Origin of the sequence: Pedobacter indicus, assembly GCF_003449035.1 — a bacterium.
Lineage (GTDB): Bacteria > Bacteroidota > Bacteroidia > Sphingobacteriales > Sphingobacteriaceae > Albibacterium > Albibacterium indicum.
In genome coordinates this window covers 2,306,015-2,363,685 of sequence record NZ_QRGB01000001.1, presented here as the reverse complement: position 1 = coordinate 2,363,685, position 57,671 = coordinate 2,306,015, and the positions used below count along the sequence as shown (strand labels likewise).

General features: G+C 39.9%; 55 protein-coding genes (2 of these 55 running past the window's edge). 27 read left to right on the top strand and 28 right to left on the bottom strand.

Features of this window, described 5'->3' with window-relative positions:
- Positions 1–771: the 3' portion of a helix-turn-helix domain-containing protein gene (locus D3P12_RS10495; RefSeq protein ID WP_118195289.1), read on the top strand. The gene continues 75 nt to the left of window position 1, outside the view; only the last 771 of its 846 coding nucleotides appear in the window; its start codon lies beyond the left edge, outside the window; the stop codon is at positions 769–771.
- Between the two features lie 9 nt (positions 772–780).
- On the opposite strand, the gene coaA is transcribed toward D3P12_RS10495, so the two are convergent.
- The 8 genes from coaA to D3P12_RS10455 all read right to left on the bottom strand — a co-directional run bounded on the left by coaA (position 781) and on the right by D3P12_RS10455 (position 10,321).
- Positions 781–1,725 (bottom strand): type I pantothenate kinase, encoded by a 945-nt coding sequence (coaA, locus tag D3P12_RS10490; RefSeq protein ID WP_118195287.1) that lies wholly within the window; start codon positions 1,723–1,725, stop codon positions 781–783.
- Position 1,726: 1 nt separating this feature from the next.
- On the bottom strand, positions 1,727–2,134 hold the full coding sequence (locus D3P12_RS10485; protein ID WP_118195285.1) for an OsmC family protein: 408 nt from the start codon (positions 2,132–2,134) through the stop codon (positions 1,727–1,729).
- 12 nt (positions 2,135–2,146) lie between these two features.
- The gene (locus D3P12_RS10480; RefSeq protein WP_118197074.1) at positions 2,147–2,524 is read right to left on the bottom strand and encodes a methylglyoxal synthase; all 378 of its coding nucleotides are present in this window, start codon (positions 2,522–2,524) and stop codon (positions 2,147–2,149) included.
- A 10-nt stretch (positions 2,525–2,534) separates the two neighbouring features.
- Complete coding sequence (locus D3P12_RS10475; RefSeq protein WP_118195283.1) at positions 2,535–3,767, bottom strand: nucleoside recognition domain-containing protein; 1,233 nt, start codon at positions 3,765–3,767, stop codon at positions 2,535–2,537.
- Between the two features lie 31 nt (positions 3,768–3,798).
- Positions 3,799–6,624, bottom strand: coding sequence for a S9 family peptidase (locus D3P12_RS10470; RefSeq protein ID WP_118195281.1), 2,826 nt, complete (start codon positions 6,622–6,624; stop codon positions 3,799–3,801).
- 41 nt (positions 6,625–6,665) lie between these two features.
- Positions 6,666–8,561 (bottom strand): AMP-dependent synthetase/ligase, encoded by a 1,896-nt coding sequence (locus D3P12_RS10465; protein WP_118195279.1) that lies wholly within the window; start codon positions 8,559–8,561, stop codon positions 6,666–6,668.
- A gap of 99 nt (positions 8,562–8,660) precedes the next feature.
- Positions 8,661–8,987: a HesB/IscA family protein gene (locus D3P12_RS10460; RefSeq protein WP_118195278.1), complete on the bottom strand. Its 327-nt coding sequence runs from the start codon at positions 8,985–8,987 to the stop codon at positions 8,661–8,663.
- A 146-nt stretch (positions 8,988–9,133) separates the two neighbouring features.
- The gene (locus D3P12_RS10455; RefSeq protein WP_118195276.1) at positions 9,134–10,321 is read right to left on the bottom strand and encodes a cysteine desulfurase family protein; all 1,188 of its coding nucleotides are present in this window, start codon (positions 10,319–10,321) and stop codon (positions 9,134–9,136) included.
- A gap of 304 nt (positions 10,322–10,625) precedes the next feature.
- Here D3P12_RS10455 and mce point away from each other — a divergent pair, with 304 nt between their 5' ends.
- Together mce and D3P12_RS10445 are read left to right on the top strand one after the other, a co-directional pair.
- Positions 10,626–11,030: a methylmalonyl-CoA epimerase gene (gene mce, locus D3P12_RS10450; protein WP_245977431.1), complete on the top strand. Its 405-nt coding sequence runs from the start codon at positions 10,626–10,628 to the stop codon at positions 11,028–11,030.
- Positions 11,031–11,045: 15 nt separating this feature from the next.
- The gene (locus D3P12_RS10445) at positions 11,046–12,227 is read left to right on the top strand and encodes a hypothetical protein (protein WP_118195274.1); all 1,182 of its coding nucleotides are present in this window, start codon (positions 11,046–11,048) and stop codon (positions 12,225–12,227) included.
- On the opposite strand, the gene D3P12_RS10440 is transcribed toward D3P12_RS10445, so the two are convergent.
- Positions 12,224–14,365, bottom strand: coding sequence for a S46 family peptidase (locus D3P12_RS10440; protein WP_118195272.1), 2,142 nt, complete (start codon positions 14,363–14,365; stop codon positions 12,224–12,226). The two genes, D3P12_RS10445 and D3P12_RS10440, sit on opposite strands and share 4 nt — an antisense overlap.
- Positions 14,366–14,433: 68 nt before the next feature.
- Here D3P12_RS10440 and D3P12_RS10435 point away from each other — a divergent pair, with 68 nt between their 5' ends.
- Complete coding sequence (locus tag D3P12_RS10435; protein ID WP_118195269.1) at positions 14,434–16,221, top strand: chloride channel protein; 1,788 nt, start codon at positions 14,434–14,436, stop codon at positions 16,219–16,221.
- A gap of 25 nt (positions 16,222–16,246) precedes the next feature.
- Here the strand turns inward: D3P12_RS10435 and kdsB are convergent, their stop codons facing one another.
- From kdsB to trpS, 3 genes are read right to left on the bottom strand one after another with little or no spacing between them, the layout of a single operon-like run.
- On the bottom strand, positions 16,247–16,993 hold the full coding sequence (gene kdsB / locus D3P12_RS10430; RefSeq protein WP_118195268.1) for a 3-deoxy-manno-octulosonate cytidylyltransferase: 747 nt from the start codon (positions 16,991–16,993) through the stop codon (positions 16,247–16,249).
- A gap of 20 nt (positions 16,994–17,013) precedes the next feature.
- The gene (locus tag D3P12_RS10425) at positions 17,014–17,628 is read right to left on the bottom strand and encodes a deoxynucleoside kinase (protein ID WP_118195266.1); all 615 of its coding nucleotides are present in this window, start codon (positions 17,626–17,628) and stop codon (positions 17,014–17,016) included.
- A gap of 2 nt (positions 17,629–17,630) precedes the next feature.
- A complete protein-coding gene (gene trpS, locus D3P12_RS10420) occupies positions 17,631–18,626 on the bottom strand; it encodes a tryptophan--tRNA ligase (protein ID WP_118195264.1) in 996 nt (331 codons plus the stop codon).
- A 214-nt stretch (positions 18,627–18,840) separates the two neighbouring features.
- Between trpS and D3P12_RS10415 the strand changes: the two genes are divergently transcribed.
- The 3 genes from D3P12_RS10415 to D3P12_RS10405 are packed head-to-tail and all read left to right on the top strand — an operon-like array spanning position 18,841 to position 21,492.
- Positions 18,841–19,944 carry a fatty acid desaturase family protein gene (locus tag D3P12_RS10415; protein ID WP_118195262.1) on the top strand — a complete coding sequence of 368 codons (1,104 nt, stop codon included), beginning with the start codon at positions 18,841–18,843 and terminating at the stop codon, positions 19,942–19,944.
- Between the two features lie 14 nt (positions 19,945–19,958).
- Positions 19,959–20,678, top strand: coding sequence for a lysophospholipid acyltransferase family protein (locus tag D3P12_RS10410; RefSeq protein WP_118195260.1), 720 nt, complete (start codon positions 19,959–19,961; stop codon positions 20,676–20,678).
- Positions 20,679–20,727: 49 nt separating this feature from the next.
- Positions 20,728–21,492, top strand: a complete 765-nt coding sequence (locus D3P12_RS10405) for an ABC transporter ATP-binding protein (RefSeq protein ID WP_118195258.1) — start codon at positions 20,728–20,730, stop codon at positions 21,490–21,492.
- 153 nt (positions 21,493–21,645) lie between these two features.
- Here the strand turns inward: D3P12_RS10405 and D3P12_RS10400 are convergent, their stop codons facing one another.
- From D3P12_RS10400 to D3P12_RS10390, 3 genes are read right to left on the bottom strand one after another with little or no spacing between them, the layout of a single operon-like run.
- Positions 21,646–23,472: an ABC transporter ATP-binding protein gene (locus D3P12_RS10400; RefSeq protein ID WP_118195256.1), complete on the bottom strand. Its 1,827-nt coding sequence runs from the start codon at positions 23,470–23,472 to the stop codon at positions 21,646–21,648.
- Positions 23,473–23,518: 46 nt separating this feature from the next.
- Complete coding sequence (locus D3P12_RS10395) at positions 23,519–24,049, bottom strand: hypothetical protein (protein WP_118195255.1); 531 nt, start codon at positions 24,047–24,049, stop codon at positions 23,519–23,521.
- Positions 24,050–24,056: 7 nt separating this feature from the next.
- Positions 24,057–24,839: an SAM hydrolase/SAM-dependent halogenase family protein gene (locus D3P12_RS10390; RefSeq protein WP_118195253.1), complete on the bottom strand. Its 783-nt coding sequence runs from the start codon at positions 24,837–24,839 to the stop codon at positions 24,057–24,059.
- 174 nt (positions 24,840–25,013) lie between these two features.
- Here D3P12_RS10390 and D3P12_RS10385 point away from each other — a divergent pair, with 174 nt between their 5' ends.
- Genes D3P12_RS10385 through D3P12_RS10370 form a run of 4 tightly spaced genes read left to right on the top strand, consistent with a single transcriptional unit; the run spans position 25,014 to position 28,266 of the window.
- A complete protein-coding gene (locus D3P12_RS10385) occupies positions 25,014–25,970 on the top strand; it encodes a PhoH family protein (protein WP_118197072.1) in 957 nt (318 codons plus the stop codon).
- 12 nt (positions 25,971–25,982) lie between these two features.
- A complete protein-coding gene (locus tag D3P12_RS10380; protein ID WP_118195251.1) occupies positions 25,983–26,936 on the top strand; it encodes a phosphoribosylaminoimidazolesuccinocarboxamide synthase in 954 nt (317 codons plus the stop codon).
- A gap of 16 nt (positions 26,937–26,952) precedes the next feature.
- Positions 26,953–27,339, top strand: coding sequence for an STAS domain-containing protein (locus tag D3P12_RS10375; protein ID WP_118195249.1), 387 nt, complete (start codon positions 26,953–26,955; stop codon positions 27,337–27,339).
- 9 nt (positions 27,340–27,348) lie between these two features.
- Entirely contained in the window at positions 27,349–28,266 is a 918-nt protein-coding gene (locus D3P12_RS10370; RefSeq protein WP_118195247.1) for a ribonuclease Z, read from the top strand.
- Here the strand turns inward: D3P12_RS10370 and D3P12_RS10365 are convergent.
- A complete protein-coding gene (locus D3P12_RS10365; protein ID WP_118195245.1) occupies positions 28,251–28,664 on the bottom strand; it encodes an acyl-CoA thioesterase in 414 nt (137 codons plus the stop codon). The two genes, D3P12_RS10370 and D3P12_RS10365, sit on opposite strands and share 16 nt — an antisense overlap.
- Positions 28,665–28,767: 103 nt before the next feature.
- Between D3P12_RS10365 and rpsO the strand changes: the two genes are divergently transcribed.
- The 7 genes from rpsO to lysA all read left to right on the top strand — a co-directional run bounded on the left by rpsO (position 28,768) and on the right by lysA (position 36,731).
- The gene (rpsO, locus tag D3P12_RS10360; RefSeq protein WP_118195244.1) at positions 28,768–29,046 is read left to right on the top strand and encodes a 30S ribosomal protein S15; all 279 of its coding nucleotides are present in this window, start codon (positions 28,768–28,770) and stop codon (positions 29,044–29,046) included.
- A gap of 123 nt (positions 29,047–29,169) precedes the next feature.
- Positions 29,170–31,302: a polyribonucleotide nucleotidyltransferase gene (locus D3P12_RS10355; RefSeq protein ID WP_118195242.1), complete on the top strand. Its 2,133-nt coding sequence runs from the start codon at positions 29,170–29,172 to the stop codon at positions 31,300–31,302.
- Positions 31,299–31,970 (top strand): ribulose-phosphate 3-epimerase, encoded by a 672-nt coding sequence (gene rpe, locus D3P12_RS10350; protein WP_118195237.1) that lies wholly within the window; start codon positions 31,299–31,301, stop codon positions 31,968–31,970. The genes D3P12_RS10355 and rpe overlap by 4 nt, the downstream gene beginning before the upstream one ends.
- A gap of 173 nt (positions 31,971–32,143) precedes the next feature.
- Positions 32,144–33,214 carry a 3-phosphoserine/phosphohydroxythreonine transaminase gene (serC, locus tag D3P12_RS10345; RefSeq protein WP_118195235.1) on the top strand — a complete coding sequence of 357 codons (1,071 nt, stop codon included), beginning with the start codon at positions 32,144–32,146 and terminating at the stop codon, positions 33,212–33,214.
- An 18-nt stretch (positions 33,215–33,232) separates the two neighbouring features.
- On the top strand, positions 33,233–34,186 hold the full coding sequence (locus D3P12_RS10340) for a D-2-hydroxyacid dehydrogenase (RefSeq protein WP_118195233.1): 954 nt from the start codon (positions 33,233–33,235) through the stop codon (positions 34,184–34,186).
- Between the two features lie 34 nt (positions 34,187–34,220).
- Positions 34,221–35,534: an aspartate kinase gene (locus D3P12_RS10335; protein ID WP_118195231.1), complete on the top strand. Its 1,314-nt coding sequence runs from the start codon at positions 34,221–34,223 to the stop codon at positions 35,532–35,534.
- Between the two features lie 36 nt (positions 35,535–35,570).
- Positions 35,571–36,731, top strand: coding sequence for a diaminopimelate decarboxylase (gene lysA / locus D3P12_RS10330; RefSeq protein ID WP_118195229.1), 1,161 nt, complete (start codon positions 35,571–35,573; stop codon positions 36,729–36,731).
- A 40-nt stretch (positions 36,732–36,771) separates the two neighbouring features.
- Here lysA and rnhA read toward each other — a convergent pair whose 3' ends face one another.
- Positions 36,772–37,233 carry a ribonuclease HI gene (gene rnhA, locus D3P12_RS10325; protein ID WP_118195227.1) on the bottom strand — a complete coding sequence of 154 codons (462 nt, stop codon included), beginning with the start codon at positions 37,231–37,233 and terminating at the stop codon, positions 36,772–36,774.
- Positions 37,234–37,338: 105 nt separating this feature from the next.
- Here rnhA and D3P12_RS10320 point away from each other — a divergent pair, with 105 nt between their 5' ends.
- Complete coding sequence (locus D3P12_RS10320; protein WP_118195225.1) at positions 37,339–37,905, top strand: DUF6580 family putative transport protein; 567 nt, start codon at positions 37,339–37,341, stop codon at positions 37,903–37,905.
- A 266-nt stretch (positions 37,906–38,171) separates the two neighbouring features.
- Here the strand turns inward: D3P12_RS10320 and D3P12_RS10315 are convergent, their stop codons facing one another.
- The 4 genes from D3P12_RS10315 to recQ all read right to left on the bottom strand — a co-directional run bounded on the left by D3P12_RS10315 (position 38,172) and on the right by recQ (position 43,131).
- Positions 38,172–38,420, bottom strand: a complete 249-nt coding sequence (locus D3P12_RS10315) for a hypothetical protein (protein ID WP_118195223.1) — start codon at positions 38,418–38,420, stop codon at positions 38,172–38,174.
- A 29-nt stretch (positions 38,421–38,449) separates the two neighbouring features.
- Positions 38,450–39,793, bottom strand: coding sequence for an NADP-specific glutamate dehydrogenase (gene gdhA / locus D3P12_RS10310; RefSeq protein ID WP_118195221.1), 1,344 nt, complete (start codon positions 39,791–39,793; stop codon positions 38,450–38,452).
- 284 nt (positions 39,794–40,077) lie between these two features.
- A complete protein-coding gene (gene kdsA, locus D3P12_RS10305) occupies positions 40,078–40,893 on the bottom strand; it encodes a 3-deoxy-8-phosphooctulonate synthase (protein ID WP_118195219.1) in 816 nt (271 codons plus the stop codon).
- A gap of 45 nt (positions 40,894–40,938) precedes the next feature.
- Positions 40,939–43,131: a DNA helicase RecQ gene (gene recQ, locus D3P12_RS10300; protein WP_118195216.1), complete on the bottom strand. Its 2,193-nt coding sequence runs from the start codon at positions 43,129–43,131 to the stop codon at positions 40,939–40,941.
- 94 nt (positions 43,132–43,225) lie between these two features.
- Here recQ and D3P12_RS10295 point away from each other — a divergent pair, with 94 nt between their 5' ends.
- Complete coding sequence (locus tag D3P12_RS10295; protein ID WP_118195214.1) at positions 43,226–44,194, top strand: KpsF/GutQ family sugar-phosphate isomerase; 969 nt, start codon at positions 43,226–43,228, stop codon at positions 44,192–44,194.
- Between the two features lie 86 nt (positions 44,195–44,280).
- On the top strand, positions 44,281–45,363 hold the full coding sequence (locus tag D3P12_RS10290; protein WP_118195212.1) for a mannose-1-phosphate guanylyltransferase: 1,083 nt from the start codon (positions 44,281–44,283) through the stop codon (positions 45,361–45,363).
- A 4-nt stretch (positions 45,364–45,367) separates the two neighbouring features.
- Here D3P12_RS10290 and rlmB read toward each other — a convergent pair whose 3' ends face one another.
- Positions 45,368–46,141, bottom strand: a complete 774-nt coding sequence (gene rlmB / locus D3P12_RS10285) for a 23S rRNA (guanosine(2251)-2'-O)-methyltransferase RlmB (protein ID WP_118195210.1) — start codon at positions 46,139–46,141, stop codon at positions 45,368–45,370.
- 343 nt (positions 46,142–46,484) lie between these two features.
- On the opposite strand from rlmB, the gene dnaB reads away from it, so the two are divergent.
- Positions 46,485–48,032: a replicative DNA helicase gene (gene dnaB, locus D3P12_RS10280; protein ID WP_118195208.1), complete on the top strand. Its 1,548-nt coding sequence runs from the start codon at positions 46,485–46,487 to the stop codon at positions 48,030–48,032.
- On the opposite strand, the gene D3P12_RS10275 is transcribed toward dnaB, so the two are convergent.
- Complete coding sequence (locus D3P12_RS10275; RefSeq protein WP_118195206.1) at positions 48,029–48,376, bottom strand: tetratricopeptide repeat protein; 348 nt, start codon at positions 48,374–48,376, stop codon at positions 48,029–48,031. The two genes, dnaB and D3P12_RS10275, sit on opposite strands and share 4 nt — an antisense overlap.
- A gap of 45 nt (positions 48,377–48,421) precedes the next feature.
- On the opposite strand from D3P12_RS10275, the gene D3P12_RS10270 reads away from it, so the two are divergent.
- The 4 genes from D3P12_RS10270 (at position 48,422) to D3P12_RS10255 (ending at position 51,462) form a co-directional block, all read left to right on the top strand.
- Positions 48,422–49,159: an electron transfer flavoprotein subunit beta/FixA family protein gene (locus D3P12_RS10270; protein WP_118195204.1), complete on the top strand. Its 738-nt coding sequence runs from the start codon at positions 48,422–48,424 to the stop codon at positions 49,157–49,159.
- A gap of 35 nt (positions 49,160–49,194) precedes the next feature.
- A complete protein-coding gene (locus D3P12_RS10265; RefSeq protein ID WP_118195202.1) occupies positions 49,195–50,166 on the top strand; it encodes an electron transfer flavoprotein subunit alpha/FixB family protein in 972 nt (323 codons plus the stop codon).
- Between the two features lie 68 nt (positions 50,167–50,234).
- Positions 50,235–50,840 (top strand): bifunctional nuclease family protein, encoded by a 606-nt coding sequence (locus D3P12_RS10260; protein WP_118195200.1) that lies wholly within the window; start codon positions 50,235–50,237, stop codon positions 50,838–50,840.
- Between the two features lie 67 nt (positions 50,841–50,907).
- Positions 50,908–51,462 (top strand): NifU family protein, encoded by a 555-nt coding sequence (locus D3P12_RS10255; RefSeq protein WP_118195198.1) that lies wholly within the window; start codon positions 50,908–50,910, stop codon positions 51,460–51,462.
- 95 nt (positions 51,463–51,557) lie between these two features.
- Here the strand turns inward: D3P12_RS10255 and D3P12_RS10250 are convergent, their stop codons facing one another.
- Both D3P12_RS10250 and D3P12_RS10245 read right to left on the bottom strand, forming a co-directional pair.
- Positions 51,558–52,349: an inositol monophosphatase family protein gene (locus D3P12_RS10250; protein ID WP_118195196.1), complete on the bottom strand. Its 792-nt coding sequence runs from the start codon at positions 52,347–52,349 to the stop codon at positions 51,558–51,560.
- A gap of 7 nt (positions 52,350–52,356) precedes the next feature.
- Entirely contained in the window at positions 52,357–53,535 is a 1,179-nt protein-coding gene (locus D3P12_RS10245; protein ID WP_118195194.1) for a prolipoprotein diacylglyceryl transferase, read from the bottom strand.
- A gap of 7 nt (positions 53,536–53,542) precedes the next feature.
- Between D3P12_RS10245 and D3P12_RS10240 the strand changes: the two genes are divergently transcribed.
- A complete protein-coding gene (locus D3P12_RS10240) occupies positions 53,543–53,848 on the top strand; it encodes a hypothetical protein (protein WP_245977430.1) in 306 nt (101 codons plus the stop codon).
- An 86-nt stretch (positions 53,849–53,934) separates the two neighbouring features.
- Here the strand turns inward: D3P12_RS10240 and D3P12_RS10235 are convergent, their stop codons facing one another.
- The 3 genes from D3P12_RS10235 to D3P12_RS10225 all read right to left on the bottom strand — a co-directional run.
- Positions 53,935–55,221 carry a citrate synthase gene (locus D3P12_RS10235; protein WP_118195191.1) on the bottom strand — a complete coding sequence of 429 codons (1,287 nt, stop codon included), beginning with the start codon at positions 55,219–55,221 and terminating at the stop codon, positions 53,935–53,937.
- Between the two features lie 119 nt (positions 55,222–55,340).
- Positions 55,341–56,591 (bottom strand): dicarboxylate/amino acid:cation symporter, encoded by a 1,251-nt coding sequence (locus D3P12_RS10230; protein WP_118195189.1) that lies wholly within the window; start codon positions 56,589–56,591, stop codon positions 55,341–55,343.
- A gap of 45 nt (positions 56,592–56,636) precedes the next feature.
- A protein-coding gene (locus D3P12_RS10225; protein WP_205941093.1) for a Tex family protein crosses the window boundary here: on the bottom strand, positions 56,637–57,671 show its end. The gene runs 1,266 nt beyond the window's last position; 1,035 of the gene's 2,301 nt are visible here — the last part of the coding sequence; its start codon lies beyond the right edge, outside the window; it ends in the stop codon at positions 56,637–56,639.

Below are 57,671 nucleotides of genomic sequence, written 5' to 3'. Positions count from 1 at the left end.
TGGATTGATCTGAATATCGAATCGCTTGAGAAGATTGAAAGTCCGCACCGCCATGACTACTACAGCATTTATTTTCTTGTATCAGGAGAAACCCTTCAGTTTATAGATTTCCATGAATACAAGGTACAAGCGAATGCTCTGATCGTCATGCGTCCCGAACAGATTCATTTTCATGTGCGGGCAACAAACGCCAAGTTGCTTCGGATTAAATTCAAAGAACAATTTCTATTACGCTTTCAAATAGGGAGACATAATTGGCAAGATATCTTTAGTACGGATGTTATCCAGGTCGATGAGGCAAGTATGAAAAACTTCTTAAGCTTCATTCAACTATTGGAAGCTGAGATCAATTCCGATCTGGAAAGCAAGGATATCCAAGCTAAGTTATTCAGTGCCTTACTTGACAAGATTTCCCTTTTTATGAATATGGACGAATCGCCCAACAGTAGTAAGTATACCAGTATCTATAAACGCTTCAAGCAGCTGGTTATTCAGCACGCCCTCTCGGAAGTCAAAGTTACAGATTACGCAAAACGGCTTTTTCTATCAGCGGGTCATCTCAACGATGTAGTAAAAGAGGTTACAGGAAAAAACGCAAAACATATTATTAACGAGCAACGGATCCTAGAAGCAAAGCGGTTACTTTACTGGACAGATGTGCCAATTGGCGAGGTCGCTTATAAAACCGGGTTCGAAGATCCGGCTTATTTCACCCGTTTCTTTAAAAAATATACAGGCTTGCTCCCAAGTGAATTTCAGAAAAAACTTTAACCAACCGTCTTAGACCTTCTTGAATTTAATTTGCTTAATGGAATGGTCGATATCCTTTTCAAGGATTAGATTAGCTCGATATCGGGTCGGAAGGATATTTTTAATCAGGTTCGGACCATTAATCTCTTTCCAGATATTTCTAGCGAAATCTACTGCATCCTCGTGATTCAGGTTGGCATACTTATGAAAGTATGACTCTTTATGCTGAAAGGCTGTCTCCTTTAGGTTGAGAAAGCGGTCGACATACCAGTTTATCAAATTTTTCTCCGTAGAATGCACATAAATAGAAAAGTCGAAGAAGTCAGAAACGAATATCCGGGGACCCCTATACTGTTTTTTTAGATTAACCTGTAGTACGTTAATGCCCTCGATAATAACAATATCCGGAGAATCAACCACTTGTTCCGCACCTTCAATGATATCGTATTCCAGATGCGAGTACACAGGTGCGCTTACCTTTTCTTTGCCAGATTTAATTTCCGATAAAAAACGAATCAACTGCTTGGTATCATAACTCACCGGAAACCCCTTTTTATTCATAATTCCCCTTGCTTCCAGCACATGATTCGGATAGAGAAATCCATCCGTAGTCACCAAGTCGACTCTTGGCTTCCCAGGCGACAGCGATAGCACTTTCTGAAGCACACGCGCGGTAGTACTTTTACCAGCCGCAACACTACCCGCAATACCGATAATAAAAGGGAGTTTACGTGACCCATCCTTTAAAAAAGCATTCGCTCGTTGGTGAAGCTGTTCCGCTTCTTCAATGTGAATATTTAACAGATGACTGAGGGGAAAATAAATATCCTGAATCTCAGTTAAGGTCAGTGGCTCGTTTAATGCGTTCAGGGAACTTACATCCTCATGTGACAGATTATAAGCTATCGAACCATTTAACTCCCTCCATCGTGGCCGATCAATCGTTATAAACGGTGAGTATTGGTCATAACTCATTTTACTTCTGAATTAAAGTGGAATTGATGACAATTGGGTTCTGTAATAACTTATGTGTCGGACACTTGTCTGCTATTTTAATGATCCTAGCGCGTTGTTCGTCATCTAAGTCACCTATGAGCTCAATATTGGCATTGATATACGTGGTTTGCTGACCCGAGCTTACTTGTACCTCAAGATCCATCTCCAGGTGCACTTCCTCCAGCGGCCATTCTTTTCGGTCAGCATACATCCGCATCGTAATAGCCTTGCATGCGGCCAATGACGACAAAATCAATTCAAATGGAGCAAAACCTAAATCTTTACCACCCAAATCCTCAGGCTCATCCGCAATAAGCTGATTGCGATCATTTGTGATCTCCGTTTTATAATTATCCCGGCCAAGCTTGGCACTAATCCTATATCTCATAAAGTATGAACGTTAAATGGAAGCTTCCTGTTGTAAACCTAACAAAATCAATCTCGCTGTAGCTGGGTTTGTTGCCAAAGCGACATCATGCACATCGCAAATCCTCATCAACATTTGTATATCGGGTTCATGAGGGTGCATGCCTAACGGATCTCTAAAGAAAAGGATGCTACTTAATAAGCCTTCTGCTGCCATCGCTGCGATTTGTGCATCGCCACCTTTTGGCCCGCTTAATTTACAGTCAACCTCCAAGCCGGTTTCCGCGATTCGTTTTCCCGTAGTTCCTGTAGCTACAATTCTATAAGCCTTCAGTTCATCTTGATGCTCTTTGACAAATTCAATCATCTCAGGTTTCTTTCCATCATGTGCAATGAGTGCAATAGTTTTCATATCATTCAATTTATCCAAAAAATATGTAGGCGACTATGATAGCAGCAATGATACCTGCTAACTCGGCCAACAGGGCGCATGGCAATGTATGTCGCGTATTCTTGATCGCGACAGATCCATAATAAACCGCAAGCACATAAAAAGTAGTCTCAGTAGAACCCTGAATTACGCAGGCTACCAATGATGCAAAATCATCCGCACCGCGCACGTTCATCAGCTCGATCATTAATCCCCTTGCGCCACTTCCGCTTAAAGGTTTCATGAATGCTACCGGAAGTGCTTCCACAAAGCGTGTGTCAGCACCAAACCAAGAAACAACAGAGCTTACACCATCGACCAAATAATCCATCACTCCGGCTTCCCGGAAAACTCCAATCGCAACCAGTATCCCAACCAAATAAGGGATGATTTTAATTGCAACATCAAAACCTTCTTTAGCGCCCTCGATAAAGTTTTCATAAACATTGACCTTTTTAAACATCGCCAGGCCAATAAATGAGACAATAATACCGAATAAAATCACGTTTCCACCAATCATGGAAATTTCTGAAACCTTCTCCTGAGGCAGCGTTGTAAAGTAAAAAAGGAGGCCACCGATAAACAAAGCAATACCCCCGAGATAAGCTAAAACCACTTTGTTAAAAAGATTGATCCGCTGGTAGATCGCAACGATTATCAGACCCACAAAAGTCGAGAAAAACGTAGCTATTAAAATGGGAATAAAAACGTCGGAAGGGTCTGCAGCTCCAGCCTCTTTCCTATATGCCATAATACTGATTGGCAAGAGCGTCAAACTTGACGCATTCAGGACCAGAAACATAATCTGGGCATTGGTGGCGGTATCTTTTTTCGGATTCAGTTCTTGCAGCTCTTTCATTGCCTTCAGTCCGAGAGGCGTTGCTGCATTATCTAGACCCAACATATTTGCAGAGAAGTTCATCAAGACGGAACCCAGCGCCGGGTGATTCTTAGGCACTTCTGGAAATAATTTATTAAAGAATGGACCTACTGCTCTGGCGAATAATTGAATCATGCCGCCTTTCTCGCCGATCTTCATAATGCCTAACCAAAAAGCCATCAGACCAATCAATCCTAAAGAAATCTCTGCCGCTGTTTTAGCACTATCAAACGTACCGCTGATTATACGTTGAAAAATCTCTACATCACCTAAAAAAATCAGCTTAAATAAAGCAACTAAAAAAGCAATGAGAAAAAAGGATATCCAGACGTAATTTAAAGCCATAAAAGAGGATTGCTACGGTAAAAGTAAGGTTTTATTCGACTAAATCAAATCCCCAATCGATTCCTTTCAGAACTGCCGGAACACCTCGTTCCAACCATACAGGAGCGGGTTTGCCTTTCAAATAATGATCAAAAAACTGCTGTTCACGAATCTGAATATCCTTACGGTTCTGTCGTTTCATCAGATTATGCTCATCATCATTATAATTGAGCATCCAAACCGGCTTACCGAGTCGCCTCATCGCTGTAAACATCTCTATTCCCTGATACCAGGGCACAGCACCGTCACGGTCATTATGCATAATAACCACCGGCGTATTTACCTTATCCAAATGAAAGAGCGGAGAGTTCTCGATATAAAGATCAAGATCTTCCCACAAGGTAGCGCCGATACGGCTCTGCGTATGCTCATATTGAAACTGTCGGTTCAGTCCGCTTGCCCAGCGAATCCCTCCATACGCTGATGTCATATTTACTACCGGTGCACCTGACCAGGCAGCTGCGTACATGTCTGTACGTGTTATTAGGTGCGCAACCTGATAGCCTCCCCAGCTTTGACCCTGAACGCCAATATTGTCGCCGTCCACAAATGGGAACTCTTTAAGAGCTTCTACACCCGAGTTGATATAGATTTCCGCCGATTTACCAGGATAGCCTCTATCATACGATATATCAGGTGTAAACACCAAATATCCATTACTCACAAAATAGCTGATATTCAGGCGAGACGGAGTAGGGGTAGGAGGTATATAACTGTACAATCCGTCACTCAATTTTTCATAAAAATAGACAATCATCGGATACTTCTTATTTTCATCAAAGTCTTCCGGCTTATAAAGAATCCCTTCTGATTCTTCCCCGTTAGAGGCAGTCCACTTAAACAATTCCGCCGTTCCCCAATTATAGGAAGATTGTTGCTGATTGATATCCGACACGGCTTGTTCTGATTTGAAATCAGTACTTAGATAAAGATTAGGGGCTTCGGTATAATTCTCCTTTGTATAGGCAAAGAGCGACAGATCTTTATTTGCGATTTCCCGCCAATACCGGAAGCCTCCCATGCTTATCAATTCCGGATCTCTGCCTTTTGCAGATGCCTTAAACCAACCGCTCTCTTTCGTATTATGATCAAAAGCACTGATATAATTGAATTCACCCCAATCGATTATCACAGGCTCACGTCTTGCTCGTTGGAAACGGTCACGTGTTGGATCGTCATAACGGAAGGTAATCTTATTTTTTCGGCCGAAGCCATTGGTTATCATTTTCGGCTTTTTGCCGTTTAATGGAATTGCCCATATATCATACCGATCATAGAAGTATACGATGTCCCCCTTATCATTCCAACCAGCAAAACCATACGATCTCGGCTGATCTGGCACATCATTCTCTTCATCAAAGAACGGCACGTTTAGCCCTTCCGTTAAGGTTCTTAGCTGTTTCTGATCTACAGAATAACTGTACCAGTGCCCTTTATCCCGATCAAACCAGAGAGCATAATTGCCTTTCGGAGACAGCTCGACATTCGCACGAACACTGTCGGCTATTTTAATACGCTCGCCTGTAAGTGTAGAGATCAGGTAAATATCATCATAACTAGCCCCAAGCCATTGAGAAGCAACCCGTCTTCCCACGTCGGACGTCCCCAATGCAAATTCGTTGTTCGCGTTGCTCGTTATGGATACCGAGGGAAGGCTTTCATCTCCAAGTTGAACAATCTTTTTGCTCTCTGGGTAAATTACAGTTAAATAAGCCCGACTCGAATCGCGTTTGCGGTTAATTAGTTGTCTCGGCTGCAGGTAGTCATCTTTCCAGTGCCAGATATCCACCCTGGCTACCTCAAAATCGACAATGGTTGTATCCACTAGTTTCGCTTTGGGCGCAGTGCCAAAAAAGAGTTTTTCTCCATCTTCACTAAAAGTCAACTTCTGACTTCCATTGACACTCCAGTTTTCCTGAATACCCTCGCTTTCTTCGTTTGCTATCAGCATGGCAGAATCTGCATCCAGATGGAAATAATAAAGATCATGAAGCTCATTGATCGAATTTTTCACATCCGGTTGATAGGTAAAAGCTATTTGCTGAGCCGCCTCGTCGAATGTGATATGTTGATAATCGCCTTTTCCGGCTTTCATCCGTTTCAACGAACCTGCCTTTACATGATAAAGATAAAGACCATCTTCTTTCTTTAAGCTGTCTTTTTTCGGTAGTTTTTTATGGAAAACCAGCAATGAGCCATCTTTATTAAACTCGTAAGAATCAACATGATCAAATGTACGTTCCATGCCTTGGTTCAAGTTCCGTACGACCAATTTCGATTGCTTATCGGCTTTCTTTTTTCCGTTCTTTTGCTCTCCGATGCTATCTTTTGCCAAACTGTCGACTTCCGCCTTGATCGTGTCATCTAGCAAAAAGCCTACAATTGCAGCATAGCCTTGTTCTGGAACTTTAAATGATTTTACATTGGCTATTTTTTCTAAGCCCTTCTCTTCAATAGAAAATATAGCCAATGAATCCTTCGGCATGTCATCCGACTTTTTCTTCTCAATCTTGGCTTGGCGCGTATCCCTAAAAAACGGCTGGATCAGCGCGATCAAATATTTACTGTCTCCGGTAAATTCAGCACTAGTACCACGGTCAATCGTCCGCACGTTCTCAGCATCCCGGCTAACCAATCTGAGTGTTGCATCTCCTTCTTGCGGAACAACCGTAAAGAAAACATATTGACCGTTGTTACTAATCCCTGAGGATCCGATCGACTGCCAAGAGTCATAAACCGAATGGTCCAATGGTTTCTTTTGAGCCAAGCCAGTAGCAAAAAAAGACGATAAAATAATACTCAGTAAAAGTTTCTTCATAATAATTTGTTCGACAACGATTTAATTCTGCTTATATAGTCTTATAAATATAATTTGGCAATCTCTTCGGCATATTTCTTCTCAACCACCCGCCGTTTTGCCTTTAATGTCGGGGTAAGTTCACCTGACTCGATGGAAAATGGGTTACGCTTTACCACAAAATTTCGAATCCGCTCAAATTTAGCCAATTCGTTTGAAAGCCGCTTCAAATCATCATCGATCCACTCAATAACTTCCTGATTTCTAATAAAATCATCTTCTTCTTCAAAAAATGCATCTGTAAAGCCAAACTCTTCACGCAATCGCTCGACGGAAGGAATAATAATGGCAGTAACGTACTCCTGTTTATCACCAACTAGGAACAAACCGTCGATCTTCGGACTTTTCAAATAGACATTTTCAACAGGCGTAGGGTAGATGTTCTTCCCAAATGCATTAACCAGCATATTCTTCAAGCGATCCGTAATCTGCAAATTACCCTTATAAAAACGACCGATATCACCCGTATGAAACCAACCGTTGGCATCAATTACATTGGCGGTTTCTTCCGGCTTATTCCAATAACCTTTCATAACACAATGTCCGCTGATAATGATCTCCCCCTCGGGGCACTCAAAATCAGGCTGAAAAGATTCGTAGGTCTGTTCGGTATAAATCTCCAGCGTATCAATATTCTGAATCCCGATCTTGATACCCGGCACTACGCGACCGACCGTACCATATACTTGACGATGGTATTCCGTGACCGCAACAACAGGTGAAGTTTCCGTTAACCCGAAGCCCTCTAACACCTTAATTCCCAGGTCACCAAAAAACTCACCAATATTTCTCGGCAATGCACCACCACCAGAAATCAAAAATTTCAGTCGTCCGCCTGTTTTTGCTTTAATTTTACTGAATACTAATTTTTCAGCCAATTTATACTTTAACGAAAGGAAAGGATTTGGCACTTTTCCAGCTTCCAGTCTTAACCGATGTTTGTGACCGGTTTCCAATGCCCAATTAAAGATCTTCGTTTTGGTTCCACCACCTTCGGTACCGCTTTTCATAGCCTTGTCATGAATACGCTCCAACAGTCGCGGCACACAATTCAAGATCGTCGGTTGCACCTCTTCCATATTTTTCGCCAAGAGCTCCAAGCTTTGTGCAAAAGCAATCTGGCACCCTACGGCCATCGACACATGGTAGGTAGCCGTCCGCTCAAATACATGAGATAGGGGAAGGAAAGACAGGAAGCGATCGTTCTGATCAATCACCGGAATCTGATCCAGACATACACGCACGTTATTGACCAAGTTGCTATGAGTCAACATCACTCCCTTTGGTGTTCCCGTCGTCCCAGAAGTATAAATTAATGTAGAAATATCACTTGGTAAGATCGCTTCTGTACAAGCCACAATGTTTCGCTGATAATCAGGGTAGAGCGATTTACCTTGTTCCAAAACCTGTGCGAAAGACATGATACCCGCCCGTAAATTGGTTTTCTTTAAAAACTTCTCATAGTCGGGAAAGTTGACTATAATCCGGTTGAGGTTTTCACAGTTATCAGAAATACTGATCAGTTTTTTAAAAAGGAAAGGAGTGCCAACCAAGATCACTTTGGCAGCACTGTCGTTCAGGATATATTCAATCTCGTGAGCAGGAAGCGTAGGATATACAGATACGTTGACCGCCCCGATTTGTTGCAAACCCTGATCGAAATACAAATATTCAGGGCTATTATCGAGCAAGAACGCTACACGGTCACCCTTTTGGATACCAATTGCCAACAAATATGAAGATACGGCATTAATCTTCTCGTAAGCATCGCGATAGGAAACCGGCTTCCAGTCATCATTGACTTTATCCAGGAGGAAAGTATGGTCTAAAGGGTGGATCGTATCTACGACGTTACGCAGCAAATCCGGCACGGTCATATCCGCCGTAACTGGGTTCATATTTTTTTATGTTGGTTACTATACTACAAACATAAAAAAAATATGTTTACGGCAAATTGATGTAAACCTTATATTAAATTAAATGGATCTTTTATTGAATTAAACCGCGAAGCTTTCTCCGCATGCGCAAGAGCGGGAAGCATTTGGATTGTTAAATACAAAGCCCTTTCCCGTTAAACCATCAGAATAGTCTAATTCAGTTCCCGAAAGATACAAGAACGATTTGATATTAAGAACCAACTTAATGCCCTTATCTTCAAAGACCTGATCATTCTCTTGATCCTGATTATCGAAATTCAGGTTATAAGTAAGGCCAGAACAGCCACCACTTTCAACCGACACACGAACGAAATAGGATGAGTCATAATTCTCCTCTTTCAAGATATCTTGTATTCTATTTTTGGCTTTCTCTGTAACTGTAATCATATCATTAAGCTAATAATACAAATATCGTTATTATCTGCGAAAGATGAAAATGAGCTTTGTCATACCAAAATGATCTTTACACAAATAATCCGTGCACGAATAAACTAGCCATAATTGCTTGCTTTTGCCTCAAAAGATCAGCTTGGCTAAACGATCAAACCTTTTTTATAAAGCTCCCACGCAGGTGATTCAGCACGAAGCTTTTTAATCTTTTGATTCAGCATGTCGATAACCAGATCGATCTCAGCTTCCGTATTAAAGCGCCCCAGACTAAAGCGTAAGCTACTATGTGCATCCTCCTTATCTAAGCCCATAGCCATTAAAACATGTGATGGATCAAGCGAGCCTGTAGCACAAGCTGAACCGGCAGACATCGCTACGTTTTTCAAACTGGCCATCAATTGTTCCCCTTTTATAAAACGAATAGCGATATTCGATACATTCGGCAAACGATCCGCGCCACGACCATTCACAAAGGTTTCCTCTAGGTTAAGCAGAGCAGTTTCCAGGTAGTTCCGTAATTTCTTCAAACGTTTCCTTTCCTGATTTAAGTTTTCATTAGCAATTGCGCAAGCGGTACCTAAACCTACAATTCCCGGTACATTATAAGTACCTCCACGCAAGCCCTTTTCCTGTCCACCACCGTGAATCAGCGGCTCAAGCTGAATCTTTTTACTTTTTTTTCTGACATACAAAGCGCCGACACCTTTTGGGCCGTAGATTTTATGTGCGCTGAGGGCCATCACGTCTATAGCCAACTTTTCCACAGAAACTGGCATCTTACCAATTGCCTGCGTTGCATCACAAAAAAACAACACATTATTTTCCTGAGCAATTCTCGCAATTTCTTCTACGGGATGGATAACACCCGTTTCATTATTTGCGAACATCAGCGAAATCAGGATAGTTTTATCCGTAATCGCCTTTCGCAAATCCTCTAGATCAATATTGCCATCCCTATTCACTGGCAGATAAGTAACTTTAGCACCTTTCTTTTCAAGTAATCTTAAAACGTCTAAAACCGATTTATGCTCCGTTACGCAGCTGATGATGTGATTTCCTATGCTTCCATAGCGCTTATAAATACCTTTGACTGCTAAATTGATTGATTCTGTCGCTCCCGAAGTGAACATAATCTCATCATCCTTAGCCTCCAGTAGATTCGCGACGTTTTCCCGGGCTTTCTGAACGGCTGCTGACGCTTTTTTGCCAAATACATGATTCGTACTAGAAGCATTCCCATAAGTTGAAGTAAAATAAGGGATCATTTCATCCAGTACAAAAGGATCAACCATCGTGGTTGCATTATTGTCTAGATATATCTGAATAGCCATAAACAAAGGTATTGTTTTTTTAATAATTAAGTTAAAGAAGCCCGCATCTCACCTAATTACATTCAGACATTTCGGCGCTTTTCTTTAAAGATAATATTATTAACTTGTTCGAGAAGAACAGTGGTCAAACAGTGGTCAAACAGTCCTCTAACTGTCTTCAAGCTGTGGTAAAAAGACTGTTTAACTACTGTATAACTACTGTTTGACCTCAGTTAGAATAGGACGATTCTAAAAAATGGATTAATTCTTTTATTTCTTTGTAATTTTGATGGAGGCCATTGATTTTATTAAGGAAAAAAAAACTATGATGCAGAAAATCGATCACATCGGTATTGCTGTCAAAGACTTACAGCAGGCAATCGCAGAATATGAAACTATTCTCGACACACTGTGCTATAAGATTGAAACGGTCGATTCGGAAAAAGTGAAAACAGCTTTCCTGAAAATCGGTGAAAGTAAGATCGAATTATTAGAAGCCGTGAATCAAGAAGGGGCAATTGCTGATTTTGTGAATAAAAAAGGGGAGGGCATCCATCACATTGCCTATGAAGTAACTGATATTCAAGCTGAAATAAATAGATTTAGGGGCCAGGGGTTCAGAATATTAAATGAGGGGGCAAAAAAAGGGGCAGACAATAAATTAGTCTGTTTCATACATCCAAAGGATTGTAATGGAGTACTGACCGAACTGGTACAATCGCTGGATTAAATTTGTTTTCGGGAAATGAGATCGTTGAAGATAAACAAAGCGAGCCAGGGTTACGATGCAAAAGGCGACAGGAGAGAAGGGCTTATTCTACAGCGGACTTACACCTGTTCGTTACTCGGACTCGATGGCCCCCTGACTAATGAACAGAAAAAAAGTTTATCGTTCCGAGCTAACAATAAATCCATTCGTGAAGGCGAACTGCGAATTGATTTCCCGAAAAACAAGAAAGAAGGCTATTCTTTCGATTTCCAGATCACGGTAGTAAGTCCGCTCTTCCAAGGCCATCTGTTGAGTTTAGAAATCGTCTTTGGAAAGACGGCTAGCCAGCGTGCTGACAAGGTTAACCAAGATATTGGTGAAATCAAATCGATCAAGATCAACATATGGATCCATTATGCCTTCCGTTGGTTTAAGCGGCCTCAGCTGGTCAATGAAATTACAGAAAGAAAAGCATACCCATGGAAAATAAGTCAACGCAGCACTTCCTTGTGCGGTATTGCTTGCCTGTTTTATTTCCTGATTCAAGACGACCCGGATGCTTACGAGCGAATCATCCTCCGCTTGCATCAATACGGTTATTCGCATCACAACAATTACCTGATTCTTCCCAATGCTTATCTTTATTCGATTGACCCTGACAGAAACCCGCAATATCCGCAAGGTATGGCTTTTGTTGATTGGATAGGCTTGGCTTCTGTGAGAAATATGGAAAGTCGCTTCGGCTATCGAGGGAGAGCAGACCAAGTAGCCAGCGCAATCAACTGGCCTCATATCCTCATTAAGCTCGGACGAGATCTGCTTAACTATAGCGACACAAAATTTAAATTATTCTCACCCATTAAAACCTATATACGCGATTACCTGAAAGACAATACAAAATTAAAAATCCTCGCCGAAGAGGTGGAAAAAAGCCATAGGGAAGGGGCTAAATTGATCTTGCTGGTCGATTCCGATATGTTGCACAATCGCTCGCATTATCACTTGAATAACTTTATTCAATATCACTGGGTGGCCTACGAAGGAGGGCTTCAGTTAATGGACAAAAATGGGTTAGCAACACAAGACTACGCCGCCGTAGAGCACCTAAGATTTGACATTTTTTCTTGGGGAGAAGAAATAAAGCATTCCCGGACATCCGACGGGATCTCCAGAAATGCTTTTATCAGAAATTATTATGGATATATCCGAATGCGTTAGATACCTATTTCCTTTAGCAGAAAATCTGCATTGTCAATCTTGTCGGCTACCCAAAGTACATAGCGGATATCCACGCCGATCGACCGGCTATAGCTTTCGTTCCATGCAAAATCATTGATGGTTGCATCATAAGCACGGTCAAAGTTAACGCCTACTAACTCGCCTTTTGAATTCATTATAGGTGAACCGGAGTTTCCGCCCGTCGTATCCATATTGTACAGCATATTCACGGGTACATCATTGAGTTCCTCCATTGCATAGTCACCAAAATTTTTCGCTTCCCATTCCTGTTTAATTTTTTCCGGATAATCGAACTCGGGATTATTCAATCTACCTTTTTCGATAATACCCTTGATGGTAGTAAAAGGAGTCACGTAGGTTGCATCTGCAGGTGAATAACCGCGAATATAACCGAAGGTCAGACGCAACGTGCTATTTGCATCCGGGATAAAGTCTTTATTTTGGAATTTTTCCTTAACAGCCACATAATCACCCATTAATTGATTGAGCACCCCTTCACGACGTTCAGCCTCTGGAGTTAGTTCTACTAGTTGCTGATTGATCGCTTGTTGGAAATTCAGCAGATCATCCGAATAAGCCAATAAAGTCTCAGGCGACTTGAGTAATTCATTAAAAACATAGTCACGATCTTTTAACTTGGATGTCTCCAACGTTGTTGTAGCAAAGCTAGTCGGGTCGGAAACCTTTTTCATCGCTTCGATCGGCTGATCTGTAGTTATCTCCGATGCATCACGTAGCATGCGACTAAAAATAGCTGTGTCAACTTCAAAACGGTAGCTATCATAAATGCTGCTTAGAGCACTTTTTAGCTTCGGGAGGTTAGCCTCAAAGACCTGTGACTTATTCGTTGTTGCAACTAAAGAAGCCTTGAAAGAGTTAAGATAACGAGCAATATTTAAAAGGCTTGTGCTTGAATGGATCTGGGTAAACCACATATCACGTTCAGCATCAGAAAAAATGTCTTGATAATATTGGTCTATATCGTTCATCAACGTGCCATAGTCTCTTTCCAATTCCGGACTGTCCGAAATAAACTTAGCCAGGTCTTGATCATCCTTACGTTTCGTATCGACAAGCTGGATGCCATTCAACCCTTTCATTTTCCCCTGATAGTTTTTCATTACATTCGCATTCCGTTTAATGCGGGTAGCGAGCGCTATCTCTGTTGCTTTGTCATTTAACCCAGCTTCTTCCATTACTTTATTTTGAAACTCATAAAGATTTGAGGTATAAGGAAGTAAAAATTTTTCCTGATACTCGATATATTGCGCTGGACGGTGACGGAATGTTCTGCCGGGATAACCCAGAATGAATGTAAAATCACCTTCTTTGACACCCTGCGCATTGATTTTCAAGTGTTTCTTAGGCTGGTACGGAACATTGTCTTTCGAATAAGGAGCCGGTGATCCATCGGGGGCAACATATGCGCGCAGAAAAGAGAAATCTCCAGTATGTCTTGGCCACACCCAGTTATCCGTCTCGCCCCCAAACACACCAATATTGGCCTTCGGCACATAAACTAAACGCACGTCCTCGATTGTTTTATAGCGGAAAAGCACATAACTCTTACCAATAAACATCTCTGATACTTCTGCTTTGATCGAAGGATCTTTCTTTTCAGCTTCTTGCGCAATCTTTTCCCGTTCGTCGCTAATGATACGAATTCTTTCAGCGGGGTTCTTGGCAGATTGCGCTGCTTTTAATATGCGGTTTGATACATCTTCATAACCTTCGGTGATTCGAATGGTAAGTCCTTTTGCTTCAATCTCACGTTCTTTTTCAGGGGCAACAAAACCATTGGTCAGGTAATCATTTTCAGGCGTACTTGCTAATTGCACCGCACCGAAGGCACAATGATGATTGGTAATGATCAAGCCCTCGTCAGATACAAAGGAACCTGTACATCCGCCTACCCGTACTAAGGCATCTACCAAACCAACCTGCCCGGGATTAAAGATATCAGTGCGATCGATCTCAAGTCCCGCTTTCTTCAGATCAACACGATTCAGGTCGCTCAAAGGGTACATCCCTTCATCCAGATTGGTAAAGGAATTACTACAGAACCCTGCAATGACAAGAAAAACTATTGCAAGGGTATTTTTGTTAAAAAGTCTCATAAATACGATTATACTATTGAACATATTATATTTGCCAAAGTTAAGAACTTTCCGAATATCAGACGACTATGATAAAAAAGGCTATACGAGCTATTAACCGGTTAAATCAGTGGAGAATACAGCGGATATCGAATAAAAATTTCATGGTTATCTTAGCTGTTATTGTCGGCTTGATTGGCGGACTTGCTGCTTCTGCTCTGAAAGCTCTGACACATTATATTGCCACGGTATTACAAAATGATGTTTCATGGGATTTTCGCGGTTACCTTTTTCTCGTATTCCCGATGATCGGGATTTTGCTTAGTGTCTTGTATGTACGCAAGTTTATCAAAGCAAAGAAAATGGAACATGGGATTACACCCATCTTGTACTCCATCTCTAACCGGTCGAGCCGTATACCTGTCCATAATGTTTATTCGCAGATCGTGACGAGTGCCCTGACAGTCGGCTTTGGTGGGTCGGCCGGGCTAGAAGCGCCGATTGTAGCGAGCGGTTCGGCAATCGGCTCTAATATCGGACGCTTCTTTGGGTTAAATTATCGGGAAGTAACCATGTTATTGGCCTGTGGAGCTGCTGCTGGTATTGCTGGGGCTTTTAATAGTCCGGTTGCAGGTTTGGTCTTTGCTGTTGAAATTTTATTAGCAGAATTCTCGATACCTGCATTTATTCCGCTTTTGATGGCCGCGGCTACCTCTTCCGTTGTATCCCGCATGCTCTATGCAGAGCCGCTATTTCATTTGGTTACAGATACCTGGCATATCGAGGCTTTACTCTTTTATATCGCCGTTGCAATTTTAGTCGGGTTGTTCTCAGTTTTCTTCAACCGACTGAATTATAGAGCTGCGAAATGGTTTAAAAGTTTTACAAATCCTTATAGAAAGGCAATCGTCAGTGGATTGATCCTCGGTATTTTGATTTTTGTATTCCCAGCTCTGTACGGCGAGGGCTATTTGGCAATTCAACAATTACTGGCCGGTAATAATAATTCGCTGCTTTCCAATAGTGTTTTTAGTGAGTATCAACATATCGGCTGGCTTGTTGTAGCGTACTCAGCTATTACCGTGTTTGCCAAGGCTTATGCTACCGTTTTCACTCTTCACAGCGGCGGTAATGGTGGTAATTTTGGACCTAGTCTGGTAATGGGCGGACTACTCGGTTTTGCTTTTGCTCATGGGATTAATTTGACGGGGTTGGTTGAATTAAACACGGCTAATTTTATCGTTGTTGGAATGGCGGGGGCACTTAGCGGTATTATGCACGCCCCCTTAACGGGAATATTTCTGATTGCCGAAATTACGGGTGGTTATGTTCTGATGGTACCGTTGATGATCGTGTCGGCGATATCATACTTTATCAATAAAAGCACTTTAAAGTATTCCATTTATACTCAGTCACTTGCTGAATCAGGCGAATTATTGTCATATGAAGACAAGGACAAAACTGTGTTACGAATGATGAAACTGCGCTATGTTGTTGAAAAGAATTTCACCATTCTTCATCCGGACGAAAAGGCAGGCGACCGAAAATTAGATATACTTTATACCAAACGAAATATTTTTCCGGTTGTGGACGATAAAGGGCAGTTACTTGGTATTATCTACAGTGAAAAGCTATTTGAAATATTGGTTGGTGAAGGTAATAATGATAAAACGATGAAAGAGCTGGCTCAGCCACCGCAAGATGTTATCCGGATCGATGCAAATATGTATGATGTGATGCGGAAAATGGATCGTGAAGATATTTGGACATTGCCAGTTGTTGATACGGATGACAAATATGTCGGTTTTGTATCCAAGTCAGCAATTTTTAATAAGTATCGTGCGCTGTTGATGCGTATGGGAAGGTATTTGGAGTAGCTAAATAAAAAGAAGACTTAGTCTATCATAAACTACTTTTAAACAACTCAATAACTCGGTCAACATCTTCGGGAACATCGATTCCGTGCGATTGAAACTGGGTTTCTGCAGTTTGTATTTGGTAGCCATGCTCTAGCCAGCGCAACTGTTCCAGTGACTCCGCTTTTTCTAACGGCGATACAGGTAGTTTGGTCAGTTGCTTCAGTGTTTCGGCACGAAAAGCATAGATACCAATGTGTTTAAAATAACGGTATTTCTCCAACCAGGATTTTTGCGCTGCATCGCGAAGGTAGGGGATGGTGTTGCGGCTAAAATAGAGTGCTCGCATATCCTTTGTTACTGTTACTTTCGGGATATTATGATTAAACAGATCCTCGAAAGTATCTATTTTTTTAACAAGCGTTGCGATGTTTACCGATTCTTTTTGAAAGCAACTGATCAGCAGCTCGATTTGCTCTGGTTGAATAAAGGGTTCGTCACCTTGTACGTTGATAACGATATCGGTATCCTCAAAGTGAGACGCAGCCTCAGCACAACGATCTGTTCCGCTCGTGTGTGATTCTGAGGTCATGACAACTTGCCCTCCAAAAGCTTCGATATGATCCGCTATGCGTTGATCATCTGTCGCGACGACAGTAGTCTGTACGCCGGTTGCTTTTTTCACTTGCTCGTACACTCGCTGGATCATGGATTTGCCGGCAATATCGATCAAAGGTTTACCCGGGAAACGGGTAGAGGCATATCTGGCAGGTATGGTCGCGAGTATCTTCATATTAAATAGTCTACGTAATACTAGAATAATCCGTGTAGCTCCCTTTCGACACTCTCGATAACGAAAGCGAGATCTTCTGTTTTGTTCGCAAAATCAAGTTTGTCCTTGTCTAAAATCAGCAATTTCCCGCCATCATAGCTGCTAATCCACTTCTCATATTTATCATTCAATTTCGACAGGTAATCAAGACGAATACCCGCTTCATAATCACGACCTCTGATCTGGATATTTTTAACGAGTGTGGGTACAGAGGCTCTTAAATAAATCAGAAGATCGGGAGCAATGACAAATTGTAGGACACTCTCGAAAATATTGCTGTAATTTTCGAAATCACGTTTGCTCATTAAACCCATATCATGCAAGTTTTCAGCGAATATATAGGCATCTTCATAAATCGTACGATCCTGAATGATATCGCGTTTTTCTTTTTGCAAAGCGAGCATATGACGAAAACGACTGTTCAGGAAGAAAATCTGCAGATTAAAGGACCAGCGCTTCATATCACTATAGAAATCTTCAAGATAGGGGTTATGCTCGACTGCCTCGAACTGCGGTTCATAGCCTAGCTGCTTGGAAAGTAACTCTGTTAAAGTTGTTTTACCGGCACCGATATTACCTACAATAGCTATATGCATAATTAAAAAGGCTTAATTCCGATTAGTTCACGAACGTCCGAGATTGTTTTTTGAGCAGATGCTCTTGCTTTCTCTGCGCCTAGGGTAACTACCTTGCGGAGATAGTCATGATCGTTAGCGATATCGTTTATCCGGTTTCGAATAGGATCAGTGGCTATGATCATATCTTCTGCGAGCTGTTTTTTAAAGTCGCCGTATCGGATCTGGCAGGAGTTGTATAGCTTATCAAAATGATTCACGGTATCTTCGCTTGAAACAATTGTCATAAGGTCAAATAAATTCTGAATATAATCTGGCTTTTCTTGATTTTCTTCAGTAGGACCTGAATCTGTAAGCGCCTTCATCACTTTTTTACGAATAACATCTGGAGAATCGGATAGATAGATCGCATTTGCTTCTCCCTCTGATTTGCCCATTTTACCCTTCCCGTCAAGACCAGGGATCTTAACCAATTTCTGCTGGAAGCTAAATGCATAAGGTTCTGGAAAGTATTCGCTTTGATACAAACGGTTAAACCGGTTACCAAAGGTACGTGCCATTTCAAGATGTTGTTCCTGATCTTTTCCAACTGGTACTTTCGTAGCCCGGTGGATCAAAATATCTGCAGCCATTAATACCGGATAGGTGAGAAGTCCAGCATTGACGTTGTCTGGATGTGAACGTACCTTATCTTTAAAAGAAGCGCTCCGCTCCAGTTCGCCCAGATAGGCGTTCATATTTAAATAAAGATAAAGTTCGACCGTTTCCGGGACATCCGATTGTACGTATATTGTTGCTTTTTCGGGATCGATTCCTGCAGCCAGGTATTCTGTAACCACTTGCCTAACATTTGCATGCATTTCCGATGAAGTAGGATGGGTAGTAAGAGCATGAAGATCCGCAATAAAGAAAAAGCAATTATGATTATTCTGCATTTCCAGGAAATTTTTTATTGCTCCATAGTAATTTCCTAGGTGTAATTTTCCGGTGCTCCGGATACCGCTAACAACTGTTTCCATATACCTGCGAAAATACAGATTTCCTGCAATACGTCAAGCTTTGATAGCGAATAATTTGCAGGGAGAAATGCAATCTCTCTTTAAATAAATTTGACCTTAACCAAACAATTTGATTTATAGAAGGCACGAATTATCTGGTTTAATTGCTATTTTTGTCTAGCTAATATGGCTTTAGTTATTTGTTTACAGCAATCGTTTTAAGTCAGTTTAATTAATGAAAGATACACTTGTTAGACCCACGTACCGAAAAGCAGGACCTGATGATTTTTTTAAAAAGTTACAGAAAGAAGTTCAGGAAACTGTTTTAAATAACGCTAAAATTCAACGATTAAATGTCATCAAATCAATCGGTGTATTGATATCTTACTTTGTCTTATATGCATGCATTTTAATTTTTGGAAATAACACGTTTCTTCTTTTCTTTTTCTATATCTTATTAGGTTTCAACACGATCATCTTGTTTATCAATGCTTTCCACGATGCCGCGCATGGAGCTGTATTCAAGAACAAGAAATATAACAAATGGTTTATGTACGTTTTGGAACTTTTTGGTAGTAATAACTACATCTGGTCGAAACGACATGTTCTGCTACACCACCCATATCCAAATGTACAGAATTGGGATACCGATATCAAACAAAGCGACTTGGTACATTTGTTTCCAGACAGTCCTTTGTTGAAGATACATAAGTATCAGCATATCTATATGTGGCTCTTGTACCCATTGTACACATTGAACTGGCTGTTTATTCGCGACTTTAAAGATTTCTTCGGAACGAAAGACAATTATTTGAAGAGAATTTTAAAGATTCCGAAGATTGAATATGTGAAAATGTTTGCCGCGAAGATTTTCAATCTTTTCTACTTGATCGGAATTCCGATTCTTGTTTTAAATCACCCTTGGTACTTAATTGTATTGGCTTGGTTTGTCATGCATATTTCGGCAAGTCTTTTAGGGGTCGTTGCATTAATTTCAACCCATGTTGATGAAGACGCTGTCTTTCCAATGCCACCTGAGGACGGGAAAATGAACAGTACCTGGGCCGAGCATCAATTGATGGTCACCAAAGATTTTAGCGCTGACAGTAAATTAGCTAATTTCCTTTTTGGTGGCTTCACACATCATGTTGCACATCATCTGTTCCCGCATGTTGCGCATACCTATTATCCACGGATTACGCCGATCATCCGTCGCTATGCAGAAGAGTATAATTTGCCGTACAAGTGTTATCCGGCATACCAGGCGATGCTGTCTCATTATTACCTGCTGAAAAAAAGTGGGGTGAAAGAGTCTATCTTCGCCCACGGGGAAATTTAATGGTTTTTTAGACCATGAAACAGCTACATCGGCACTTATACCTTGTTGCGGTTTTCATTGTATTTCTACCGTTCTGGCCATTGCTGTCCTTTTTGAAAAAGAACAGCAATAAACATTATTCAACTTTTGTAAGAATACGGAAATGGATAGCCCTAACAGCCTCTTCCTTTGTGGGGTTCCGTTATAAAATCAAATGGGAGGAAGAAGTTGACTGGAGTCAGAACTATATTATTTGCGCTAATCATACTTCGAATCTAGATATAACGGCATTGATTAAGGTGTGCAAAAATGACTTTTCATTTATCGGGAAAGATGAACTTTTGAACAACCCTGTAACGGGTTTATTTTTCAGAACAATTGATATACCTGTAAATCGATCAAGCAAAATGTCTTCATTTCGTGCTTTTAAAAGAGCCGAAAAGTATTTGCTAGAGGATAAAAGTATTGTAATTTTTCCTGAGGGTGGGATTGGCGATGAATACCCTCCGGTTCTTGATCCTTTTAAGAATGGTGTGTTCAGATTAGCAACAGAGCTGAAAATTCCAATTTTACCAGTTATTATTAAAGACGCATGGGAACTATTTTGGGATGATGGGAGTAAAAAGGGCAGTCAAGCAGGAAGCATTCACATCCAAGTTCTTAAACCTGTTGATGGTGAAGCACTAAACTTGCATGTCGATGATTTGAGGGATCGAGTTTATGATCTTTTCCAAAAAAACTTAAGTTCAAATTGAACGTAACAAATGAAGGATTGACTAGTCTAAACTAAAAGGCTTTGAAAGAATGACTGATCAACCGCTTATTAACATTACCGATATTGGCCGAAAATACGTTATTGGTGCTGAAACAATTCACGCTCTGAAGTCTGTTACACTTCAGATTCAAAAGGGGGAGTTTGTCGCCTTGATGGGACCTTCGGGTTCGGGGAAATCGACACTAATGAATATTTTAGGCTGTTTGGATACGCCGACTCGTGGAGAATACTACCTGAATAATATCCGTGTAAGTGAAATGTCGGAAGATGATCTTGCAGATGTGAGAAATAAAGAAATTGGCTTTGTTTTTCAGACTTTTAATCTCCTACCTCGTTCAACTTCGTTAGATAACGTAGCGTTACCCTTGGTCTATGCTGGTGTCAACAAAGCAAACCGGTTAACCAGAGCACAAGAGGCTTTGGAAAATGTGGGTTTAGGTAACCGTGTGCACCATAAACCAAACGAGCTGTCGGGTGGCCAGCGTCAGCGGGTAGCTGTTGCTCGAGCGCTGATCAATAATCCCTCTATTATTCTTGCTGATGAACCAACAGGTAATCTTGATACCAAAACTTCCGTTGAAATTATGGGTTTATTGGAAGAAATACATTCAAAGGGAAATACGATTGTTCTGGTGACGCACGAAGAGGATATTGCGCAACATGCGCATCGGATTGTCCGGATGCGTGATGGACTGATCGAGGATGATTACAAAAATGACACTGTTAAAAGTGTTTCGCCACGTTTGGAAGCTTTGCGAGAGGAAGAAAAACGCAACCGGGGAAACCTATTATAGAGCATTCTTTAATACCCAATAGCGAAAAGCCAATATAGCTTTTTGAAACTGCGTGAGTTTTAAGGGATCTTTACCCGCGTAACGAGGCAATACGGCATTATTAAATTTCAACAACAATTTGAAAAATAATTTCTTCATATAACGAAGAACAGCTTAAAGCTGAATTGGTTTGTTTTCTGTTTGAAGTTCAGTAAGGTATCGATACATCCCGCCGTCATTTTGCATCAGCTCGTCATGGTTACCACTTTCAACAACTCTACCTTCGTTTACGACAATAATCTTATCAACCTGACGGATAGTTGATAAACGGTGGGCAATGATAATTGATGTGCGGTTCTTTAAAAGTTCTTCCAAAGCTTCTTGGACAAGGCGTTCTGATTCTGAATCTAAAGAAGAAGTAGCTTCATCTAAAATAAGGATAGCGGGATCTTTTAATAACGCGCGCGCAATCGCTATCCGTTGGCGCTGCCCACCCGAGAGTTTAACGCCTCGTTCCCCAACCAAGGTTTGATAGCCTTCTGGAAAACCAGAAATGAATTCATGTGCATTCGCCCGGGTTGCCGCTTCGATGATTTCTTCTTCTGTTGCACTGAGTTTTCCATAGGCTATATTGTCGCGTATGCTGCCACCGAACAACAGAACATCTTGTGGAACAATGGCAATCTGGCTGCGGATATCTGTTAAAGAGTAGGAGCCTGCAGATCTCCCATCAAAAAGAATGTTCCCGCCCTGAGGATCATAAAAGCGTAGGATCAAAGAAGCAATGGTTGACTTTCCACTACCACTAGAACCAACGATGGCCAGCTTTTCACCAGCGTTGACCTGAAAAGAAATTCCTTTCAGAACATCTACTTCTTTTCTGGATGGATAGGCGAAAGACACACGATCAAAAGCAAGATCGCCTGAGAGTTTCTCCACATTCGCAGGGTCAACAGTTTGCAGAGAGATCGCTTCTTTATTTTCTTCCAGCAGCTCGATAACACGTTCGCTGGCACCTACAGCCTTCTGAACATTCGCATAAAGGTCGGGAAAACTGCCCATTGAGCCAGCTACAAACATGGAATAGAGGATATAGGTGGTCAGATCACCTACGGACATTTCGCCGCTATAAACTAAGGTTGAACCATACCAGATAACACTGATAATAGCACCGAAAATGCAGAAAATAATAAAAGAGACAAACGCACCGCGATAATTAGCTCCGCGAATAGCCACCTGTACAACCTCTGAGAGAGACCTTTTGTAACGACCTGCTTCAAAGGCTTCATTAACAAAGGCTTTTACATTGGCGATTCCTAAAAGCGATTCCTGAATAATGGTATTGGAATCAGCAAGTTTATCCTGAGTTTCCCGAGATAGTTTACGGATGAAACGACCGAAAAAGACAGCTGCTATAATCATTAATGGGAGGATAGCCAAATTAAGCAAAGTAAGTTTAGGCGAGACAACAATTAAAAAAACCAAACCGCCGATTAAGGTTATTACCTGGCGGATCATTTCAGCCAGTGTAGTTGTCATGGTAGTTTGAATTTGCGTTAAATCTGCAGAGAGGCGACTATTTAACTCACCAACCCAGCGATTGGAAAAGAAATTCATCGGAAGAGAGATGAGATTGAAATAGGTGTCGCGACGAATATCAGCAATTGATTTTTCAGAAACTTCGACAAAGAGACGTATGCGGAAAAAAGATACGAAAGCTTGAAATAATAAAATAATAAATGAGATGATACCAATGGTTTGTATACTCATCGGGAGCCAGTCATATTTTTGTATGGATTGTGCCGCATCAATCATAGCACCTAAAAGGGCCGGAAAAGCCAATACCGTAACACTTGAAAAGAAGAGGAATATCATCCCGATGGCAAACTTTGTACGATAGGGCTGGAGATACTTTAATAACTTTTTTACACTTTTTAATGTGTCTTTATTTATTTTAGCTTTTGGGAGCTCTTCTTTAGACGTAGATACTTTACGGGCCATGTTTATTTAATACGAAAATCTATATCGGATCAAAAGTAATAAAGAATTACTGTATACCTTTTGTTTTAGATCTAAATTTGAGCTTATAGAGTAGAACTGTCAAAATAATGACAAGAATCAAACAAAAGATCAGTAGGGTCAGATAACGGCTGGATTGGTTCTCCAGTTCTTCAATTTGCAGCGTTTGCGATTCTTGGTGTTTTTGGAGTTTACTAATGGTGTTGACATAACCGTTGATTCGATCTTTATTTTCTTCGGCTTGATAGGAAATGAATGTTTTCTCCATATCCTTATAATCCAATAAAACCTTGGTTTCCTTAAAAATATGATTGTCGGTTTGAACGATCTCACGCAGGATATCAATGGATGCCTGCATATCTTTTTTCGTTTTTAACCCGAAAATCCCTGTTCGGGCTTCCAAGCTTTGATTGAACTGACCAAAACGTGCGCTTCGTTGATCAAGAAGTTCGTTAACACGCTGGCGTTGAACTTCATAAGCAAGGCTATCTTGTGAGTAGACCTGAAAGCAGGAAAACAGGAAAAACACAAATAAAGTTATACTTCGATGAAAATACATTATGATTTTATTTGTTTAAAAATTCTATCCGAACAACCTCATCTGCTTTGAGACCGAGCAGACCACTGGCATTGCCTTTGTTAATTGCAATTTCTAAGTAATTGCTGATCCCAAATAGACATAGCTTTTCGCCTTCGGGAACCTCGTTGTAATGCCAACTCAGATGACTAATAGTTTCGTTACGCTTGAAATATAAAACAAAAGGACGGTCTCGTTGCACCCGAGTAAATACCTCCTTGTGAATATTCGTTATAACATTTTGAAAAGAATCGATATATATAACGCGTCCCCTGATGGAATCCTCGTCTACGATCGGCTCCAATATTTTTCGTTCTACCAAGCTGTCAACCGGCTCGCCTATTTCTATGAGTTTGCCCCCTTTGGCTAAATGACAAGCCGCTTTCGCAAAAATATCAGTCAACGGGAAGTGTAGAAATTTCAAATCTTGTATAATTGAAATTTCTACAATTTCCTCGGGATGGTCATCAAATATCAATGAAAAAATACCATTGTCAGCACCGATAAAATAATAGCCTTTATATTTCATGGCAAGGTATCGTGTCTCTTTATTATAGACCGAATCAACACCAATCAAATGAACCGTTTTCTTTGGAAAATAATGGTAGGAGTTCTTGATAATAAAAGCGGCTTGTTGAAGATCGAAGGGAGTAATATCATGTGATATATCAACAATTCTAACGGCTGGTAATAAGGATAACAAACTGCCTTTTAAAGCAGCCTGATAAAAGTCTTTATGTCCTAAATCTGTCGTTAAGGTGATAATACCCATTATTTTAAATACCTCCTACAGTCTGAATTAGTTTTCAATTCATTTTTTTGCAAACATAAGCAGAATTATTTTGCTTTTTTTTATCCGCCATTATTAGTAATCTTGCGTAAGGATTTTGCACTGCAAATATTCAATTTTTATTGCACAATAAATAACGTCTTAAATTACATAAATTTGAATGAAGTAAAGATTGATCTGGAACACGTGGACCCATCAGTGTTGTGGGGGCCTGAAAATGAAAACTTTGAAGTAATCAGAAAACAGTTTCCAAAATTAAAGATGGTGGCCAGAGGTACAGATTTTAAAGTTTTGGGTGACGATAATGAGCTAACAGCTTTTCAAGATTATTTTCAGTCGGTACTAGCACACGTCGAAAAGTTTAATCGACTCAATGCTCAAGATGTAGAGAATATTTTCGATATCAGACGAGACGACAAGGAGGTAAAAAAAGAGGATACCAAAGGCTCAAAAACGGGAGAGCCTCTTGTTTTCGGCCCTAATGGGCTGATTATCAAAGCACGTACGCCAAATCAACGAAAAATGGCGGATAGCATTCTGAAAAATGATATTCTCTTTGCTATTGGTCCAGCGGGTACTGGCAAAACTTACACAGCGGTAGCTTTAGCGGTTAGGGCATTAAAAAACAAGGAAGTGAAGCGAATTATCTTGACCCGCCCAGCCGTTGAAGCAGGTGAGAATCTAGGTTTTCTTCCGGGGGATCTGAAAGAAAAGGTAGACCCATATTTAAGACCGCTCTACGATGCACTCGATGACATGATTCCGGCAGAGCGTCTGAAGTATATGTTGGAAAACCGTGTAATCGAAGTAGCTCCATTGGCGTTTATGAGGGGAAGGACGCTTGACAACTGTTTCGTGATTTTGGACGAGGCGCAAAATGCTACAGATCTGCAATTAAAAATGTTTTTAACCCGAATGGGACCAACCGCGAAGTTTATCGTCACGGGGGATGTAACACAGATCGACTTACCGAAAAAACAGCAATCTGGTTTGAACACCGCCATTAAACTATTAGATAACATTGAGGGCATTGATATTATCTATTTGAGTGGGACAGATGTAGTTCGTCATAAACTTGTGAGACGAATTTTAGAGGCATACGGTGATATTTAAGAATAGATAGTGATGAACTCATTGAAAGAAACGAATTTTACGCTACCTCTGCAAACAGCTTTCTATAAAGGGAAAGTGCGAGATGTGTATACAATAGCCGACCGTTACCTAGTCATGGTTGTGAGTGATAGAATATCTGCATTTGATGTTGTATTACCACGAGCAATCCCATATAAAGGACAGGTTCTTAATCAGATCGCAGCAAAATCTCTAAAAGCGACTGAAGACATCCTACCAAACTGGTTGCTTGATGTACCGGACCCGACGGTCAGTGTAGGTCGGATATGTGAACCCTTTAAAGTTGAAATGGTGATAAGGGGTTATCTGTCCGGACATGCTTGGCGGGAATACCAAGCGGGAAAACGAGAATTATGTGGAGAGCCTTTACCTGAGGGTCTAAGTGAGAACGACCGATTACCACGACCCATCATCACGCCTTCTACAAAAGCACATGTAGGACATGATGAAGATATATCGGCCAACGATATTATTAAACATGGGGTTGTTAGCCGAGCGGACTATGAACGGTTAGAAGACTATACCAGAAGGTTATATCAGCGTGGAACAGAAGAAGCTGCTGAAAGGGGACTCATCCTTGTTGATACAAAATATGAATTTGGGAAAATCGGGGACGATATCTATTTGATTGATGAAATTCATACACCGGATTCGTCACGTTATTTTTATGCCGATACGTATCAGGATTTACAGGACCGAGGTGAACCTCAACGTCAACTTTCAAAGGAATTTGTCCGTAAATGGTTAATTGAAAACAATTTCCAAGGTAAAGAAGGAGAGGTGATTCCTGAAATGACAGACGAAATTGTGGAGTCCATTTCAAACAGATACATTGAACTGTATGAACATATCATCGGAGAGAAATTTGTTTACCCTGACCAGGAAGACATTAATAATCGAGTAGAAAAGAGTATATTAGAGTCGTTAAAAAAAATAACAAGAAATTAAAAGATAAAATAGCAGCATGAAATTTACAATCGATAGACACGAACGCTATGTCGTGTTAAAGCCTCATGAGAAGGTTTTGGATGGGAATGCAGCACCACAGGTAAAATCGGAATTCGTACGAATCAATACAGATGGACAGCGAAATATCGTGCTTGACCTTTCAGAGGTGGAAACGATCGACCCATCTGGGCTGCGCTCTGCATTAATGGCTCACAGAATGTGTAAAGCATTGGGAGGTGTTTTTATATTAGCATGTGCAAATGAGGCTATCACACAGCTAATTGAGCTTTGTAAGCTAGAAGATGTCTTGGTATCAGTTCCCACTATTCAGGAGGCGGAAGATATTGTCTTCATGGAAGAGCTCGAGAAAGAGTTCCGTGGTTTTTCGACATCAGAAGAGTAACGATATTCGATGACGTTTGATTTAACTATATTGGGTAGTAATTCGGCAACACCTGCTTATGGAAGAAATCAGACATCACAAGTACTAAATATCGACAATAAGCTATACCTAATAGATTGTGGAGAAGGAACGCAGCTGCAGTTGAATAGGTATGGCATTAAATCTTCCCGAATCAAACATATTTTTATTAGCCATCTTCATGGCGATCATTACTTAGGCTTAGTTGGTCTTCTATCATCAATGCACCTGAATGGCAGAAGGGAGGAATTATCGATTTATGGACCCGGACCACTCAAGGAAATTATAGAAATTCATCTACGTTATTCAGAGACGATACTGCGCTACCCTCTTCACTTTATTCCGCTCGTTGATGACAAAGAGCGATTGATCATGGAAAATGAGCAAGTTCGGGTTTATAGTTTTCCTTTAGATCACCGGATTTCCTGTACGGGTTTTCGCTTTGTAGAACAACCACCGCTGGCTAAAATCAATACCAAGGTTTGCGATAAGCTGGACATTCCTGCACATCTATTTTCTGAGATTAAACGCGGCGCTGATTTTATTGATACAAAAGGTCAGATACATGAGAATGCAGACTTAACATTCCCGCCAAAAGTAGCAAGAAGTTATGCTTACTGTTCGGATACAATCAATTCGGGCAGCTATCATCAATACATCAAAAAGGTAGATCTTTTATATCATGAGGCCACTTTTTTGCATGAAATGGAAAGCCGAGCGAAAGAAACATACCATACAACTGCTTTAGAAGCTGCGATGGTCGCAAAAAAAGTGGGTGCTAAAAAATTATTAATTGGACATTTTTCAGCCAGGTATAGAGACCTAGATCCGTTATTAACTGAATGCCGATCGATCTTCCCAAATTCGTATCTGGCTTTAGAAGGACGATTGTTTCATATTGAAAATTGATCGATCATTTTCTGAGTGACCATCGTGGATTTACCGGTTTTGATATCGATTAGAACATAATCAAACCACCCGTCACAAGCAAGTTTATTGGTTTCCTTAATTTTAATCTCAAAGCTAACGCGACAGCCTTTAGAATTCATGGTTGTGATTCCAGTTTCTACAGTAAACTCTTGCCCCATGACTAATGCCCGCTTATAGTCGACATGTGCCGTTCTGACAACCCAACCATAACCGGCATCCATGAAGTCTTCCATCGTAACACCATAGCAGTCACGCATTTGATCATACCGTGCTGCAAGGACATAGTCGAAATATTTGCTATTATGTACGTGTTGAAACATATCGATATCATCGGGGCGGACACGATAACTTGTCGTAAAACGAGAATAGGTCTTCATGCAATCAAAATTAAAAATTAATTGCACAATTCATTGTATTTTAAGATATAAAGACTATTTTTGCACTAAAATTTATTAATCACACTTTAATATTATTCAAGTAATGTATTTAAGTAAAGAGTACAAAGCGGATATCTTTAAGAAGTTCGCTGAATCAGAAACCAATACGGGATCTGCAGAAGGCCAAGTAGCCTTATTCACTCATCGTATTGCTCATTTAACTGAGCATTTAAAGAAAAATAAGAAAGATTTTTCTACTCAGTTAGCACTTCAAAAATTGGTTGGTAAACGTCGTTCTTTGTTAGCTTATCTTTACAAAAAAGATATCGAAAGGTACCGTGCGATTATCAAAGCCTTAAAACTGAGAGATATTATTAAATAGAAATCAGTGAAATTTTGAGAAAGCCATCCCAAATTCGGAGATGGCTTTTTATTTTTAGAAATATTAAAATTTATATACTAGACTGATACGGCAGAAAGATGAAACCGTATTTATTGAAACAAAATGAGTTACACAGAATTTAAAACATCATTCGATTTAGGCGAAGGTCGTCTGGTTGAAATTTCCACCGGAAAAATGGCAAAACAGGCCGACGGGTCAGTAGTGGTAAAACAAGGAGATACCATGTTATTGGCAACGGTTGTTTCTGCAAAGGAAGCGAAACCAGGGACAGATTTTTTACCGCTTTCGGTTGATTATCAAGAAAAATATGCTTCGACAGGTCGTATACCGGGTGGCTTTTTACGTCGTGAAGCGCGCCTATCGGATTATGAAATATTAATATCAAGGTTAGTAGACAGGGCTTTACGTCCGTTATTCCCGGAAGATTATCACGCTGATACGCAAGTTATGATCAGTTTGATATCTGCTGATAAAGATACTATGCCTGATGCTTTGGCGGGCTTAGCTGCGTCGGCTGCATTGGCTGTATCTGACATTCCTTTCAATGGTCCAATTTCAGAAGTCCGCGTTGCGAAAATAGACGGACAATTAGTAATTAATCCATCTCTATCTGATTTAGAGCGTGCTACGTTAGAATTTATTGTTGCGGGATCTGCTAGTGACATAGGCATGGTAGAAGGAGAAGCTGCTGAAATTTCTGAAGAAGAGATGCTTGAAGCAATCGAATTTGCACATCAGGCAATTAAGGTTCAGATTCAGGCTCAGCTTGAGCTTGCCGACTTGGTTGGAAAAAAAGTAAAAAGAGAGTACTCTCATGAGCCTTCTAATCCAGAATTGCGCGAAACCATCTTTGCAGCTGCTTATGATCGTGTTTATGAAGTAGCTAAATCTGGACTTTCTAAAAAAGAGCGTAGTGAACGATTTAAAGAAATAGAGGCTGAATTCTTGGTTGATGAGGAAGAAATGGACGATGATACTATTTTCCTGACCAAAAAATATTTCCACGACGTTCAATCTGATGCCGTTAGAAACTTAGTGTTGAATGAAGGCATTCGTTTAGATGGACGTGATACGCGTACAGTAAGACCAATATGGAGCGAGATAGACTACCTTCCTGCGGCACACGGATCTGCTGTATTCACAAGAGGGGAAACTCAATCACTTACTTCTGTGACGTTAGGAGCGAAGGATGATGAACAGATTATCGATGGTGCTTTCATACACGGTTACAATAAGTTTATTTTACATTATAACTTTCCGGCATTTTCGGTAGGTGAAGTAAGACCTAACAGAGGACCGGGTCGGCGAGAAGTGGGTCATGGAAACTTGGCGATGCGCTCCCTAAAGAAAGTTTTACCAACAGGAGAAGAGAACCCATATACAATTCGGGTAGTTTCTGACATTCTTGAATCTAATGGTTCATCTTCAATGGCTACTGTTTGTGCTGGATCGCTGGCATTGATGGATGCCGGTGTCAAGATAAGCTCACCAGTTTCTGGTATCGCCATGGGTTTAATCATGGACGAAGAAACAGGTAAATATGCTGTTTTGAGTGATATTTTAGGAGACGAAGATCATTTGGGAGACATGGACTTTAAGGTAACTGGTACCGAAAAAGGTATCGTGGCCTGCCAAATGGACTTAAAAATTAATGGCCTGAAGTGGGAAGTATTAACCGAAGCTTTAAACCAATCTAAAGAAGCCCGCTTGCATATTTTGGGAGAGATGATGAAAACGATCAGCGAACCTCGTGAGGATTACAAGCCTCATGCTCCTCGGATTGTTAGCTTCGCGATCGATAAAGAATTTATCGGTGCAGTAATTGGCCCGGGCGGCAAAATCATCCAGGAAATGCAACGTGAAACAGGTGCGACTATTTCCATTGAAGAAGTCGATAACAAAGGAATTGTTCAGGTTTTTGCTGACAACAAACAAGCGATCGATGATGCAGTTGGCCGTATCAAGAATATTGCTGCAAAACCAGAGGTTGGTGAAATCTACGAAGGTAAAGTCAAATCTATTATGCCATTTGGTGCATTTATTGAAATTATGCCGGGCAAAGATGGTTTGTTACATATTTCTGAAATTGATTGGAAGCGATTTGAAACGATGGACGGTATTTTCAATGTCGGCGATATCGTAAAAGTTAAATTATTGGATATCGATAAACAAGGTAAGCTGAAATTATCGAGAAAAGTGTTAATTCCTAGACCTGAAAAAAACGAGTCAAAATGAAACATCTAATTGCCCCATCTGTATTATCGGCGGATTTTGCTAATCTCAAAGAAGATATTGACATGGTTAACCGTAGTAAAGCGGACTGGTTTCATATCGATATCATGGATGGTGTATTTGTACCCAATATTTCTTTTGGATTTCCTGTTTTGGCTTCTATAGATCATTATGCGACGAAACCGTTGGACGTTCACTTGATGATTGTAGATCCGGATCGTTACTTGCAACAATTTAAAGATGCAGGAGCGGAAGTGATAACGGTACATTATGAAGCTTGCACCCATCTTCATAGAACAGTGCAGGCGATTAAAGCACTGGGATGTAAAGCAGGAGTTGCGTTGAACCCGCATACGCCGGTATCAGTTCTGACGGATCTTATAGAAGATCTGGATCTGGTACTGATTATGTCTGTAAATCCTGGTTTTGGGGGACAGAAGTTCATTGAAAACACCTATCAGAAAATACGCCAACTGAAAGCATTGGCCATTGAAAGAAATGAAAATCTTTTAATTGAAGTTGATGGAGGAGTTAACCAACATAACTTGCTTGCTCTTTTGAAAGCAGGAGCAGATGTATTGGTAGCGGGAAATGCTGTTTTTTCGTCGGAGGATCCGGTGAAGACGATCGAGGAAATGAAAAAGGTTTCCTTGTCCAGTATCTCCGTTTGATTCGTTATTAAGCATTTATATAAAGCGGAGAATAAAGCATCTCCGCTTTTTTTATTTAAATTTTTCATCATTACATTTAAATTGTCATTACATTCGCAATTTTTCAGCACTTATAATGAAAAGATGAAAATAAATATTTATTTTTATCGAACTTTTATTTTAACGTATAATATATGAAACATAATTTTGGTGCCGGACCGTGTATCCTTCCACAAGAGGTCTTCAAACAGGCTTCTGAGGCTGTCCTTGATTTTAATGATACAGGCTTATCTATTTTGGAGATTTCCCATCGTTCGAAGGAGTTTGAAGCCGTTGTGTTTGAGACAGAATCTTTGATCCGGGATCTGTTGTCCGTGCCGAGTAATTATTCTATTCTTTTTCTACAAGGAGGTGCACGCCAGCAGTTTGCGATGGCTCCGATGAACCTGTTAAGGGATGGGGAGAAAATGGCTTATCTTGATACAGGAAGTTGGGCCAGTAATGCCATTAAGGAGGCTCGGAATTTTGGTGAAGTAGAAGTTGTTGCATCGGGAAAAGAAAACAACTATACCAGTATTCCGAAAGAATATGATATCCCACATGATGCAGCTTATTTCCACTACACGTCAAACAATACGATTTTCGGCACAGAATTGTTTGATGTTCCTTCTTCACCGATCCCAATTGTGTGTGACATGTCATCTGATATCTTAAGTCGAAAAATTGATGTTTCTCAGTACGGGCTGATTTATGCAGGTGCGCAAAAAAACATTGGTCCGGCAGGACTGACAATCGTGATTGTTAATAACGACTTATTGGGTAACACGGGTAAAACATTACCTGCGATATTTGATTATCAATCTCACATTAAAGCGAAGTCAATGTACAATACTCCGCCAGTGTTCTCTATCTATGTTGCGATGTTGAATTTGAGATGGTTGAGACTTAAAGGTGGGATCGAAGAAATTGAACGTGAAAATATTGCAAAAGCAAGAAAGCTCTATGAAGAAATAGACCGGAACTCACTCTTTAAAGGCCCGGCGGCGCTTGAAGACAGATCGAGGATGAACGTTGCCTTTACGATGCAGGATCCAAGCTTAGAAAGTGACTTCTTAGCTTTGGCAACGGAGCGTGACCTGGTTGCATTAAAAGGACATAGAAGTGTTGGTGGATTTAGAGCATCGCTCTACAATGCTCTTCCATTATCGAGTGTGCATCTGCTCGTTGATGTCATGCAAGAGTTTGAAGAGAAAGTTAATAAATAAAAATAATAGAATATACAGATGAGAATATTAGCGAATGATGGTATCGATAAAGTTGGGCAAGAAATGCTTGAAAGAGCAGGTTTTGTTGTCGATACCACACATATTCCGCAAGAGGAATTATTTGAAAAATTACCTGCATACGATGTTGTAACTGTACGTAGTGCAACAAAAATCAGGAAAGACTTAATAGATGCTTGTCCGAACCTGAAAATCATCGCACGCGGTGGAGTGGGGATGGACAATATTGACGTTGAATATGCACGAGAGAAAGGGATCGCTGTGATCAACACCCCTGCCGCTTCTTCCATTTCGGTGGCTGAACTAGTTTTTGGGCACTTTTTCAGCGGCGTGCGGTTTCTTTATGACGCGCAGCGAAAAATGGTGACGGAAGGAGATTCTAATTTTGCTGGATTGAAAAAAGCTTATGCTAAGGGCAGTGAACTTCGCGGTAAAACACTCGGGGTCATTGGTTTTGGACGAATTGGACATGAAACTGCAAAAATCGGAGTGAGTCTCGGCATGAATGTACTCGTGGTTGATACTTACGAAATCAATCCTACGGTTACCATTTCTTTCTTCAATGGACAGTCTTTAGATCTTCAGGTAACTCAAGTAAGTTTGGATGAGCTATTGGCGTCTGCAGACTTTATTAGCTTGCATGTACCTTTTCTCGGAAAAGCATTAATAGGTAATGAAGAGTTTGCTAAAATGAAAGATGGAGCGGGGATTGTAAATGCCTCAAGGGGAGGTGTGATCGATGAAAACGCTTTGCTTGAAAACCTTAACAATGGAAAGATCGCATTTGCTGGGCTTGATGTCTTTGATAATGAGCCTACGCCGAAAGCTAGCTTACTAAGGCATCCAAGGGTGTCTTTATCACCGCATATAGGTGCAGCTACGAATGAAGCTCAAAAACGAGTGGGAGAGGAGCTTGCTACCTTGATCATTCAAGAGCTTACGGTCACGGAATAAGTAGTAGGGAACGCTAATCGATAGAACTATATTGATGAAAATATTAAAATTTGGTGGAACATCTGTAGGTTCCGCCGAACGAATGAAATCGCTGTATACCATAGCGAAAGAAAATAAAAGACAAATTATTGTGCTATCAGCAGTGTCTGGCACAACGAACGCTTTAGTGGCAATAGGAGAAGATTTTCAGCAAGGAAAAAAGGAAGAGGCTGGCGAAAAGATTAAAGCGCTTCGAAAAACATATGATCAATACTTGAACGATCTGTTTTCAACCGAAGAAGGGTTACGAAATGGAACAGAATTAGTTGACTATCACTTTAATCTTATTAATTCATTTAACGGGAAACTATATACACCTATTGAAGATAAGATTATCCTCGCGCAAGGAGAGTTAATATCCACAACATTATTCCATTTTTATCTAAATGAGCAGGGTATTAAATCTGCTCTTCTACCAGCGCTGGATTTTATGAAAATCGACGAGGATAATGAACCGGTCATTGATCATATCCGAACGAATTTAAATACGCTGTTGGAGAAAGAAGAAGATTGCGACCTCTTTATTACACAAGGTTTTATTTGTCGTAACTCATTTGGTGAAATAGATAACCTGAGAAGAGGAGGAAGTGATTATACGGCTTCACTGATTGGCTCTGCAATCCAAGCGGAAGAGATTCAGATCTGGACGGACATTGACGGCATGCACAACAATGATCCAAGATTGGTTTCGGGGACAAAGCCCATTGCACACCTTTCTTTCAATGAAGCAGCTGAATTAGCCTATTTTGGTGCAAAAATTCTGCATCCACAAAGTGTTTTTCCTGCGCAGAAATACAATGTTCCGGTAAAATTGCTTAATACGATGGACCCGAAAGCTCCTGGAACAGAAATTAGTTCTGACGGGGCAATAAAAAAGGGTGTGCGTGCAATTGCCGCTAAAGATGGTATTACAGCAATCAGAATTCACTCATCCAGAATGCTGTTGGCTTATGGTTTCCTACGAAAAGTATTCGAGATTTTTGAGCGATATAAAACCCCTATCGACATGATCACGACCTCGGAGGTGGCCATCTCATTAACTATCGATCAAACAAAATATCTAGAGGAAATAAAAAAGGAATTAAAGGATTTCGGTAGTGTAGAAATCGACTTTGATCAAACGATTATATGTGTGGTGGGTGATTTTAGTCTCGAAACACACGGTTTTGCGTCACGTGTACTAGATGCTGTTAAACATCTTCCCGTTCGGATGATATCTTACGGAGGAAGCGACTATAACATATCGATTCTTCTCAGAACAGAAGACAAACATGAAGCGCTGAAATCATTGCATAATCGTTTATTTTAATACAATCGTTTAATTTTAGAAATTCCGCAGAGTCTTATGCTTGATAACAACTTGATTAAAGTGTTTGAAAAACAACAAACTCCTTTCTACTATTATGATGTGGATTTACTGGAAAGAACATTGGACGCAGTAAATCACGAAGCTGGTAAATACGGCTTTCATGTACATTATGCTCTTAAAGCGAACTTCAATGATAGACTATTAAAACTGGTGCAAGCGAAGAATTTAGGTGCTGATTGTGTGAGTGGAAATGAAGTTCTAAAGGCCTTGGAAACAGGATTTGATGCAAGTAAAATTGTATTCGCAGGTGTTGGAAAATCTGACAGTGAAATAGACATTGCTCTCGAAAATGAAATCTTTTCCTTTAATGTGGAGTCGATCCAAGAATTGGAAGTAATAAACCAACTTGCATCGGAAAAAAAGAAAATTGCTAGGGTTGCTTTAAGAATCAACCCAAACGTAGATGCCCAAACTCACCATTATATTACAACAGGGCTTGATGAGAATAAGTTTGGTATTAAGGTGTGGGAGTTAGAAGATTGTATTACAACATTAAAAGAGCTTTCTTCCGTAAAACTCATTGGCATCCATTTTCACGTTGGTTCACAAATTACCGATCTGAAAGTATTCAGGAGCCTGTGTGTCAAAGTCAATGAGCTCAATAATTGGTTCGAAGAAAGAGGACACTATCTGGATGTTCTGAATGTAGGAGGGGGGCTAGGAATAGACTACCATGATCCTGATAAAAACAGTATCCCCAACTTTGCCGCATATTTTGAAACCTTTGATCAATTCCTAGAACGGAAACCAAATCAGGAAGTTCATTTTGAATTGGGAAGAGCCATTGTTGCGCAATGTGGTAGCTTAATTAGTAAGGTGCTCTACGTTAAGAAAGGAATCAAAAAGAATTTTATTATTCTGGATGCGGGAATGACCGAGTTGATGCGGCCGGCATTGTATCAAGCCTACCATAAAGTTCAGCAACTTTCTGGCAATGGCAATAGGGAACGAATTAACTATGATGTAGTGGGGCCAATATGCGAAAGCTCAGACTGCTTCGCTAAGGAAGTCCCATTATTTGAAACTAAACGAGGAGATCTGATTGCAATCCGATCAGCGGGAGCTTACGGAGAGGTGATGTCATCGAGATATAATTTGCGAGATGAAATCCGTTATGTGTTCAGCAACGACAATTAGTTTAACTTCGTCAAACCACCGATAGCGTATTTAGTTATAGCTATTTGACTTGCTCTGCTTCAAAGACGGAGTCAATCTCCCATTTTGCTTTGTCTTTCGAAGCCTGTACAGCCATGGCATCACAACGTTCATTCTCAGGGTGACCTGCGTGACCTTTAATCCAAACAAAACGAACACGGTGCTGTCTGTAGATGGAATAAAACCTCATCCACAAATCTTTGTTTTTCTTTCCCGCGAAACCTTTTCTTATCCAGCCATCCAACCACCTTTTTTCTACCGCATCAATAATGTATTTGGAATCTGTAAAAACTGTAACTTCTTGATCTAAATTTTTAAGTGCCTCCAACCCGATGATAACAGCCAGAAGCTCCATTCTGTTATTCGTTGTCTTTCTGAACCCGCCTGATATTTCTTTATAATGTGTACCCTTTCTTAGTATTACACCAAAACCGCCAGGACCTGGATTCCCGCTTGAAGCACCATCTGTAAAAATTTGAATCATGCGAGCAAAGATAGTATTTCACCGCGATTTCTTGGGTTTAAATATAGATTTGAATTGTCGCCCTTGTTTATATTCTTTATCTTTACACGTTTAAATTCACAAATTATGTCTATCGAAAAATTTAATATCCGAACATGGGCTGTCTTAGCCATTATTATTGCTTTCGCTGCTCTGAGAGGTTTAAGCCCCGAAAGCTTCGGTAACTGGGCTAACTTTACGCCAGTAGGAGCAATTGCTCTCTTTGGAGGTGTTTATCTCAAAAATAAATGGCAGGCATTTTTAATACCCTTAGCGGTATTGCTTGCTTCTGATTTGTTTCTGAACTATGCCTATTTCGGAAAATTTACACTGTATTATGAAGGTATTGCTTGGGTTTATTTGAGTTTTGCCTTAATAGTTTTGTTAGGGAAAACTGTAAAAACCGTTAAACCCACGTCAATTTTTTTATCAGCTTTAGGGGCTGTACTTATCCATTGGATAGTAGCTGATATCGGTGTTTGGTTAAATAATCCGGCATACGAGCAAAATCTTTCCGGCTTCTTACATTGTTTAGTTTTGGCAATCCCTTTTGAAAAGAATTTCTTAGGCGGGACGTTATTATATAGTGCCGTGATGTTTGGAGGGTTTGAACTTTTAAAATCTTATATACCAAGAATCGCGATAGCGAAATAACACTCAGCCAATTTCATTTATTTGGCAGCAAAACAGCCACAAAATTAAATTTTGTGGCTGTTTTATTTTACTAATAATCAATGTATTACACTTTGTCATATCATTGATTAATTAATGCAATATGACTAACCTATTATCTGAGACTTCAAGAAATCGAAATATTATTTCGATGTAATGAAAAATAACATGAAAACCAGATAGTTATGTCGCTTTATATAAAGAATTAAATGCGTTAAAAAGGAGGGGGGCATATGAAACCTATCCTGTTAGTATTCATGCCGATTATATGCTTTTATAAACCCTTGATTCATACTTTTGAAAACACTCAAAATGTGAGTTATAAATTCTTCGTCGATTAATTGAAAAACGCCATTAACACCGTCGCTGATATCTAGTTCGGAGATCTTGTATGTTTGCTCCAAAACTCCCTGTTCAAACTTAATGATGAACTTCTGATTCATTGAAAAGATTGTAATCTTACAATCAGGATGAGGCAATTCTGCTACCGTTCTCATAGTGTAGAATAAGACAAGACATCAGAGATTTAGACAATTCCTTGGGCTACCATTGCTTTAGCAATTTTAATAAAGCCACCAATATTTGCACCTTTCAAATAGTTAACTTTTCCACTTTCTTCTTTCCCGTAATGAATACAAGTATCGTGAATCTGATGCATTATATGCTTCAATTTGTTATCAACTTTTTCTTCCGACCAACATTGGCCAATTCTATTCTGCGACATTTCTAAACCTGACACCGCGACACCACCAGCATTAGCAGCTTTCCCGGGTGCATAGGCTATCGAAGACTTTTGAATGACCTTTAACGCTTCAGAAGTACAAGGCATATTAGCACCTTCAGCTATGCAGAAACAACCATTTTTTATTAAAAACCTAGCATCTGCAGCATCAAGCTCATTCTCTGTCGCACAAGGAAGAGCGATGTCACACGGATAAATCCACGGTTTTTTTCCCGGCGTAAATGTCGAATTATACAACTTTGTATATTCTTTAAAATCTCTAGAACCTTTCGCTTTTAATTTACCAATAAAGTGAACCTTATCAATTGTAAAGCCATCTTTATCATATAAGACTCCATCACTATTAGAAACAGTAATTACTTTTGCCCCCATATGAATCGCCTTAATAGCCGCGTACTGCGCTACATTTCCACTTCCCGAAACTGTTATTGTTTTCCCCTTTAAGGATAGATTCTTCTCATAAAGCATTTTCTCCACAAAGTATAACAGCCCGTAACCGGTTGCTTCAGGTCGAATTAAGCTGCCGCCAAAATCCTGACCTTTACCGGTTAAAATGCCCGTAAATTCATTTTTTATCCGTTTATACTGTCCGAAAAGAAAACCAATTTCACGCTCACCAACACCGATATCGCCAGCGGGAACATCGAGATTCGGACCAATATGCTTTGATAGTTCCGTCATAAAACTCTGACAAAATCGCATTATTTCATTGTCAGACTTATTTCTTGGGTCAAAATCTGCACCGCCTTTACCGCCGCCTAAAGGCAAACCAGTCAGACTATTTTTAAATATTTGTTCGAAAGCTAGGAATTTCAAAACGCTCAAATTCACAGACGGCGAAAATCTCAGTCCACCTTTATAAGGGCCAATCAGACTATTCATCTGAACCCGATACCCGCGATTAATTTGAATTTTTCCTTTATCATCCACCCAGCATACACGGAAACTTACTACACGTTCAGGTTCGCTTAAACGTTCTAAGATTCTGTAGTCAGTATATTCAGGACATTTTTCTTCAATATAGGGAATTAGATCCTCGGCAACCTCAGTAACTGCTTGTATAAACTCTGGTTCATTAGGATTTTTATTACTAATGTTTTTTATGAATGCATTAAATGTTCTTGACATACTATTTTATTTACTTATATTTTCGAGCAATTATACTAAAAAAATAGCTATTTTTCAAGTTATATGACAAATCAATCAAATTATGTTAATAAAATATTGCTTTTGTTAACATTTAACTAAAAAAACACCTTTTACAATCGTATTTTATTTAAACACTATAGTATTATAATCTATATTATGTTAAATAGAATATTGTGCACTCACTTTCATCCTTCCTATTTTAATAAACCTCTTTTGATGAAATTAAAAACCGAGCAACAACGGTAATGGTTTATAACAATATTTTATAATATAGACTGTCTAATTCGTACCAATTTGGTCAGTAAACCTTCTAACAAATCTAAGCTTAACATATTTGCACCATCTGATTTTGCCTCTGATGGCGCTGGGTGTGTTTCAATAAATAAGCCATCCGCACCGACTGCGATTGCTGCTTTTGAAATCGTTTCAATTAGCTGAGGCTTACCGCCGGTAACACCACTTGATTGATTAGGCTGTTGCAGTGAATGTGTGCAATCCATAACAACAGGGACACCAAAAGACTTCATTTCAGGAATCGAACGAAAATCGACTATGAGATCTTGATACCCAAACGAGTTTCCTCTATCAGTTAATATAACTTGTTTATTTCCAGACTCTTTAATCTTATCAACTGCAAAGCTCATTGAGCTAGCTGACAAGAATTGCCCCTTTTTTATATTAACCACTTTGCCAGTTTGTGCTGCCGCTACTAAGAGATTAGTTTGGCGACACAAAAATGCTGGGATCTGTAAAACGTCAACATACTCAGCGGCAAGACCAGCTTCGTGACTTTCATGAATGTCTGTAACTGTTGGAATACCGAAAGTTTTACCAACTTTTTCTAAAATTTTTAAAGCTTTTTCATCCCCAATTCCAGTAAAGGAGTCTAATCGAGATCGATTTGCCTTTCGGTAAGAACCTTTAAATATATACGGTATATTTAGTTTATCGGTAATACTGACAATTTTTTCAGCGATTTGCAGTGCCATCTCTTCTCCTTCAATTGCACATGGCCCTGCCATTAAAAAAAAATTAGTAGAATCTGCATGCTTTATACCTGATAGTGGATTGATTTTCATGTTATTTTGTGGGGATATTTAATTTATTTCACGGAAATATAAAATTTAATTTCCCATCTCGGACATAAACTTAATTCTCATAAGCTGTATATCTTCGAAGGTATAATCGTCACTTCCTAATTCCTTTAAAGCTTCATCTATTGAGTCCGTTTCAGCTTCTTTAAAGTAATCAAAAATTTCATCCTGACGATCCTCATCCAGCATTTCGTCGATAAAATAATTAATATTCAACTTTGTACCAGAATAAACGATCGACTCAACTTCCTTCAATATTTCTTCATACGAGATACCTTTAGATGAAGCGATATCATCCAGTCCAATTTTACGGTCTATATTTTGAATAATCGAAACTTTTAAAGCGGATTTGTTAGCTGTTCCCTTTATGATCAGGTCAATCGGTCGGTCTATTTCGTTTTCTTCAACATAATCTTTAATTAACGAAACAAATTGACTGCCGAACTTCATCGCCTTCCCCGAGCCTACTCCATGTATTTGCTTTAATTCATCTAACGTCTCGGGGTAGTGAATACACATTTCTTCGAGAGAAGGATCTTGAAAAATAACAAATGGAGGAAGGTTCTTTTGTTTAGCAATTTTACGCCGAAGGTTATCCAATAACTTTAAAAGCGTAGTATCTACAGCGCTACTTCCATTCATACTTCCGGAAGTATCATTTGAATCCGCGGCTTTTTCCATAGGTTTATTTAAAATAAACTTAATGGCATATGGGTTGGTTAGATAATTTTCGCCTTTACGGGTTAACTGAAGTAACCCGTAATTATCGATATCTTTTGATAGGAAATTTTCAAGTACAGCCTGCCGAAAGAATGATTTCCAATAATCTATGCCTTTATCTTTGCCTGCTCCAAAAAGTGGGTGTAAATCATGTTTATAAGAAGACACAGGTTGATTATTTTGACCCATCAAAATATTAACAATATGATTATCATCAAATTTATCTCCCTCGTCTTTAATAAATTGAATCACTTTAACTAAAGAATCCTCTGCGTCAAAATAAGTAATCTCAGAATTACAATTATCACACATACAGTTGCAACCTGTGGCATCAAAGTCTTCTCCAAAATAATGAAGTATCTGCTTTCGGCGACACACAGCTGACTCGGAATAGTCAATAACTTCTTTTAATATTTGTGTTCCAATTTCACGTTCTGACACGGGTTTGTCTTTCATAAACTTAGTCAGCTTCTCCACATCCTTTTCCGAATAAAATGCGATACATCTCCCCTCGCCTCCATCCCTACCAGCACGCCCCGTCTCTTGATAATAACCTTCCATGCTTTTTGGTATGTCATGATGTATTACGTAGCGCACATCTGGTTTATCTATTCCCATACCGAACGCGATCGTTGCAACGATAACATCTACCCCCTCCATCAGAAATAGATCTTGTGTTTCCGCACGCTTTTTCGCATCTAAGCCCGCATGATATGGTAAAGCTTTAATGCCATTTATTTTCAATATTTCAGCAACTTCTTCTACCTTTTTCCGACTCAAACAATAAATTATGCCTGACTTTCCAGCGTTATTCTTAATAAACCGGACAATCTCTTTGACCACATCAATTTTCGGACGTACCTCATAATATAAGTTAGGCCGATTAAATGATGATTTAAAAAGAGTTGAATCAAGCATCTGAAGATTCTTCCGTATATCCGATTGAACCTTCGGTGTGGCGGTTGCGGTTAATGCGATAACTGGAATATTATCCCCTATACTATTGATAACCTGTCGGATACGACGATATTCCGGCCTAAAATCATGTCCCCATTCTGAAATACAATGCGCTTCGTCCACAGCGACAAATGAAACAGTAATATATTTTAAAAATTCAATATTATCAGATTTTGAAAGCGATTCAGGAGCGACATAAAGAAGCTTTGTCTTACCATCTAAAACATCTTTTTTCACTTTTGCTACCTCTCCTTTATTAAGTGAAGAGTTCAAAAAATGTGCAATACTGTCCGATCCACCAAAAGCACGTAGCTGATCTACCTGGTTTTTCATTAGTGCTATCAAAGGTGAGATAACAATCGCGGTCCCTTCACTCATTAAGGCCGGTAGTTGATAACATATTGACTTGCCTCCTCCCGTCGGCATAATAACGAACGTGTCTTTTTTCTGCAATACATTGGTAATGATGGCCTCTTGCTCACCCTTAAACGTATCAAAACCAAAGAAAATTTGCAGATTATCGAATAATGATTTTTCTATTTGCATTGTCCTTAAGGAAAATATCTAATATGTTCTCTTAGATTACTCAAAATAACATATTTTTGTCTTAATTCCATACTAAATATAAAAAAAATATTTTGTGAAAACTAATTCAGAGATAAAATCCATAGCTGTTTCTACCCTTACCATTGAGGCCGACGCAGTGCGGCAGTTGACAGAAAGAATTGATGATGACTTCGTCAAAGTTGTAAACGAAATTTTAACGTTAAAAGGCAGAGTAATTATAACTGGTATTGGTAAAAGTGCCATAATCGCTCAAAAAATTGTGGCAACTCTGAATTCGACTGGTACCCCTTCGATATTCATGCATGCTGCGGACGCTATACATGGAGATCTGGGAATGTTACAAGCAAACGATTTGATAATAGCAATTTCAAAAAGTGGAAACACTCCAGAGATTAAAGTACTGGTACCACTGCTTAAACAATCGGAAAATACGCTTGTAGCACTTGTCGGAGACACCAAATCATACCTCGGACTACAGGCCGATTATATATTAAATACCAGCGTCGAGAAAGAAGCTTGCCCACTTAATCTCGCACCGACTACGAGTACCACGGCTCAACTTGCCATGGGTGATGCATTAGCAGTAGCTCTACTGGAGTGTAGAGAATTTACAGATCAAGATTTCGCACGTTACCATCCAGGCGGCTCACTTGGAAAACGTTTATATTTAAAAGTGGGTGATCTATCTGCTCAAAACGAGAAACCAAAAGTCTATGCATCTACTCCGGTTAAAGAGGTTATTCTTGAAATTACAAAGAACCGGCTTGGTGCAGCAGCTGTCATGGACGGGCAACAAGTCATTGGTATTGTCACAGATGGGGATATCAGAAGAATGATTGAAAGCCATGATGCAATCGGTCACTTAACTGCTGCAGACATCATGGGGAAAAAGCCAATTAAAATAGAAAACCATGAACTAGCGGTAAACGCGCTCAATCTGATGCGGGCAAATAACATTACTCAGATTATTGTTTTGAATAAAGATCAACATTATGAAGGAATTATCCACTTGCATGATCTATTAAAAGAAGGGATTATCTAATCAAATCATTACATTTGATCAAGATTTACTTATTCGTATAAGGGAATCAATAAAAACAATTAATATAGATGAAGAACATATTATAGATGAAGAACATATTTGCGGTTATTATGGCTGGCGGGATTGGTAGCCGTTTTTGGCCGGTAAGCAAAACCATATATCCTAAACAATTTCTAGATATTTTCGGAACGGGTAAAACGCTGATACAAACAACTTTTGACCGTTTTAAGGCAATTATTCCAGAAGAGAATATTTTCATAGTGACACACGAGTCTCATGTCGAAATTCTTCGAGAGCAATTACCACAGGTCTCAGACAATCGCATACTTTCGGAACCGATTATGCGTAATACTGCGCCCTGCATCGCTTATGCCTGTCATAAAATAAAGGTCTTAAATCCTGACGCAACAATTGTCGTATCCCCTTCTGATCATTTAATCTTAGATGAGTCTAATTTTCACGAAGCTATTAAAACAGCAATTCATGCAGCTGCCGAAGATGATAGGCTTATTACTCTCGGTATCCGACCTTCACGTCCCGATACGGGCTACGGCTATATACAATATATTGATGGATCATCTAAAACAGAATTAAAAAAAGTTAAGACTTTTACTGAAAAACCTAGTTTGGATATTGCAAAGACATTTATCCAAAGTGGTGATTTTCTATGGAATGCAGGGATATTTATTTGGTCTGCTAATGCAATCATCAAAGCATTGCACAACCACGTCGAAGAACTGAATGACATTTTCTCTGATGGGAGTCACTATCTTAACTCTGATAAGGAAAAACAATTCATCGCATTAGCCTATCAGCGCTGCCCTAACATTTCTATCGACTTTGCTGTCATGGAAAAAGCCGAAAATGTATATGTTTTACCGGTTACGTTCGGATGGTCGGACCTTGGTACTTGGGGGTCAATCTATGATCTTTCAGAAAAGGATTTCTCTGGGAATTTAGCGATTCCAAAAGACAATGTCATGTTTTACGATACAAGCAACTGTATGGTGAGCACTCAAAAAGACAAACTTGTTGTGCTTCAGGGAATTGACAACATGATCATTGCTGAATCAGAAGATGTATTATTAATTATTCCCCGCGATCAGGAGCAAAATATTAAGCAGATATTAACTGACGTGAAGTCTAAACAAGGATCAAAATATCTATAGTGGACTAAACAGACGCGTTATGCCTTTGTCGAATAGCTTCGTAGATTATGACTCCTGCAGACACGGACACATTTAATGAAGCTATCTCACCCAATAGCGGGATCTTAGCCAGACTTTCCGATATACGAATCAAATCATCAGAAATACCATCTTCTTCTGAACCGAGGATCAACACAGTTGGGCTCGTATAATCAGGCTCATATATAGTTGCTTCCGTCTTTTCAGTACAAGATACCATTTGCAAGCCTGATTCTTGCAGGAACTTTGCGGTTTTATATAAACTATCTACTCGACACACAGGAATTTTAAATAACGCTCCTGCCGATGTTTTGATAGCATCCGGGTTGATTTCCGCCGAACCCTTTTTGGGCACTATAATCGCATGAACACCTGCACATTCTGCCGTCCGTGCAATAGCACCCATATTACGAACATCAGTAACTCCGTCCAGCATTAATATAAGCGGACTCTCTCCCCTATCATATATACCCGGAATTATATTTTCGATATCCTGATATACGATAGGTGATATAACAGCCACTACTCCTTGATGTGCTTTTCGGGTAAGTCGATTCAGCTTTTCGATTGGCACTTGCTGGTATCCAATATTATGTTGACCTACTAGTGTCTTTAACTGAGTAATTAATCCTCCACTTAATCCCCGTTGAATAAATAATGACTCGATCTCCTTACCGCTTTCGATAGCTTCAATAACGGCACGAATACCAAATACCATTTGGTTTGTTTCCTTTTTTGGAGGTCTTGAGTAATGTTGCATAATTTAAAAAAATCTGCACGAAGGTACGTCAATAATATCAGCATTCAATAAATCCATGCCAATTATATTATATTGAGTTCATATATATTCACATCGAACAACTTATTAACATAAAATACAAGCGATTATAAATCAATTGGTTTCCCTACTTTCCAACATGTTATTAACGTCTAATGTTAACAACATTTAGAGAAAAAGAGCATGCAATGACATTTAAAAAAATTTATAACTCGTCATGTTTGTAAATGAAAATAGTCAAATCGATTAAATTTAAATACCTTTGTTACCCCAATAACCAAAGTAAGTATAGTTAAAAACAATTTCAATAGCTTTTTATAAATCAATGAGTACGAATAGTGATTTTTCTCCTTCTTTTAATCGATCAAATAAGCCTGGTTTTTCAGATCGTAGATCCAGGTTTCAACAAATAGCTCATGAACTTGGTAAACTTCCGCCTCAGGCAACTGACTTGGAGGAGGCGGTGTTGGGAGCGTTGATGTTAGAAAAAGATGCACTCTCGGTTGTCATTGATATTCTCAAACCTGAAACTTTCTACTCCGAAGCACATAGCAAAATTTTTGAAGCGATAACGAATCTGTTTCAAAAATCCTCACCTATTGATATTCTAACCGTAACAGCTGAATTAAGGCAGATGGGAGCCTTAGAAATGGTTGGCGGCGCCTATTACCTTACTCAATTAGCTGATCGTGTTGTATCGGCTGCAAACATCGAATATCACGCGCGTATTATCTCCCAAAAGTATATCCAGCGTGAGCTGATTCAAATATCGTCTGACACGATAAAAAAAGCGTATGATGAAACATCGGATATATTTGAACTACTAGACGGTGCGGAAAAAGCACTATTTGATATTGCACAAAATAACCTGCGACGCGATACTCAAAAGATTGACGATATTATGCGAAATGCGGTCGATGCCCTAGAAAAACTACGTGATCGGACTGATTCGTTAACGGGAGTGCCATCGGGTTTCACCGCGCTGGACCGTATCACATCAGGGTGGCAACCATCTGACTTAGTTATTATTGCTGCTCGTCCAGCTATGGGTAAAACAGCATTTGTGTTGAGCTGCGCTAGAAATGCTGCAGTTGAATATGGAAAACCTGTTGCAGTATTTTCTTTGGAAATGTCATCGGTTCAGTTGGTAAATCGTCTGATATCTGGTGAAACAGAAATTGAACAAGAGAAACTAAGAAAAGGTAATTTAGCAGACCATGAATGGACGCAGTTACACTCCCGAATTGGCAAATTGACGGAAGCTCCTTTGCTAATTGACGATACCCCTGCTTTAAACGTATTTGAATTCAGAGCAAAGTGTAGAAGATTAAAAGCGCAATACGATATCCAAATGGTAATTGTAGATTACCTTCAATTGATGCATGGCAAAACAGATGGTAAGGGAGGAAACCGTGAACAAGAGATCGGTAGTATCTCGCGAGCTTTGAAGTCTGTCGCTAAAGAACTCAATATTCCAGTGATCGCGCTATCCCAATTAAGTCGTGCAGTTGAAAGCCGTCCCGGCAACAGCAAAAGACCTATGTTGTCAGATTTGCGTGAATCAGGATCTATTGAGCAGGATGCCGATATGGTTCTTTTCTTATACCGACCAGAATATTATGGACTGACTGAAGATGAAAACGGAAACAGCACAGCCGGAGTCGGAGAAGTTATCATTGCAAAACACAGAAACGGTGAAATAGCGACAGTTCCATTGAAATTTGTTGGTAAATTTGTTAAGTTCACTGATTTAGAGGATGATTTCGGAGCTCCTGACTCATTCTCTGCCGGATTGTCTCCTTCCGAAGAATTCAGTTCAAATATCATTACCCGATCATCTCGAATGAATGATATGAATGACGATCCGTTCTAGAGGTCATCATCATCTTCTTCACCGTATTCACCGAGGGCAGACTGATAAACTAATCGTAACTCAGAAAGAGCATGCATGTCCCCTACTTTTGTTGCTACCATCATGCCTTTTTCATAAATCTCAACCGCTTCATCAGTGTGCCCTAATTCTTCCAATAGGCGTCCCAAGTGATAATATGTTCCTAAGTACATTGGTTCGTTTGAAACAAGATCCTGATAGTATTTTAACGCGTTTTCATGGTCTCCTATTTTTGCATATTCAGTTGCTATCGCATATTTTATAAATGGATCTTTTGACCCATCAGCTAAAAAGGTCAATAATTGCTCTAAACGTTTATTACTCATTGTTCAATCGCTAGTTTTTGTTAGATTTGTAAAAAAGGAATATCTATGAAAATATTAGTTTGTATAAGCAGTGTTCCAGATACCACAACAAAAATAACCTTTACAAATGATAATGCAGAACTTAATTCATCAGGAATACAATATATTGTAAATCCGTACGATGAAATCGCGCTCGCTAAAGCAGTCGAAATGGCTGAGGGCGGAAAAGCAGAAGTAACTGTTATAAATGTTGGCGAAGCAGGAACCGACCCAACCATCAGGAAAGCATTGGCAATCGGAGCCGATAAGGCCGTTAGAATCAATGCCACTCCCAGAGACGCTTGGTTTGTAGCCAATCAAATAGCGAAATACGCTAAAGAGAATAACTTTGACCTAATATTAACCGGAAGAGAATCGATCGATTACAACAACGCTCAAGTAGCCGGGCTGGTTGGTGAGTTACTGAATATCCCTTCTGTTTCAATTGCAAAAAAGGTGGAGCTTCAAGACCAGAAACTGGAAGTTGACCGTGAGGTTGAAGGGGGAAAAGAAGTGTTATCACTCCCTCTCCCTGCCGTTATTGGTGTTTCCGAAGGTGTGGCTGAGCCTCGTATACCCAATATGCGTGGAATCATGTCAGCAAGAACCAAGCCCCTTGATGTGGTGGAACCTATTAATGTAGAAGAAACGTCTGTAATAAAGAGTTTCGAAACACCCGATGCCAGAGGAGCGGTTACCTTGGTCTCACCTGATGAGCCTGAAAAGCTGGTTGAGTTATTACATACCAAGGCTCGTGTAATATAGCCGAGGTAAAACGTTACACAAAAAAAGAAACAAACATGTCCGTATTAGTATATGTAGAAAATACAGAAGGTGAATTTAAAAAATCCGTATACGAAGTAGTTTCCTACGCAAAAGCAATTGCAGATTCACTCGATACAAACCTTACAGCCATATCGATTGGCTCTGTTGAGTCATCAAATCTTGAGCGATTAGGAGAATACGGAGCTACTAAAGTATTAAGCGTTAGCTCGGATCAATATAAGTCGTTCATAAATCATGCTTATGCTTCAGTAATCGCTTCGGCAGCAAAAGATGAAGACGCTAACGTGATCGTCCTTTCAAACTCTTTCAGCGGAAAGGGTTTAGCTCCAAGAGTAGCAGCAAAATTGGGCGCAGCTCTTGCTTCAGGCGCTGTCGAACTTCCAGAAATCAATGGAGATGAGCTTACTGTTAAGCGATCAGCATTTTCAGGGAAAGCGTTCGCTTTTCTTGAGTTGAAATCAACTACCAAAATTATTTCTCTAACACCTAATTCCTTCGAACTTAGAAAGAGTGGAGGACAAGCGGAAATAAAAGATTACGCGCCGGAATCACGTGATACTATAGAAACAATTATAAAGGATATCGTACGCGCTACCGATAAAGTAAGTTTAGCAGATGCAGAAATTGTCGTCTCTGGTGGTCGCGGGTTAAAAGGGCCTGAAAACTGGGGATTGATCGAAGAGTTGGCTGAAACATTAGGTGCTGCAACTGCCTGCTCTAAGCCAGTATCAGACGCTGGCTGGAGGCCACACGAAGAACACGTCGGACAAACCGGAATCGTTGTTCGTCCCAATCTATACATCGCTATAGGCATATCGGGTGCTATTCAGCATTTAGCGGGGGTCAGTTCATCTAAGACCATTGTTGTTATCAATACTGATCCAGAAGCCCCATTTTTTAAAGTGGCTGATTACGGTATCGTGGGTGATGCCTTTGAAGTAGTGCCTAAATTGATCAAAGCTATAAAATCCTACAAAGCGGGATAAAAGACACAGAGACGTGATCTATGGAGAGTCAACTCCTAATCGCGTCTCCTTTTTGTTAATGAGAATACATGGATAAAATTAGATTAGATATCGTCGGATTGTCTTATAGTCAGACCCAGTCTGGTGCATATGCACTCGTTCTCGGCGAAGTCAATGGTCGAAGACGGCTACCCATTATTATTGGAGGTTTTGAAGCACAGGCGATTGCAATTGAAATTGAAAAAATGACACCTAGTCGCCCGCTAACTCATGATCTATTCAAATCTTTCGCAGATCTTTTTAACATTAAAGTTGATGAAGTTTTAATCTACAACTTAGTAGACGGGATATTTTTCGCTAAACTGATTTGTAATGATGGCGCGAAAAATATTGAGATTGACGCACGTACTTCAGATGCGATCGCTATTGCGGTTCGGTTCAACTGTCCAATTTATACCTACGAATTTATCCTTTCCACCGCGGGTATCATAATTGAAGGCAATGACTTTGCCTTTTTAGAAAATTTAGACTCTGATAACCTAAAGAGTGAATCAAGTGAAAAAAGCAACCCTATGTCTTTTTCTACACTCTCCGACTCCGAGCTAAAAGACAAGCTCCAGCAAGCGCTAAATGATGAGGCTTATGAAAAGGCTGCTAAAATTCGGGATGAAATTGCGCGCCGAAAAGCCTCTTGACTTAGCACTGACTTTCTCGGTCATTTTTTTTGTACTTTTGTATATTATCTAACAACAAACATGAGCTATGGCTGTCATAAAAGTATATACGGAAGAAACTCCGAACCCCGCAACGCGGAAATTTCTAGTAAACAAATTACTTGTTAACGGAAGTCATGATTTTCCTACAATGGAAAAAGCACAAGCATCTCCTTTCGCAAGTGAGCTTTTTAAGTTTAATTTCGTAGATGGTGTTTTCTTCGCTAGTAATTTTGTAACAATCACAAAAACACAAGATAGCGCTTGGGAGGATATTGAGCCTATTTTAAAAGAGTTTGTAAAAGGTGCAGTGGAATCGGAGCTTACGATCCTAGAAGTTGTTCCAGATCATAACGTAACTTTTGAGGGAAGTGACATTGAAGTCAAAATTCAGCAGATTTTACATGACTATGTTCGTCCCGCCGTAGAACAAGATGGAGGAGCAATCTCCTTTCAAAAATATGATGAAGGTGTAGTTACTGTTGAGCTACGCGGTTCCTGCAGTGGTTGTCCTTCATCTATCATTACCCTAAAAGCCGGGATTGAAGGATTGTTAAAACGAATGGTGCCCGAAGTCCAAGAAGTTATTGCAGACTCCATGTAGAAAGAAGCACATGTCATTTTTAGTAAGATATCATCAGGAAAACAAAAAGAACAAGGGCATTTTTAAGTTGATAAAAGCATCAAACTACCATCAATTTAAAAATGCTTTTTTATTTCCGTTAACAAGGCGGTGCCGAGTGTCGGATTGCCTGCAACAATATTTCCTTTCGTTAACATACCACCGCTTCCATCAAAATCGTGAACAACTCCTCCTGCTTCTTTAACTAGCAAAATACCTGCAGCCATATCATAATTCATTAAGTATTGCTCAAAAAAAGCATCAAATCTTCCGCAAGCTGTATAAGCCAAGTCAACCGCCGCAGATCCAATACGTCTCACCCCTCGGGTTCTTTGCATAACGGACTTTAACACCTCTATATAAGGGTTCAGCTTTTCAAACTCTCGAAATGGCAACCCCGTCCCTATTAAGGCTTCTTCGAAAAGCCGATTATCGCTCACGTGAATTCGTTCTCCATTTAAGTAAGCTCCTCCACCCTTCCAAGCGGAAAAACATTCGTTTTGATTTATTTCATAAACAACAGCCACCACTAATTCTTCGTTTCGAAGAAGAGCTACACTGATACTGAAAACCGGAATTCGATGTACAAAGTTCGTTGTTCCATCAAGTGGATCGATAATCCAATTATACACTTCGCCCTTGCTTTTTTCCGTTCCTTCCTCTGTAATAAAACCCGCAGCAGGTATCAGCGGTTTAATGTATTCTACTAATTGGCGTTCAGACTCTTTGTCAACATACGAAACTGTATCACGGATACCCTTTACTTCCACCTTACTAGACGAAAAATTTTGATACTCTTGCCTTATATATGAGCCTACTCGACTACAAATTCCGGCCAGTTGGGTAGTTATATTTTCAAAGTCAACCATATCACCGTTAACTATATTTCGGAGCCATCATTTCAGGATTTTTCTTTCCATAGCTTATGCTCCAGAAAATTCCGATGATTCCAGCAACAACCATAAAGACCGAAATCATCTCTGCCTGTGTAAATTCTAATCCAAACGCGTGGTATTTCGAATTCACACGTATCAATTCAATTGTAAATCGTTCAATACCGCTGAAGATTAAGTAGATCGCGAACAGCATTCCGGGATAACGAAGTTTCTTACGCAGAGCCCAGAGAATCCCAAAAATAACAAGGCACATGATAAACTCGTAAAAAGATGTCGGATAAACACCCACGGGTAACTCATGGCAGAATCTACCTGTACAACCTTCGATTGGCACCCCTGCATCAAGTACATTATGAGGGAATTTAAACGACCAAGCCCAGTCAGGCAACCATGAAAGTGCATCGGGTTTCGGATTAGGATTCTCAATTCCCCAATCGCCGTCGCCGGATAGCTGACATCCCAATCGCCCCACACCATATGCCAATATCATCCCAATTCCGCCTATATCTAACATATGCGCGGGCTTAACACCATATTTGTTCGCAGTATAAAGAACAGCGGCACCACCGCAGATCAGCCCACCATAGAAAGTCAATCCACTAAAAGAAAATAAACCTCCGACGGGATCCGCCATAAACTCATCCCAATACTCCAGATTATGAAATATTTTAGCCCCTAATAGTCCAAATACTGCAGCCCACACCAAAATATTACCCATTAAGGTATGTGGCATTACGCTCTCCTCAACTTTTTTCGGTTTAGATAGCTGATTTTGCTTTTTCTCTTTCCATATCCAATACACAAAAAGTCCGGCACCAATAATACCACCCAGCCAATTACCCTCTCCTGATAGAAGAAACCCTTGGGGGTCCTGCACGAGATTGCTATAGTTAAATAACGCATGAATAATTTTAAAACCCAGCAAAAAGCCGATTACCCCATTAATAACCAGCTCCCCCGTACTCGCAGGCTCGCCCTGAACGGTTGTCCTTTTATATGGCTTTATCAGACCTTCTTTCTCTTTCCGCTTCATTTCTCTGACGAAAAGTGAATATCCAACAATAAAAGCGATCGCTACAAACAAACCAAAAGTCTGTATAGGTAGCGGAATAAATATACCTGTAAAATATTCTATTAAATGGGATAGGGTTGGGAACATACGTCAAATGTATTTAAGAACAATAATACAAGATTATTTAGGACAAACTACAAAACATTTTAAAATAGATTATTGTTATAAAAACAATCAAACTTACATACTTATGAAAACATTGGGAATTATTCTCGCTATTATCGGTGTAGTCATGCTTATTTGGACAGGTTTTAGCTATACAAAAAAGGAAAAAGTTGTTGACATTGGCCCCGTAGAAGTCAATGCTGAAAAACAAGAGCAAGTATCATGGCCATCATATACTGGTGGAATACTTTTAGCTGCAGGTGTTATTTTCATTCTTTTAGATAAGAAACGTTAAAATTAAATATCAAGAAACTTCCTATTGGAAGAAAAATCCTGTTATTCTTTAACAGGATTTTTTTCTATCATCGTTTAATGACAAATCTATCGTTTTGAAATATCAACATATGACCGCTCTTTCTCGCCCGTATAGATTTGGCGCGGACGGCCAATTGGTTCCTTGTTAGCACGCATCTCTTTCCATTGTGCAATCCATCCGGGAAGTCTTCCCAACGCAAACAGCACAGTGAACATATCAGTAGGGAAACCCAGTGCCCTGTAAATAATACCTGAATAGAAATCAACATTAGGATATAATTTTCTATCTACAAAGTATTGATCATTTAGAGCAGCTTCTTCCAGCTTTTTGGCGATATCCAATACCGGATCATCAATACCTAGTTTATCCAGCACTTCATCACAAGCCTTTTTGATAATTTTAGCTCTTGGGTCGAAATTTTTATACACACGGTGCCCAAAACCCATCAAGCGGAAAGAGTCGTTCTTATCTTTTGCTTTCTTAATCCACTTATCACAATCTCCACCATCGTCCTTAATCTTCTCTAACATTTCGATCACAGCCTGGTTAGCCCCTCCGTGTAATGGACCCCATAATGCAGAAATACCAGCTGATATAGATGCAAATAGATTTGCGTTTGACGACCCAACAATACGGACGGTAGAAGTTGAACAGTTTTGTTCATGATCAGCATGCAAAATCAGCAAAGTATTCATCGCAGATATTGCTACAGGATTAATTTCAACATCTTCAGTACGCTGACCAAATGTCATATTAAGAAAGTTCGTCACATAATCCATATGGTTTGATGGGTAGATAACAGGATGTCCCAGTGATTTTTTATAAATCCAGGAAACAATGGTCGGCATCTTCGCCAACATTTTAATGATCGTTAAATTCTCTTCCTCCTCAGTCGGATTCGTATCCAATGACTCAGGATAAAAAGCAGATAAAGCTCCTACTAAGGCAGACAGTTGTCCCATCGGATGTGATTTCGATGGAAACCCATCAAAGAACTTCTTCATATCCTCATGCACCAATGTATGTCGCCTTACCGTCCATCTGAAATCTTCCAACTCATCATGAGAAGGTAACTTACCGTAAATCAGCAGATATACGACCTCTATAAAACTAGATTTTGAAGCTAAATCTTCAATAGCATAACCACGGTAACGGAGAATTCCCTTTTCACCATCCAAGTAAGTAATAGCACTTGTTGTTGCACCAGTATTTTTAAAGCCCTGATCAAGAGTTACGTAACCGGTTTGAGCGCGAAGCTTAGAAATATCAATACCCTTTTCGTCTTCCGTTCCTGTTATTACAGGTAATTCCAGATTGTTATCCTCAATTTTTAAAGAAATAGTTTCAGACATATTATGATTCGGTTTAGTTCAAATATAAAAAATTACCAACCAATTCCCACTTGGTTAGCAGCCTGAATAAGGCACCTAAAAGTAGCAAATTTTAAAGAAAGAGACTAATATTTTAGTCATTATTTAGAAATATCTGACACTGGCGAGTTTAACTTATATCCCAGAATCCGATTTATCATCATTGAGGCTACCGTATCCCCATTCGAATTCAACACAGTAGCCAAAGGATCAACTAATGTACCGATAATCATCACAGCAGGAATAGCCTCCACGGGCAGATCATAAACAGAAATCATGAGTATTTCACCGATGTAACCACCATTGGGTATCCCTCCAGCTACAATGCTGACAAGCACAGTAATGCCTAAAGCCGTCAGAATTGTAGCTGGATCCATAAAATCTCTTCCAATAATAGCAAAAGCTACGGTAATCTTCACGATAGAAGATAAAGAAGATCCATCCTTATGCAATGTTGCGCCCAAAGGCACTGCCACGTTAGAAACACTTTCCTGCACCCCCATTTTCTTTGCGGCTACCAGGTTAACAGGAATCACGGCGATGCTACTACAAGTACTGATTGCTGTTGCCGCAGGTAAAATGGTGTTTTTCCAAAATGCTTTAACTCCTGTTGACCCGTATGATAGAAATGCATATAATGTAAAGCCCAATATAAAATAGACTGTTCCGAAGAGATAATACAAACCCATCGGTTTAGCATAGATCCCAAAAAGCTGAGGGCCAACTGTCCCTACCTGATAGGCAAAATATGCGCCTAACCCAATTGGAGCAGCCTTCATAATCAGTGTCAGCGCTATCTTCATAACTTCGTTTCCAGAATCTAAAAACTGACGGAAGGCACTCCCCTTTTCACCTGACCGTAAAGCGGCAATACCAACAAGAAATGAAAAGATAATGAATGCAAGCATATGTTCTCGAGACAGCAGCTGATTAAACTCGCTGACAGTCAAAAATTGAACTATGTTTTCACCCCAGTTCGATTCCCCAGAAGGAATATCGACAACTTCATCACTGAGATAAATACCCTCTTCTAAAGGGAAAAAAGCCATAACACCAATCATGTATATAGCAGCGACAAGCACCGTCCCTAAAAAAACCAGAGCCATAACACTTATAATCTTACCAAGCTGTTTTCCCTGGCTAACATTTGCAACTGCGGATGCAATCGCAAAAAATATTAAGGGTATAACGACGGTGAAAAGAAGATTAAGGAAAATATCCCCTATGGGCTTCAGATAGTAAACTAAATCTATAGCGAATAAGCCGATGAGACTACCAATAAAGATACCCAATATCAATAGCAGGATACTGCTATAATTTTTAAAAAAGTTATTTTTGGACGCCATATTCATCTTAAAGGTAAATTTATTTTTACAAAAAAGATGAACTTTTGCAGATTAACCAAACTTGGCTTTTAATGCTGCAAGTTTGGACTGCATATCTGACTGCTCTTCCCTAGCCGATCGCTTTTTAAAAGTTTTCTTGGTATTCTTTTTTTGCGACTGTCCAGATCTTGACGACATCCCATCCTTGTTACGTTCAATTGATTTCTTCGTCCGAACCGGAACAGCGGGTTGATCGTCTTTCATCGACAAAGATATTCGATTGCGAGCAACATCCACCTCAGTGACTTTGACCTCAACTTGTTGATTTACCTTAACTATTTCATTTGCATCTTTCACAAACTTATTAGCCAGTTGACTCAAGTGAACCAATCCGTCCTGATGAACACCAATATCAACAAAAGCTCCAAAATTCGTAATATTCGTTACAATACCTGGTAGCTTCATGCCAACTTTCAAATCCTCAATTCCGTTTACACCTTCCGCAAAAGAGAAAGCCTCAAATTGTTCACGAGGATCTCTTCCTGGTTTCGCCAATTCAGTGAGAATATCATTTAAAGTTGGCAAGCCTACCTCATCCGTAACATAATTCTTGAGTTCAATTCTTTTTCTTTTCTCTTCATCTTTCAAGAGATCAGCTACAGAGCTGTTAAGATCGCTTGCCATGTTTTCAATCAACGAATAGCGTTCCGGGTGGACTGCACTCGCGTCCAATGGATTTTCAGCATTCGTAATTCGCAGGAAGCCTGCAGCCTGTTCAAAAGCCTTATCGCCAAGACGCGGTACCTTTTTTAAATCTTGACGGTTTCTAAACGGCCCGTTCTCGTCACGGTATTTAACAATGTTTTGCGCTAAAGCAGGTCCCAAACCAGAAACGTACGAAAGGATTTGCTTAGATGCAGTATTTAGCGATACACCAACACTGTTCACACAGCTACTGACAGTATCATCAAGTGACGTTTGAAGTTTTGTTTGATCTACGTCATGCTGATACTGTCCCACCCCGATTGATTTAGGATCAATTTTTACAAGCTCAGCTAATGGGTCCATTAATCTCCGGCCAATGGAAACCGCACCTCGTACGGTAAT

Excerpts from the sequence above, each read along its gene's own strand:
- lysA (WP_118195229.1), top strand. The coding sequence starts at position 35,571 with ATGCTTGATAACAACTTGATTAAAGTGTTTGAAAAACAACAAACTCCT.
- trpS (WP_118195264.1), bottom strand. The coding sequence starts at position 18,626 with ATGGAAACAGTTGTTAGCGGTATCCGGAGCACCGGAAAATTACACCTA.
- D3P12_RS10335 (WP_118195231.1), top strand. The coding sequence starts at position 34,221 with ATGAAAATATTAAAATTTGGTGGAACATCTGTAGGTTCCGCCGAACGA.
- D3P12_RS10455 (WP_118195276.1), bottom strand. The coding sequence starts at position 10,321 with ATGGCTATTCAGATATATCTAGACAATAATGCAACCACGATGGTTGAT.
- D3P12_RS10395 (WP_118195255.1), bottom strand. The coding sequence starts at position 24,049 with ATGTATTTTCATCGAAGTATAACTTTATTTGTGTTTTTCCTGTTTTCC.
- D3P12_RS10475 (WP_118195283.1), bottom strand. The coding sequence starts at position 3,767 with ATGGCTTTAAATTACGTCTGGATATCCTTTTTTCTCATTGCTTTTTTA.
- D3P12_RS10380 (WP_118195251.1), top strand. The coding sequence starts at position 25,983 with ATGAACTCATTGAAAGAAACGAATTTTACGCTACCTCTGCAAACAGCT.
- D3P12_RS10250 (WP_118195196.1), bottom strand. The coding sequence starts at position 52,349 with ATGGTTGACTTTGAAAATATAACTACCCAACTGGCCGGAATTTGTAGT.
- D3P12_RS10470 (WP_118195281.1), bottom strand. The coding sequence starts at position 6,624 with ATGAAGAAACTTTTACTGAGTATTATTTTATCGTCTTTTTTTGCTACT.
- mce (WP_245977431.1), top strand. The coding sequence starts at position 10,626 with ATGATGCAGAAAATCGATCACATCGGTATTGCTGTCAAAGACTTACAG.
- D3P12_RS10425 (WP_118195266.1), bottom strand. The coding sequence starts at position 17,628 with ATGCATATAGCTATTGTAGGTAATATCGGTGCCGGTAAAACAACTTTA.
- D3P12_RS10235 (WP_118195191.1), bottom strand. The coding sequence starts at position 55,221 with ATGTCTGAAACTATTTCTTTAAAAATTGAGGATAACAATCTGGAATTA.
- D3P12_RS10445 (WP_118195274.1), top strand. The coding sequence starts at position 11,046 with ATGAGATCGTTGAAGATAAACAAAGCGAGCCAGGGTTACGATGCAAAA.
- D3P12_RS10240 (WP_245977430.1), top strand. The coding sequence starts at position 53,543 with ATGTATTTAAGAACAATAATACAAGATTATTTAGGACAAACTACAAAA.
- serC (WP_118195235.1), top strand. The coding sequence starts at position 32,144 with ATGAAACATAATTTTGGTGCCGGACCGTGTATCCTTCCACAAGAGGTC.
- D3P12_RS10415 (WP_118195262.1), top strand. The coding sequence starts at position 18,841 with ATGAAAGATACACTTGTTAGACCCACGTACCGAAAAGCAGGACCTGAT.
- D3P12_RS10390 (WP_118195253.1), bottom strand. The coding sequence starts at position 24,839 with ATGGGTATTATCACCTTAACGACAGATTTAGGACATAAAGACTTTTAT.
- recQ (WP_118195216.1), bottom strand. The coding sequence starts at position 43,131 with ATGCAAATAGAAAAATCATTATTCGATAATCTGCAAATTTTCTTTGGT.
- D3P12_RS10480 (WP_118197074.1), bottom strand. The coding sequence starts at position 2,524 with ATGAAAACTATTGCACTCATTGCACATGATGGAAAGAAACCTGAGATG.
- D3P12_RS10440 (WP_118195272.1), bottom strand. The coding sequence starts at position 14,365 with ATGAGACTTTTTAACAAAAATACCCTTGCAATAGTTTTTCTTGTCATT.
- coaA (WP_118195287.1), bottom strand. The coding sequence starts at position 1,725 with ATGAGTTATGACCAATACTCACCGTTTATAACGATTGATCGGCCACGA.
- D3P12_RS10270 (WP_118195204.1), top strand. The coding sequence starts at position 48,422 with ATGAAAATATTAGTTTGTATAAGCAGTGTTCCAGATACCACAACAAAA.
- kdsA (WP_118195219.1), bottom strand. The coding sequence starts at position 40,893 with ATGAAAATCAATCCACTATCAGGTATAAAGCATGCAGATTCTACTAAT.
- D3P12_RS10355 (WP_118195242.1), top strand. The coding sequence starts at position 29,170 with ATGAGTTACACAGAATTTAAAACATCATTCGATTTAGGCGAAGGTCGT.
- D3P12_RS10400 (WP_118195256.1), bottom strand. The coding sequence starts at position 23,472 with ATGGCCCGTAAAGTATCTACGTCTAAAGAAGAGCTCCCAAAAGCTAAA.
- D3P12_RS10315 (WP_118195223.1), bottom strand. The coding sequence starts at position 38,420 with ATGAGAACGGTAGCAGAATTGCCTCATCCTGATTGTAAGATTACAATC.
- gdhA (WP_118195221.1), bottom strand. The coding sequence starts at position 39,793 with ATGTCAAGAACATTTAATGCATTCATAAAAAACATTAGTAATAAAAAT.
- D3P12_RS10230 (WP_118195189.1), bottom strand. The coding sequence starts at position 56,591 with ATGAATATGGCGTCCAAAAATAACTTTTTTAAAAATTATAGCAGTATC.
- D3P12_RS10435 (WP_118195269.1), top strand. The coding sequence starts at position 14,434 with ATGATAAAAAAGGCTATACGAGCTATTAACCGGTTAAATCAGTGGAGA.
- D3P12_RS10320 (WP_118195225.1), top strand. The coding sequence starts at position 37,339 with ATGTCTATCGAAAAATTTAATATCCGAACATGGGCTGTCTTAGCCATT.
- rnhA (WP_118195227.1), bottom strand. The coding sequence starts at position 37,233 with ATGATTCAAATTTTTACAGATGGTGCTTCAAGCGGGAATCCAGGTCCT.
- D3P12_RS10260 (WP_118195200.1), top strand. The coding sequence starts at position 50,235 with ATGGATAAAATTAGATTAGATATCGTCGGATTGTCTTATAGTCAGACC.
- dnaB (WP_118195208.1), top strand. The coding sequence starts at position 46,485 with ATGAGTACGAATAGTGATTTTTCTCCTTCTTTTAATCGATCAAATAAG.
- kdsB (WP_118195268.1), bottom strand. The coding sequence starts at position 16,993 with ATGAAGATACTCGCGACCATACCTGCCAGATATGCCTCTACCCGTTTC.
- D3P12_RS10370 (WP_118195247.1), top strand. The coding sequence starts at position 27,349 with ATGACGTTTGATTTAACTATATTGGGTAGTAATTCGGCAACACCTGCT.
- D3P12_RS10340 (WP_118195233.1), top strand. The coding sequence starts at position 33,233 with ATGAGAATATTAGCGAATGATGGTATCGATAAAGTTGGGCAAGAAATG.
- D3P12_RS10485 (WP_118195285.1), bottom strand. The coding sequence starts at position 2,134 with ATGAGATATAGGATTAGTGCCAAGCTTGGCCGGGATAATTATAAAACG.
- D3P12_RS10460 (WP_118195278.1), bottom strand. The coding sequence starts at position 8,987 with ATGATTACAGTTACAGAGAAAGCCAAAAATAGAATACAAGATATCTTG.
- D3P12_RS10245 (WP_118195194.1), bottom strand. The coding sequence starts at position 53,535 with ATGTTCCCAACCCTATCCCATTTAATAGAATATTTTACAGGTATATTT.
- D3P12_RS10465 (WP_118195279.1), bottom strand. The coding sequence starts at position 8,561 with ATGAACCCAGTTACGGCGGATATGACCGTGCCGGATTTGCTGCGTAAC.
- D3P12_RS10405 (WP_118195258.1), top strand. The coding sequence starts at position 20,728 with ATGACTGATCAACCGCTTATTAACATTACCGATATTGGCCGAAAATAC.
- D3P12_RS10375 (WP_118195249.1), top strand. The coding sequence starts at position 26,953 with ATGAAATTTACAATCGATAGACACGAACGCTATGTCGTGTTAAAGCCT.
- D3P12_RS10410 (WP_118195260.1), top strand. The coding sequence starts at position 19,959 with ATGAAACAGCTACATCGGCACTTATACCTTGTTGCGGTTTTCATTGTA.
- rpe (WP_118195237.1), top strand. The coding sequence starts at position 31,299 with ATGAAACATCTAATTGCCCCATCTGTATTATCGGCGGATTTTGCTAAT.
- D3P12_RS10275 (WP_118195206.1), bottom strand. The coding sequence starts at position 48,376 with ATGAGTAATAAACGTTTAGAGCAATTATTGACCTTTTTAGCTGATGGG.
- D3P12_RS10265 (WP_118195202.1), top strand. The coding sequence starts at position 49,195 with ATGTCCGTATTAGTATATGTAGAAAATACAGAAGGTGAATTTAAAAAA.
- rlmB (WP_118195210.1), bottom strand. The coding sequence starts at position 46,141 with ATGCAACATTACTCAAGACCTCCAAAAAAGGAAACAAACCAAATGGTA.
- D3P12_RS10290 (WP_118195212.1), top strand. The coding sequence starts at position 44,281 with ATGAAGAACATATTTGCGGTTATTATGGCTGGCGGGATTGGTAGCCGT.
- D3P12_RS10255 (WP_118195198.1), top strand. The coding sequence starts at position 50,908 with ATGGCTGTCATAAAAGTATATACGGAAGAAACTCCGAACCCCGCAACG.
- D3P12_RS10365 (WP_118195245.1), bottom strand. The coding sequence starts at position 28,664 with ATGAAGACCTATTCTCGTTTTACGACAAGTTATCGTGTCCGCCCCGAT.
- rpsO (WP_118195244.1), top strand. The coding sequence starts at position 28,768 with ATGTATTTAAGTAAAGAGTACAAAGCGGATATCTTTAAGAAGTTCGCT.